Here is a 57,272-nt window from a genome sequence, read left to right as displayed (position 1 = left end):
CTGATCAAAGGCAAAGGCGGCAAAGCACTGCGCGAGCTTATCGACGGGTTGGCGCGCTGGAATGAAATGACACGCGGGCCGAGGATCGAGGTGGATGACGACTCGGTCGTAGATGACGAAGCAGCGCCGATGCGGTTTGGCGAGCCAGAAGTGTCACATATTGAGCTGGCGCAGATCATCCTGGACGAATCCGGCTATACGGCCCATTGGCAGAACGAGAAGACGCCCGAGGCTCCGGGGCGGTTGGAAAACCTCAAGGAATTGGTCAACCAACTGGATAATTTCGAGAATCTGCAAGGGTTTTTGGAACATGTCAGCCTGGTGATGGACAACGAGAAGGAATCGGACGGGGCAAAAGTCTCGATCATGACCCTGCACGCGGCAAAGGGGCTGGAGTTTCCGGCTGTGTTCCTGCCGGGGTGGGAGGACGGGCTGTTCCCGTCACAAAGGTCGATGGACGAATCCGGGATCAAGGGACTCGAGGAAGAACGGCGACTGGCCTATGTGGGCATCACACGCGCGGAAGAGATCTGTACGATTTCTTTTGCGGCCAATCGTCGGGTGTTTGGTCAATGGCAAAACGCGATGCCGTCGCGGTTCATTGACGAGTTGCCCGAAGATCATGTCGAAGTTCTAACACCGCCGGGGCTGTATGGCGGCGGCCAGCCGACTGCCGGTATCGAAACCCGTGCGGCCGAGGCCAATGTCTATAACTCCCCTGGTTGGCGGCGGTTGCAGGCCCGGCAGGGGCAGTATGGAACGTCCCAACCCCGCGAAAGCCGCAATACCGTGATCGACGCGACTGCGGTTGCCAGTTTCACCCTTGGCGAGCGCGTGTTTCATCAGAAATTCGGCTATGGCGCGGTGATCGGCATAGAAGGCGACAAGGTTGAGGTCGATTTCGAAAAAGCTGGATTGAAAAAAGTTGTTTCCCGCTTTCTGTCCGCCAAGGACGATGTGCCGTTTTAGGCAAACGGAATGTGCCTGACGGCACATGCTCGATCTTTTTGAAAAGCGCCCGGTTTCGACCGCGGCGCTTTTTTTTGTCTGCAAAAACAAAAACGGCGGTTCCCAGGGAGGAGGAGAGGGAACCGCCGTTCTTTTCAACATCAGGGCAGGGAGGAGGAGAGCCCCGATGTATCCGAACCCGGGTTTGATCCCGGTATGAAGAAGACGCGGCGACGTCAGGGAGGAGGAGAGACGTCGCCGCGCACTTTCAACACCGGGAAAGGGAGGAGTGCCCGGTGTGTCACGTTCCGGCGTTCAAGGCCGGTATAAAGGGCGGCGACATCAGGGAGGAGGAGATGTCGCCGCGGAAGTACAGGTCCAAAAGGGAGGAGGAAGGACCTGATCTCGGTGTTTCTGTGTCGCTTAACGCGCGACGTGTTCTTCGGCTGCTTGCTGAGCCACCTGACGGATCATCGAACGGTGAAGCCCCAGATCAGCCAGTTCGCGGTTCGACAGTCCAGACAGTTCGTTAACTGTCTGGCGATAGGCCCGATACAGCGCGAAGCGGGTCTTTGCCGCCTCGAACAGCGACGTCAGGCTAGTTGCCGGTGCGCCTTTGAGCACGGTGTTATGTGTTGCTACAGCCATTTGCTTTACTCGATGTATTCGTTGCTGCCGGTGTTGTCCGGCGCTTGCTTGAGACTGAAAATAAGCAAATGCTGCGATTGCACAATACCTGACAACGTCAATGCTGCTATGCAGCAAATGCATAGATATCAACTGGTTGTCGATGGGGGTTTGGCAAGGCCAATAAAATAAGGCCTTCAGTGAGTGCTTCCCCGAGGGAAGGTCTCAACAAGATATTCTGAAATTTCATGTTTGCGCGTCTTTTGAGCGGAGTTTGTCAATTCTTGTGCGCTTTGTGTATCTGGTGGGCCAGGCGCGGCGGATAACATGAAGATTCCGGTTCATGGGAATTCATGGGCGTTTGCTGGTATTGGCAGAATCCACATGTGGTTGAGGTTTGATATTGGGGTGATTCGTCACCCAAGTGGCTCATTTTCACTACGCCGGCCATGAATTAGCGCTCTTATGAGAATTTTTTGGGAAATTATGGGAATACTTGGGGTGAAGCGATAGGTGGCCTATTTGGTATGTTAGTTGCTCTGGCCGTCTACAATTGGTGTCGGTAGAGTGGTTTTCTTTCTGAATCGCGTTGGCTAAACTGTGATTCTGAACATGGGGCCAGAAAAATTCTTATTGATTTCCATGAATTCCCATGTCATCCCTAGTTCATCCGATGAGGACGAGGCACATGGGGCGCCAAACGACCCCGAAACAACAAAAATCAGGTTTCATACAGGCATCTCGCTTTCATCAATCAAGAGATCCGGCGCGCGGGCGAGCAGACATCCCCCCAGGTGGCGCGCGCAGCTGGACATCCCGCACAGCGGGTCAATGCGGCGGGTTGATCAGTGGCAGCAGATCAACCCGCCGTTTTTCATCTGGGGGAGTGAATTTTAAGTGGGGCGCAAGCGGAAGGGACAGTCGTCTTGGCGCGCAGGTTTAGAGGTGAAAGCCACCACAAGGTGGATACGAAGGGCAGGGTGTCGATCCCGGCCTCGTTTCGCCGTGTGCTTGAATCCTCTGACCCGAACTGGCAGCCCGGCGACACTCCTGAGCTTGTAATTGTATACGGCGACCACCGTCGCAAATTCCTGGAATGCTATACTATGCAGGCGATCGAAGAGGTCGATGCCAAGATCGATGCGCTGCCGCGCGGGTCGATGCAGCGGAAGATGTTGCAGCGCATGTTCCACGGTCAATCTTTCCCGACCACAGTGGATGAAACCGGCCGTCTGGTGCTGCCGGCCAAGCTGCGCAACAAGATCAATCTTGAAGGTGAGGCATTCTTTATCGCCGCGGGTGACACGTTCCAGATTTGGAAGCCGGAAACCTACGAATCCGAGGAACTCGCTGCGGCCGAAGAGTGGTTGGACGAACAGCCCGAGGACTTTGATCCTTTGGAGTTCCTTGACGGCACCGGGGATGCGTAACGGCATGGCCGGCGCTAACACCCCTTCCGATAAACCTCATATTCCCGTTCTGCTGCGTCCATTGCTGGCTGCTGTTGCGCCCGTGTCGGGCGTCTGGCTGGATGGAACGTTTGGCGCAGGCGGATATACAAGGGGCCTGCTGAACGCTGGCGCAGATAAGGTCATCGGCGTGGACCGTGATCCATTGGCCTTTGAAATGGCGGCGGATTGGGTCGGAGATTATGGCGACCGGCTTGTGATGCAGCCGGGTGTATTCTCGCGCATGGACGAATACGCACAGGATCTGGATGGTGTCGTTTTGGATCTGGGTGTGTCGTCGATGCAGCTCGACCTGGCGGAACGCGGATTTTCTTTCATGAAGGACGGCCCGCTCGACATGCGTATGAGTCAGGAGGGCGAAAGCGCGGCAGATTTGGTCAATACTGCGACCGAGGAACAACTGGCTGATATCCTGTATCATTATGGCGAAGAGCGTGCCAGCCGCCGCATTGCCAAGGCCATCGCCAAAGCGCGTGCGGAAGAGCCGATAACAACAACTCTGCGCCTGGTTCAGATCATCGAATCCTGTTTGCCGCGTCCCAAGCCGGGGCAGTCCCACCCTGCAACGCGCAGTTTTCAGGGCCTGCGGATCGCAGTGAATGCTGAATATGAAGAGCTGTATCAGGGTCTTATGGCTGCGGAACGTGCGTTGAAGCCGGGCGGGCAACTGGCAGTCGTAACGTTTCATTCCATCGAAGACCGGATGGTCAAACGGTTCTTTCAGTCCCGTGCGGGCAAGACGGGCCGGGCCAATCGGTATGCGCCCGAGATTGAGCAGGAGCTGCCGCAGTTCACGCTTAAGACTCGTAAGGCCGTGGGACCGGATGATCAGGAGCTGCAGGAAAATCCGCGTTCACGCTCGGCAAAGCTGCGGGTTGCAATTCGAACGGATGCGCCGTCGGGGGAAATTGATGCCCGCGCCGTTGGTATGCCGCAACTAGGGGGAAGAGCAAAATGAAGAGTGTTTTGTATGTGTTGACTGCTCTGTCCGTGTTTGGACTGGCGCTGTGGGCGTATCAGGAAAACTATCGCACGCAGCAGGTGGTGAAGGGAACGCAGAAGCTGCAGCGCGAAATTGGTATGGCGCAGGTGAAGCTGGCGGTTTTGAACGCCGAATGGGCCTATCTGAACCGCCCCGATAGGTTGCGTGAGCTTGCTGATCTGAACTTTGAACGGTTGGGCCTTTTGCCCCTGCGGGCCGAGCAATTCGGTCGCGCCGATCAGATTGCCTATGCGGAAGATCCTGACCTGCCGATTGTCGACCCGATCGAGCTGCAGGCCATCACGAACATTCAGGCGCTGGGTGAGGTGCAGATCCCATGACCCGCACGCCGCTGCGTCCTCTGGCCCGAATCCTTGACGCGCGCTCGCGCGGCGAGAATCCCAAAGCCATCGAGCGCGAAAACATCCGCAAGCGTCACGAAGACATGAAAGACCGCAGCCGCACCCGCGCTGAGGGCCGCTTGCTGGTGCTGGGTCTGTTCTTTTTCTGCGCCTTTTCGGTCGTGGGCGTCAGGATGGGCATGTTGGCCACCTCCGAAGCGCAAGAACCCGTGGCCTCGGCCCCTGGTGCAGCAATTGCGATGCAGCGGGCCAACATCGTAGACCGGGAAGGGCGCATTCTTGCGACCAATCTGGACACTTACTCGGTATATGCGCAGCCGCCGCTGATGATCGACCCGATTACTGCCGCTGATCAGCTTGTCGCGATCTTCCCCGATCTGGAAAAAGAACGCCTGGTCAAGGATTTCACTGGGAATCGCAAATTCCTGTGGATCAAAAAGCGTATCTCGCCCGAACAGAAACAAGCCGTGCACGATATCGGTGACCCAGGCATTCTGTTCGGCCCGCGTGAGATGCGGTTGTATCCGAATGGCCGTCTGGCGGCGCATATCCTAGGCGGGTCAAGCTTTGGGCGCGAAGGTGTCAGTGCTGCCGAAGTGATCGGTGTGGCCGGCGTTGAAAAGCAATTTGACGACTACCTGCGTGATCCCGCGAATGGGACTAAGCCGCTGCAGCTCTCGCTGGACCTGACCGTTCAGGCCGCGGTTGAGCAGGTGCTGTTTGGCGGCATGAAGATCATGAACGCCAAGGGGGCGTCAGCGGTTCTGATGAACGCGCATACGGGCGAGGTGATCTCGGCGGCCTCATTGCCGTCCTTCGATCCCAATGATCGCCCGCGCCCGCCGACCTCGGGGTTCGATCCATCAGATAGCCCGCTGTTCAATCGCTATGTACAGGGCGTTTACGAACTGGGATCCGTGTTTAAGATTTTCACCGCCGCGCAGGCGGTTCAGTTGGGTTTGGTGAATTCGAACACGATCATCGATACCTCGGGGCCGATGAAGATCGGCCGTTTCCCGATTGGTGAGTTCAACGGCAAGAATTACGGCAAGATCAGCGTAGCCGATGTGATCGTCCACAGCTCGAACCGGGGCACCGGGCGACTGGCGCTGCAGATCGGCGCGCAACGGCAGCAGGATTTCCTGGAATCGCTTGGTATGTTCGATCCCACCCCGTTCGAAATCGTCGAAGCCAAGGGTGGTGAGCCGCTGAAACCCAAAAAGTGGGGTGAACTGAGCACGGTGACCATCTCTTATGGTCATGGCCTGTCGACCAGCCCCATGCATCTGGCGGCGGGGTACGCGGCGATTGCCAATGGCGGGCACTATGTAAGCCCGACGATTCTGCGCAAAAATGGGCCGCAATACGGTCCTCGGGTGATGTCTGATAACGCGGCAAACCAGGCGCAGAACATGTTGCGCCGGGTGGTAACAGATGGCACCGCCAGTTTTGGCGATGTGGCAGGCTATGATGTGGCGGGTAAGACCGGCACCGCGGATAAGCCCAAGCCGCGCGGCGGATATTACGACGACAAGGTGATTGCGACCTTCGCGACGTTCTTTCCCGCCTATGACCCAAAATATGTCCTGATTGTAACGTTGGACGAACCATCCATCCTTGCCTATGGCGAAAAGCGCCGTACGGCAGGTTGGACAGCGGTTCCTGTGGCCGCAGAATTGATCGGGCGCATCGCACCTTTGCTGGGCCTGCGTCCTCGGGTTGAGCCTGAGGCCGGCGCTGCTATAACGCTGACCTCAAATTAGGCTGTCCAAACGAGGTGGGTCATGGGCGCAAGGACAAAGAAACTCAGCCAACTGGCCCTGACCGCCCGAGGCGGCGCCAATCCTGATATCACAGGGCTGGCGGTCGACAGTCGCGAAGTCAAAGACGGTTTCCTCTTTGCGGCACTTCCCGGTACACGTGTTCATGGCGGTGAGTTCATTCAATACGCTTTGCGTATGGGCGCCGCAGCCATCCTGACGGATACTGAAGGGGCAGAGATCGCAGCCGAGGAACTGGCCGCATCAGATGCGGCGTTGATCGTGCTCGAGGACCCGCGTCAGGCGCTGGCCGGGTGCGCCGCGCTGTGGTTCGGAGCGCAGCCTAAGACCATCGTTGCGGTTACTGGCACCAATGGCAAAACCTCGGTCGCGACATTTGTGCGCCAGATATGGACCGAACTTGGTCACGCCGCGGTGAACCTCGGGACCACAGGGGTCGAGGGGGCGTGGACCGCACCACTAGCCCATACAACGCCCGAACCAATCACTTTGCATCGTTGCCTGTCCAAGGCTGCAGAGAACGGAGTGACTCATGCTGCGATGGAGGCATCCTCGCACGGGTTGGAACAGCGCCGCTTGGACGGGGTACAGCTGGCTGCGGCGGGGTTTTCGAACTTCACTCAGGACCATCTGGACTACCACGAAACGTTCGAAGCGTATTTCAACGCCAAGGCAGGTCTGTTTGATCGGGTCTTGCCGCAAGACGGCACCGTTGTCGTCAACATGAGCGATCCCAAGGGGGCTCAGGTCCTCCGGATTGCCAAAAACCGGGGGCAGAAGGTTTTGACCGTTGGGCTTGGGGAAGCAGACCTGTGCCTGATGAATCAGCGGTTTGACGCAACAGGTCAGGACCTGCGGTTCTCTTGGCAGGGCAAGATATTCCAAACCCGTTTGAATCTGATCGGCGGTTTTCAGGCTGAAAATATCTTGTTGGCCTGCGGTTTGGTTATTGCTGCAGGGGAAGAGCCTGAACACGTTTTCGAAACCCTGCCGCATCTCACGACGGTTCGTGGACGCATGCAGCTGGCCGCGACGCGAGAGAACGGGGCAGCGGTTTTTGTAGATTACGCCCATACACCTGACGCAGTGGCGACCGCACTCAAGGCACTGCGTCCGCATGTGATGGGCCGCCTGATCGCCATTGTCGGCGCGGGCGGTGATCGCGATGCAACCAAGCGTCCGCTTATGGGGCAAGCTGCCGCCAACCACGCAGATGTGGTTTTTGTCACCGACGACAACCCGCGCAGCGAAGATCCGGCCACCATACGCGCCGCCGTGATGGACGGGGCACCAGAGGCCACCGAGGTCGGCGATCGGGCCGAGGCCATCTTGCGCGGGATAGACGCGCTGCAACCCGGGGACGCGCTTTTGATTGCGGGCAAGGGGCATGAAACCGGCCAGATCGTTGGCGATCAGGTTTTGCCATTTGATGATGTCGAACAGGCCAGCATCAGTGTGGCCGCACTGGACGGGAGGGTGGCATGACATTGTGGACTGCAGCCGAGGCCGCCGAGGCAACCGGTGGACGCGTCACTTCGGATTGGGCGGTCAATGGTGTGTCGATCGACACGCGTACCATCCAGCCCGCTGATCTTTTCGTCGCACTCACAGCCGCGCGGGACGGGCATGAATTTGTGGCACAGGCTTTGGAAAAAGGCGCTGGGGCAGCCTTGGTGTCGCGTATTCCCGAGGGCGTACCCGAAGATGCGCCCTTGTTGATCGTCGAAAACGTGCAGTTGGGGCTAGAGGCGCTGGGGCGCGCGGGACGTGACCGCTGCGACGCGCGGGTGCTCGGGGTGACCGGAAGCGTCGGCAAGACATCGACGAAGGAAATGCTGGCCACGATTTTGGAAACGCAAGGAAAAACTCATGCTAGCGTTGCCAGCTACAACAATCACTGGGGCGTGCCGCTGACTTTGGCGCGGATGCCGCGTGACACAGAATTCGCTGTGATCGAGATTGGTATGAACCATCCCGGTGAGATCTCTCCGCTGGCACAGCAAGCCCGCCCGCATGTGGCGCTGGTCACGACCGTGGCGGCAGTGCACCTAGAGGCGTTTGAGTCGGTGGCCGGTATTGCGCATGAAAAGGCCGCAATTTTTGACGGCCTGATCGAGGGCGGCGCGGCCATCCTGAACGCAGATATCGAGGATGCGGACATCCTGCGCGACTGTGCGCGGGATTTGGGCGCGAAAACAGTGGATTTCGGCCGCAATGGCTCCGATTACACATTGACCGATGTAACCCAAGAGGCTGACTCGGTTCATGCAAAGGCAACTGTCGCAGGGCACCCGTTTGCGTTTGACGTACAATCAGCGGGCACGCATTTCGCCATGAACGCCCTAGGGGCATTGGCTGCCTGTGTCGAATTGGGCGTCGATCTAGATCAGGCGATTGCAGGTCTCGGCGGATGGTCGCCGGTCAAGGGGCGCGGGGTGCGCGAACAGATCGCGTTGACCGACGGCGGTCGGATCGAACTGCTGGATGACAGCTATAACGCTAACCCGACGTCGATGGAGGCCGCACTGGATGTTTTGGCCGCGGCGCAAGGGCATCGTCGTATCGCTTTTCTTGGGGATATGAAGGAGTTGGGGCCGGAAGAAACTGCTATGCATGCGGCGATGGCGGATGTTTCGGCTATGCAGCGCGTGGACAAAGTGCATTGCGTCGGCCCGCTGATGAAGGCGCTGTACGATGCACTTCCGGCGGATAAACGCGGGCTTTGGTTCGAGACCAGCACCGAGATGGCGGTTCAACTGCCCGAGCTTGTTCAGGCCGGTGATACTGTGTTGGCCAAGGGATCGCTGAGCATGGCATTGGCGCAGATTGTTGACGGTTTGCGTAAAATGGGGCAAGGGGGCGCGCTTGATTGATGATCGCGCCCGCCACCTCAGTGTGAGAAAGGTTTCGTAATGCTCTATTGGTTGACCGCCCTGTCGGACGGAGGGGATTTTTTCAACCTCTTCCGCTATATTACGTTCCGCGCTGGCGGCGCCTTTTTGACTGCGCTGATTTTCGGGTTTCTCTTTGGCAAACCGCTGATCAATGTGCTGCGCAAAAAGCAGGGCAAGGGCCAGCCGATCCGGGATGACGGGCCTGAGGGACATTTTTCGAAGGCAGGTACACCGACGATGGGCGGGCTGCTGATCGTGGGCGCACTGATGACATCGACCTTGGTGTGGGCACGGTGGGACAATCCCTATGTCTGGATGGTTTTGTTTGTAACGCTGGCCTATGCCGCGATCGGGTTTGCAGATGATTACGCGAAAGTGTCGAAACAGAACACCAAGGGTGTTTCTGGAAAAATGCGTATGGCACTGGGGGTTATCATCGCAGCCCTTGCCTCGGCCTGGGCTACGCTGCACCATCCCGAGGCCCTTCAGAACCAGCTGGCGCTACCTATTTTCAAGGATACGCTGATCAATCTGGGCATGTTCTACATACCCTTCTCGATCGTCGTGATCGTAGGTGCGGCCAACGCTGTGAACCTGACCGATGGTCTGGATGGTCTGGCCATCATGCCGGCGATGATCGCAGCTTCGACGCTGGGGGTAATTGCCTATGCTGTCGGACGGGTCGACTTTACCGAATATCTGGACGTGCATTACGTGCCCGGAACAGGTGAGATTTTCGTCTTTACCTCGGCCCTGTTCGGTGCCGGTCTTGGCTTCCTTTGGTACAACGCGCCACCAGCTGCGGTGTTCATGGGCGACACCGGATCGCTGGCGCTGGGCGGTGCATTGGGTGCCATCGCGGTAGCCACCAAACACGAACTGGTACTGGCGATCGTAGGTGGTTTGTTCGTGGTCGAAGCGCTGAGCGTAATCATCCAGGTGCTGTATTTCAAACGTACTGGACGTCGGGTGTTCCTGATGGCACCGATCCATCACCACTATGAGAAAAAGGGCTGGGCAGAGCCGACGATCGTGATCCGGTTCTGGATCATCTCGCTAATCCTGGCAATGATCGGTCTGGCTACGCTGAAAGTCCGGTAACGCTCCCGTCAGGTTCGGCGAACCTGCGGTCCACCTGTCACCTGTTGGGCCCGGCTCGCGCTGACGCGCGAGCCTTTCGACACCCTTGCCATCGGTGAATTCTTCGGTGCAGTGTGGCGGCCAAATTTACGTCAATAAAAGGTGGGCAGTATGATCCCGGTCAAAGGGTTTTCAGGGCAGAAGGTTGCGGTTCTGGGGCTTGGCCGGTCGGGGCTGGCCACGGCGCGTGCCCTGCAGGCGGGTAAAGCTGAGCCTGTGTGTTGGGATGACAATCCTGCCGCTCGGGAAGTGGCCGAGGCTGAAGGGTTCGTCTGTGCCGATCTGCGCCGTCATGGAGCGTTTGACGATATCGCCACGCTGATCGTTTCGCCCGGTATTCCTCATCTCTATCCTGACCCCAATCCAATTGTGGCTGCGGCGCTTGAGGCCGGTGTCCCGGTCGATAACGACATCGGGCTGTTTTTCCGATCCTTTGCAGGGCCTGAGTGGAACAATTATGACTCTCCGCCGCGTGTGATCGCGGTGACCGGGTCGAACGGGAAATCGACCACCGCGGCTTTGATCCACCATACCCTGACCGAAGCCGGGCGCGAGGCGCAGCTGGCGGGTAATATCGGGCGTGGGGTGCTGGATATTGATCCAGGCGGCGACGGTTCGGTCGTTGTGCTGGAACTGTCCAGCTATCAGACAGAACTGGCCCGCGCCCTGACCCCGGACGTGGCCGTTTTCACCAACCTGTCGCCCGATCATCTTGACCGCCACGGCGGGATGGGGGGCTATTTCGCCGCCAAGCGTCGGTTGTTCGCCGAGGGCGGACCGGATCATGCCGTGATTGGCATTGACGAGAACGAGGGCGCGTTTCTGGCTGGTCAGCTGGCCGAAGGCCGCGCCGATGATCGGGTCATCCGCGTATCGGTTGCGCGCAAACTGACGGGGCCCGGATGGCAAGTGTTTGCCCGCAAAGGGTTCTTGTCGGAATACCGCAAGGGACGGCAAGCGGGTTCGATTGACCTGCGCGGAATCACGGGCCTTCCCGGCGCGCATAACCACCAAAACGCCTGTTCGGCTTATGCCGCCTGTCGCGCACTGGGGCTGGCACCGCGCGTGATCGAAGACGCGCTGCACAGCTATCCGGGTCTGCCGCATCGCAGCCAGATCATCGCCGAGGTAGGCGGTATTACTTATGTGAATGACTCAAAAGCCACCAATGTGGACAGCGCTCTCAAGGCGTTGAGTGCCTTCAAGAAGGTCCGCTGGATATGTGGGGGGCTAGAGAAGGAAGGCGGTGTCGCCGCTCTGAACGCAGCCGCTGATCAGGTGGTCAAAGCTTATGTCATTGGTCGCGAGGCCGCGAATTTCGCCATGCAACTAAAGGCCGATGCGCTGGTTTGTACCACCATGTCCGAGGCTGTTGAGCAAGCCATGAAAGATGCCCAGCCCGGCGAGACAGTCCTGCTTGCCCCAGCCGCGGCCAGTTTCGACCAATATGACAATTTCGAACAGCGCGGAGAGGACTTTGTAGCGGAAGTCAGGCAACGGCTTCCGGAATAGCCATTTGCAATAGACCGCCGGTTGGGCCAAGCTGCGATGCTATCAGCTTGACGCGCCATCATTATTGGTTTTGCTTGCCTGCAAATTCAACACGAGGTTATGACTATGCCATTTCGTAAGTTTTCTCTGATCCTGCCTGCCATTCTCGTTGCGGGGGCCTGCACTAACACCGGCGCCAACTATCAGCCCATCGTGGACGGCCCAATCGGACCGAACTACAACGTGGACCTTCAGCAATGCCAACAACTGGCGGCATCGCAGGCCACCGTTGACGGATCAACCGCGGGGAATGCTGCTCTTGGTGCGGCTGGTGCCGCTGCAACTACGGCGATCATTCAGGACAGCAGCGACAATCTGGGGCGCGCGGCCGTTGCCGGTGCGCTGCTGGGCGCGGGCGCGGATGCCTATTCAAAGAACCAGAACAAAGAAGTCCTGGTGCGCAACTGCATGCGCGGACGTGGCTACAACGTCGTCGGCTAACTCTGCCCGGCGATTGCAATTCCTGCGGCGTGGCCCGAGGACCACGCCCATTGGAAGTTGTAACCGCCCAGCCAGCCGGTGACATCCACCGCTTCACCAATCGCATAGAGGCCGGGGACATCCCTGGCCTCCATCGTTTTTGACGACAGGCTATCAGTGTCGATCCCGCCCAGCGTCACCTCGGCTGTACGATACCCTTCGGTGCCCGAGGGGGTAAGCTGCCAGTCGGACAGTGCTGCGATCAGTTCGGACAGCGCGGCGTCCGACTGATCGGCCAGATTGCCTGGCATGGGGATGTGATGGCTCAGGTGCTCGACCAGACGCCCGGGCAGGTGGCGCGCCAGTTCCGTGGTCAGCGCCTTGCGTCCACCGCTTTGCCGCTGATCCCGCAGCAAATCAAACAGCGGCAGATCCGGGATCAGGTTTACGCGGATCGCCTCGCCTTCGCGCCAATAGGATGACACCTGCAGAACCGATGGCCCGCTAAGCCCGCGATGAGTGAACAGAAGGGCTTCGTCAAAGCTGGTCCGGTCATTTGACAGCCGCGCGGGTAGGGATACGCCAGACAGGTCCTTGAACTTGCCATCCGAAAACGTAAACGGCACGAGTGCCGCCCGCGTTTCGGTCATCGTTAGTCCGAACTGGCGCGCAATGTCATAGGCCAGCCCGGTCGCACCCATCTTTGGGATCGACTTGCCGCCAGTGGCCAGCACAAGGTTGGTGCAATTAAGGCTATGCCGCTGCCCTTCACGTTCGAGGTCCACAGCAAATCCACCATCGGTCTTACGCACGTCTTTCAGTTCAGTTCGAACCCACAATTCGGCCCCGGCACGCTCGATCTCATCAAGCAACATCTGGATGATCTGTTTTGATGATCCGTCGCAGAACAGTTGCCCCAGCGTTTTCTCATGCCACGCGATGCCGTGTCGGCCGACCAGATCAATGAAATCCCACTGCGTGTACCGCGCCAGCGCGGATTTGCAGAAATGCGAATTCTGCGACAGGAAGTTACCCGGTCCCGCGTACATATTGGTGAAATTGCAGCGCCCACCTCCTGAGATACGAATTTTCTCTCCGGCAACTTTGGCGTGGTCGATCACCAAAACGCGCCCGCCGCAATGGGCGGCGCACATCATACCGGCTGCACCGGCACCAAGGATGATCGTGTCATAAGTCATGTGCTGCGCATGGCTTGGATTAATAGGGAAGGCAAGGGCAAGACGAAAACACGCGCCGTGTAAGTCTGTTTGGTGGTGAGTCCTTGTCCTTTTTGCCAGTTCTGGGAAAGGGAATTAAAGTGGCCGCTGAAGTCTTCGCGAAATTGGTCGCGATATCATGTGTTAGAATGCTTGCGAAAAGAATACTCATCTTGATGCACAGCACAGGAGGGCGGTTCAATGATCATGCGCATTTTCCAAGTCACAGTTCGACCGGGCAAAGAGGCGGAATTTTCAAAGTTCTTCCACGAGACTGCGATCCCATTGATGCAAAGCACCGAAGGCATTGTTCAGGTCCTGCCGGGTGCTCCGCGTTCAGATTCACCGCGTGAATTCAGTTTTGTTATGATTTGGAGCAGCCTGGACGCATTAATGGCTTTTGTTGGTGAAGATTACCAAAGTCCACATATCGATCCGGCAGAGGCCGAGTTGGTCGAATCCAGAACGATAAAGCACTACGATCTTGTCACCTAGGTGATCCGTACATCTTGGAAGAGAAAGCCCGGGTCGGATCACCGGCTTGAAGGTGTCAATTTCCCCTGTTGCCGTGTCATTCCGCTAGCCCAAACGCAAAAATGCCTGTAGACTCTCAGTCAGATCCTGAAAAACGGGACGTTAACGAGGCAGATAGTGGCGGTATCTCATGACTGAGATGGTGTATGGCGCGGTCCAGGACCAGCGCGGAGAACCGATTCTTCCGAAATGGTGGCGGACGATTGATCGCTGGACGATGTCCTGCGTTTTGATCCTTTTTGTCATCGGGCTGCTCTTGGGGCTGGCCTCATCGCCGCCGCTGGCTGGCCGCAACGGGTTTGATCCGTTCCACTATGTCGAACGGCAGGCGCTGTTCGGCGGGCTGGCGCTGATTGCGATGCTGCTGACGTCGATGATGTCGCCGACTTTGGTGCGCCGTTTGGCAGTACTTGGGTTCCTTGCCTCGTTTGTGGCGCTGGCCTTTCTGCCCGTCTTCGGAACGGATTTCGGAAAAGGGGCAGTGCGTTGGTACTCGTTGGGTTTTGCATCTCTGCAGCCGTCGGAATTTCTGAAACCCGGATTTGTTGTCGTGGCCGCGTGGCTGCTGGCTGCGTCGCAGCAGATCAACGGCCCTCCGGGTCGGTTGTGGTCATTTGCGTTGTGCATTGCGATTGTGGCGATGCTGGTTTTGCAACCTGACTTCGGCCAGGCCTGCCTGATCCTGTTTGGATGGGGTGTGATGTACTTTGTGGCCGGTGCGCCGATGCTGCTGCTGGTTGGCATGGCGGGCGTCGTTGTCCTAGGTGGTATGTTCGCCTATTCGAATTCGGAACACTTTGCCCGCCGAATTGATGGCTTTTTGAACCAGGAGGTCGACCCGACCACCCAGCTTGGCTATGCCACGAACGCCATCCGCGAAGGCGGTTTGTTTGGTGTCGGCGTGGGTGAGGGGCAGGTGAAATGGTCCTTGCCCGATGCCCATACGGATTTCATCATCGCCGTGGCGGCCGAAGAATACGGGCTGATCCTGGTGCTGATCATCATCGCGCTGTATTCACTGATCGTTGTACGCTCGCTTCTGCGGCTGATGCGCGAGCGCGATATGTTCATCCGTCTGGCCGGGACCGGTCTGGCCTGCATGTTTGGCGTTCAGGCCATGATCAACATGGGTGTGGCCGTGCGCCTGCTGCCTGCCAAGGGCATGACGCTGCCTTTTGTCAGCTATGGTGGGTCGTCGCTGATTGCGGGCGGCATCGCTGTCGGCATGTTGCTGGCCTTTACCAGAAGCCGCCCGCAGGGCGAACTTGGCGATATTCTGCGCGGAAGAGGATAATGGGGAAACCTTACCTGTTGATTGCGGCTGGCGGCACCGGGGGCCACATGTTCCCGGCGCAGGCGTTGGCCGAAGCGATGCTGAATAAAGGCTGGCGCGTGCGCCTGTCCACGGATGAGCGCGGCGCGCGCTACACTGGCGCCTTTCCGCAAACGGTCGAAATTGTCGAGGTGGCCTCTGCCACTTTCGCGCGCGGCGGGCTGGCGGCTAAGGCATTGGTCGGCCCTAGGATTGCCGGCGGTGTTAGCAGCATGGCATTCCAGATGATGCGGGACAAACCGGACGTTGTCGTGGGCTTTGGCGGATACCCGTCGATCCCGGCTTTGGGGGCCGCGACGATGTTGAAAGTTCCGCGCATGATCCACGAACAGAATGGGGTTCTGGGGCGCGTAAACCAATTGTTTGCCACGCGCGTGGCCAATGTCGCCTGCGGCGTCTGGCCGACCGATCTGCCCGAAGGGGCCAATGGCATCCACACCGGAAATCCGGTCCGCGCCGCCGTGCTTGAGCGCGAGGCCGCAGGTTACATCCCACCGGGCGACTATCCTATGTCTATTCTGGTTATGGGCGGCAGTCAGGGCGCGCGCATTCTCAGCGATATTGTCCCTGGCGCGATTGCTGCCTTGCCTGACGACCTGCGCAGCCATATCCGTGTCGCACATCAGGCCCGCGACGAAGATGGGGAACGTGTTACGGCGTTCTATGCCGAACATGGTATCCGGGCCGAGGTCAAACCTTTCTTTGACGACGTTCCGCGTCGCATGTCGGATGCACAACTTGTCATCAGCCGGTCCGGCGCATCCAGTGTGGCGGATATCTCGGTCATCGGACGTCCATCGATCCTGATCCCGTTTGCCGCAGCCGCAGGCGATCATCAGACGGCCAATGCGCGAGGATTGGTTCAGGCAGGCGGCGCGATCATGATCCCGGAAAACGCACTTGACGTTTCCGCGCTTGCAGAGCAAATCAGCGCCGTTCTGACCAACCCCGAAGCCGCCCAAAAGATGGCTCATGCCGCCCTCTCGACCGGTGCCCCCGACGCGACTGAACGTCTGACGGCCCTTGTCGAACAACTGGCGCAGAAGGAGACCACATGAATCCTGCAACCAAACTGCCGCAAGACGTAGGGTCGATTCACTTTGTGGGGATCGGCGGGATTGGGATGTCGGGCATTGCCGAGGTTTTGATGAACCTCGGTTACCGCGTGCAGGGGTCCGACCTGAAGGCGTCCAAGATCACTGATCGTCTTGCGAGCCTTGGGGCTGAGATATTTGTCGGCCAGCGTGCCGAAAACCTTGAAAACGCGGCCGTTGTCGTGGTGTCGACCGCGATCAAGCCTGGCAACCCCGAGCTGGACGGCGCCCGAGCGCAAGGTCTGCCCGTCGTTCGCCGCGCCGACATGCTGGCTGAGCTGATGCGCCTGAAATCCAACATCGCCATTGCAGGAACCCACGGCAAGACCACCACGACCACCATGATGGCCGAGCTGATGGTGGCCGGCGATTTCGATCCGACCGTCATCAATGGCGGCATCATCCACGCCTATGGTTCGAACGCACGGATGGGGCAGGGTGAATGGATGGTAGTCGAGGCCGACGAATCCGACGGTTCGTTCAACCGACTGCCCGCGACCATTGCCATTGTTACGAATATCGACCCCGAGCATATGGAGCATTGGGGTGACTTCGACCAACTGCGCGACGGGTTCTACGAGTTCGTATCAAACCTGCCATTCTACGGTCTGGCTGTGTGCTGCACGGACCACGCCGAAGTGCAGACGTTGGTTGGACGTATCACCGACCGCCGTGTCCGGACCTATGGGTTCAACGCGCAGGCCGATGTGCGCGCCTTGAACCTGGCCTACAAGGGCGGCGTGGCGCATTTCGACATCCACCTTCAGTACGAAGATAAGATGATCGAAGGCTGCACGTTGCCGATGCCCGGCGACCACAATGTCTCGAACGCGCTGTCTGCCGTGGCCGTTGCCCGCCATCTGGGTATGAAGGCCTCAGAAATCCGCGATGCGCTGGCCAACTTCGGTGGCGTCAACCGCCGCTTCACCAAGGTCGGAGAAATCGATGGCGTTACCATCATCGACGATTACGGCCACCACCCGGTTGAAATCGCAGCCGTTCTCAAGGCTGCGCGCCAGGCAAGCGAAGGCCGGGTCATCGCCGTGCACCAACCGCACCGGTACTCGCGCCTGTCCAATCTGTTTGACGATTTCTGCACCTGCTTCAATGACGCGGACGTTGTCGCCATAGCCGATGTTTTCTCTGCCGGAGAAGACCCGATCGAAGGGGCCAGCAGAGATGATCTGGTGCAAGGCCTGATCCGCCACGGTCACCGCCACGCGCGTGCATTGCTGAACGAAAACGATCTGGAGCGCCTTGTGCGCGAACAGGCCCGCCCCGGCGACATGGTCGTCTGCCTCGGCGCTGGTACGATCAGCACTTGGGCCAATGGGTTGCCTGAAAGGCTACGACAAAAACAAGCCGTTTGATGGAATGGACTCTCTAGCAGTGCAACTTTAAAGTGTGATGTTGCAGTTGCAGCAACGATCGTCTTCGGAGGGGCAGTTGGTATATTCAGTGCTTTTTGCTGGCTTGTGGGTTTTGGCCTCAACGGTCGTGGCTATGCTGCCGATGCGCCTTCAATTTCCGCCGGGCGTTGTGCTGTTCATTTCCGCACCTGCGCTGATCGTCTGGTTAGGCCATGACTTTGGCTGGTTTTTTTCGGTGCTGGCCTTTGCCGCTTTTGCATCCATGTTCCGCAACCCCATTCGTTATTACTGGCGCCGCTGGACCGGGCAGGAGGTCGAGGAATGAATTGGTCGATCGCCCTTGCTGCGCTTTGGGGAATTTCGGCAAATGTGCTGGCGATGATCCCCAGCAAGGACAACCACTGGACGCGCGCCTATGTTTTGATCGCTGTGGGGATTCCGATACTGGGTTACGTCACCTTGCAAAACGGCCCATGGATTGGACTGATCGTTTTGGCCGCAGGAATGTCGGTGCTGCGTTGGCCGGTGATCTATTTGGGGCGGTGGGTACGGCGGGTGGGGCGCAGTTTTGAATGACAGCTGCATTAATCGCCTTATGTTTCCTGAGTATTGTTTCTTTTCTTGCCACTACAACCGTCGCCCATTTGTTGTTTAGGGGCGGATTTGCGTGGATCGTGATTGTGGCAATCGTAGTATCAGCTACGAGCATCGCATATCTCTTCCCCTCTGGTAACGACGGCCCGCCAGAAGACGCTGATTTTTGGGCGGTCATTTTGACGTGGTCATTGGCATTTCCCGCTCTGGCGGGAGCCATCTTAGGCGGGTTGATTGGTGCCCTTAAGAAGATGCGGGATATTCGTTGATCATTGTTTGTTCGAAGGATGACATCCACGAAAGCCAGCTATAGAAGGGGCCGATGACACTTACTTCATTCCCGGTTCGCGGTAGACTCACCGAGCAGAGATCCCTTAATGATCTGACATGGCTGCGCGTTGGCGGTCCGGCGGATTATCTGTTCCAGCCAGCTGACATAGAAGACTTACAGAGTTTCCTGAGTGGGTTACCCGCAGATATTTCGGTTTTCCCGATGGGGGTCGGGTCAAACCTGATTGTGCGTGATGGCGGTCTGCGCGCGGTTGTGATCCGATTGGGGCGCGGGTTCAATGCTATCTCGGTAAAGGGAAACATCGTTACCGCCGGAGCAGCTGCGTTGGATGCGCATGTGGCGCGCAAGGCGGCGGATGAGGGCGTGGACTTGACCTTTTTGCGTACCATCCCGGGCTCAATTGGCGGTGCGGTGCGGATGAACGCAGGGTGTTATGGCAGCTACACGGCGGACGTGCTGCGCAAGGCGACCATTGTTACCCGGCAGGGAGAGCTTGTGGAACTGACTCCGGAAGACCTGAATTTTCGTTACCGCCAGTCCGATCTGCCCGAAGGCGCGGTGCTGATCTCGAGCACTTTCGAAGGTCCATCCGGCGATCCGGAAGAGCTGCACGCCCGGATGTCCGCGCAGTTGCAAAAACGCGACGAAACACAGCCGACCAAAGACCGCAGCGCCGGGTCAACCTTCCGCAACCCGGCAGGGTTTTCTTCGACCGGGCGGGCGGATGATGTGCACGACCTCAAGGCATGGAAGGTCATTGACGATGCGGGCATGCGCGGCGCGGCGCGCGGCGGCGCACAGATGAGCGAAAAGCACTCGAATTTCCTGATCAATACCGGTGATGCCTCTGCCGCGGACCTCGAAGGTCTGGGCGAAGAGGTGCGAAAAAAGGTTTACGAAACAAGCGGCATCACGCTAGAGTGGGAAATCATGCGGGTCGGTGATCCGTTGACAGAATAAAGCCCTGACCGTCAGACCATAACAGGCAAATTAAGGCGACGGATCAAGGAGATAAACGCAGTACGGACCACCACATAAGGTCCGGGGACATTGAGGCGCACGTTGGGTATGTCGAGCAGGACAAACCCCAAAGTGGCGGTATTGATGGGTGGACCCTCGAAGGAACGCGAGGTGTCTCTCAGCTCTGGGCGCGAATGCGCGGCCGCCCTTGTGGGAGAAGGCTTTGAAGTAGTTGAGCTGGACGCTGGTCCTGACCTCTATGCGCGCCTTTTGGAAATCAAACCAGACGTTGTGTTTAACGCCCTGCATGGCCGCTGGGGCGAGGATGGCTGCGTTCAGGGTCTGCTGGAATGGATGCGCATTCCGTACACGCACTCTGGTGTTCTGGCCTCGGCGCTGGCGATGGACAAGCAGCGCAGCAAAGAGGTGTTTGAGGCCGAGGGCCTGCCCGTTGTTGCCAGCGTGATCGTACCTAAGGTTGAGGTGGTTAAGGTTCACGTGATGGAGCCCCCTTACGTGGCCAAGCCCAACAACGAAGGCTCCAGCGTTGGGATCTACATCGTGCATGAAGGGTCCAATGGCCCTCCGCAACTGTCGGATGAAATGCCCGATCAGGTGATGGTCGAGAAATACATTGCAGGGCGCGAGCTGACCGTAACGGTGATGAACGACAAGGCCGTAACGGTTACCGAGATCATGACCGATGGCGGTTGGTACGATTATGACGCCAAGTATAAGCCCGGCGGATCGTGGCATGTTTTGCCCGCTGACGTACCGACCGAGATTTTTGACCTGTGCATGGACTACGCATTGCGCGCTCATTCTGCACTGGGATGCAAGGGCGTAAGCCGTACGGATTTCCGCTGGGATGACAGTATGGGTGCCGATGGGCTTTTCCTGCTCGAGACCAATACTCAGCCCGGCATGACGCCGACGTCGCTGGTGCCTGAACAGGCCGCGCATATGGGTATGAGTTTCGGGCAGCTTTGCGCCTGGATGGTGGAGGACGCATCATGCGACCGCTAAGAGCCACCCGAGCGCCTGTGGTTCACCGCCCCAAGCAACTGACCGGTCCCGATGCTGATTTCGAATCCGGCGCACATACCGGAGCCGAACCCAAATTGCGGCTGCGTGGGATGTTTGGTGGCAAGGGCGATCGCCTCGACCCAGCCCCGTCTCGTCTCAGCTACCGCTTGCAACGCTGGATGCTAACGCGGGGCGTTCGGCGTAGCCTGAAGTTTGGCCTGCCGGTGCTTGCGGTTTGCGCCGCAATTGGCATCTATTTCGGCTCGCAGGAACGCCGTGATGCGGTGGTGGCCTATGTCATCGACATCAAGACCTCGATCCAGCAACGGCCAGAGTTCATGGTCAATCTGATGGCCATTGACGGGGCAGGGACCAACCTGTCCGAGGATATTCGTGAGGTCGTACCGCTGGATTTCCCCGTCAGTTCCTGGGACCTGGACGTTGAGCAAATTCGCGACACGATCACAGGGCTGAACCCTGTCAAATCCGCCACCGTGCGGGTGCGCCCCGGCGGTATTCTGCAGGTGGATGTGGTCGAGCGTCAGCCCGTCATCGTCTGGCGTACGCGCCATGGGATCGAATTGCTGGATGAGACCGGCGCCCATGTGGAACGCATCGCGTCGCGCAAGGATCACTCTAATTTACCTCTGATCGCGGGCAAAGGTGCAGACGGTCACGTAGGTGAGGCCCTTGAATTGCTGACAACCGCCCGCAGCCTGGGCAGCCGTGTGCGCGGGCTGGTCCGGATTGGTGAGCGTCGCTGGGACCTGGTTATGGACCGCGGCCAGCGCATCATGTTGCCGACCGAGCGCCCCGTACGCGCGTTGGAACGCGTTCTGGCCGTGAATGAAGTGCAGGACCTTTTGGAACGTGACGTGGCGGTGGTCGACATGCGCCTTGGGCAACGTCCGACAATAAGAATGACCAAAGCTGCCAGCGAAGACTGGTGGAATACAAAAGTGACAGTGGGTAGCGAGCAGTAACGACCATGATGACCGATCTTTATCAGTCCCAGCGCGCCATGCGGCAGATGCGCAGACAAGCCATGCAACGCGGTGTTGTCGCCATTCTCGATGTTGGCAGCTCCAAGATTGCCTGTCTTGTATTGCGCTTTGACGGGACCGGACGCCTGAGCGAGGACAACACCATCGGGTCGATGGCCGGGCAGACCGGCTTTCGTGTGATTGGTGCTGCGACCACACGGTCGCGGGGCGTTCAATTTGGCGAAGTCACCGCTATGCAGGAAACCGAACGGGCGATCCGAACCGCCCTGCAGGCGGCGCAAAAGATGGCCGATATCCGGGTCGATCATGTGATTGCCAGCTTCTCGGGTGCGAATCCACGCTCTTATGGGTTGGATGCACAGGTCGATCTTGAGGGTCAGGTCGTGACCGAGGCCGAGGTTGGCCGTGTCCTGAACGCCTGTGATGTGCCGGATTACGGGGCAGGGCGCGAGGTATTGCATGCCCAACCGGTCAATTTCGCTTTGGACAACCGCTCAGGTCTGATCGATCCGCGCGGCCAAATGGGGCAGAGCCTTGCCGTCGACATGCACATGCTGACCGTCGACGCGACTGCGATCCAAAACATTGTGCGCTGCATTAAACGCTGCGATCTGGAATTGGCCGGAATTGCAAACTCGGCCTATGTGTCTGGTGTTTCCGCCTTAGTCGAGGATGAGCAGGAACTGGGCGCGGCCTGTATCGACATGGGTGGCGGCACGACCAGCGTGTCGATCTTTATGAAAAAGCATATGATTTACGCCGACTGCGTTCGCATGGGTGGGGATCACGTAACCTCGGACATTTCGATGGGGTTGGGTATTCCGGCCTCGGTGGCGGAGCGGATCAAAACCTTTAACGGCGGCGTTCACGCAACGGGCGCGGATGATCGGGACCTGATCGACATCGGCGGGGATACCGGCGACTGGGAACATGACCGTCGCACCGTCAGCCGTGCTGAACTGATCGGCATCATGCGCCCACGCGTCGAAGAAATCCTTGAAGAAGTGCGCGTCCGTCTGGATGCGGCCGGGTTCGAGCATATGCCCAGCCAGCAGATCGTCTTAACCGGTGGTGGCAGTCAGATCATGGGCCTGGATGGCCTTGCGACCCGCATCCTTGGGCAGCGCGTCCGCCTTGGCCGGCCTTTGCGTGTTCATGGTCTACCGCAATCGGCGACCGGGCCGGGATTCTCTTCCGCAGTTGGGCTCAGCCTGTTTGCAGCGCACCCACAGGACGAATGGTGGGACTTTGAAATCCCTGTCGACACCTATGCCGCGCGCCCGTTCAAGCGGGCCGTGCGTTGGTTCCGTGACAATTGGTAAGCTAGGGGTCGCAGCGCTACTGGCCCTGACACCGCTGACCGCTCAGGCGCAAACCCGGATCACCCCCGAGGCATTTCTGGATGCGGTTCTGGGCAAAACCGTCGACTTTCATGACTTTCGCAGCGGCGACCTTGTTGGCACCGAAGAATTTCTCAGCTCCACCGTTTCGGTTTGGCGCCGTGAAGGAAGAGGGTGCGTTTATGGGCATATCACAACGCCGAACGGGCAAATCTGTTTTCTCTATGATGATGCAGTCGAAGGGCCAGCCGTGTGTTGGTGGCCTTTCGAATATAAGGGCAATTTGATGGTGCGACTGGCCACTTTTGCAGACAGCGAAATCCAGGAGGTGCGCAGCATCACCGAGGACGGTTTGAATTGTCCAAGTGCCCCGATCAGCTAAAGAAATGGGTTGCAGCTGACTCGTTTATCCCGCAAGATATCCACAAGGCCCGACAGAGGCCCGCGGCAGGACCTGAGCAGTTTTCCGCAGTTTGACAGTTTATGAGTCCCTTTGGTGATGCGTCGGTTAAGTGCCGCGCGCAAATCGCCTGTTTTGTGCTACATTGAGTTCTTTACGCAACATCTGGCAGTATTTGCGAAATACTGCCGGTCAGCGCCTTATTTCCTCCATATTTTGTGGAATTACGCGATTTTTGGCGTGACGTTTGCCGTTTCAAACGGTAGGATTGTTAGTGGATAGGTAAGAAAAACACCGCTTTGGCGGGAACAAAAAAACAGGCGGACAGAGCATGACATTGAATCTTTCGATGCCCGGGCACGACGAACTGAAGCCTCGGATCACAGTATTTGGCGTTGGTGGTGCAGGCGGCAACGCTGTCAACAACATGATTGAGAAACAGCTGGACGGCGTCGATTTTGTGGTCGCCAACACCGATGCGCAGGCACTGCAACAAAGCCAGTCCTCGGCACGGGTTCAACTGGGCGTGAAAGTCACCGAAGGTCTGGGGGCAGGGGCCCGTCCGACTGTGGGTGCGGCAGCAGCCGAAGAAAGCATTGAACAGATCGTTGATCACCTGGCCGGCGCGCATATGTGCTTTATCACCGCCGGTATGGGCGGCGGCACCGGGACGGGTGCGGCCCCGATTATCGCGCAAGCTGCGCGGGAACTGGGTGTGCTGACCGTTGGTGTTGTGACCAAGCCCTTCCAGTTTGAGGGTGCCAAGCGGATGCGTCAGGCCGAAGACGGCGTTGAGATGTTGCAAAAGGTCGTCGACACTCTGATTATCATTCCCAACCAGAACCTGTTCCGTCTGGCCAACGAAAAGACCACCTTTACCGAGGCGTTCTCGATGGCGGACGATGTTCTCTATCAGGGCGTCAAAGGCGTGACCGATCTGATGGTCCGTCCGGGCCTGATCAACCTCGACTTTGCAGATGTTCGCGCCGTGATGGATGAGATGGGCAAAGCGATGATGGGAACAGGCGAGGCCACCGGCGAAGATCGCGCGGTTCAGGCCGCCGAGAAGGCGATCGCCAACCCGCTGCTGGACGAAATCAGCCTCAAGGGTGCCAAGGGCGTTCTGATCAACATCACCGGCTCGCACGACCTGACCCTGTTCGAGCTGGACGAAGCCGCCAACCGTATCCGCGAAGAAGTGGATCCCGAGGCTAACATCATCGTTGGCTCGACTCTGGATACCGTGATGGAAGGCGGCATGCGCGTATCGGTTGTCGCGACCGGTATCGATGCCAATGAAAAGCAGGAAGATGTCCCTGTCGCGCGTCGTTCAATGTCGGCACCGCTGACCCGCACCGTTTCGGCAGAAGAGTCGGTTCAGGAAGAGGCTCCGGTTGCTGCGGAAGTCGCTGAGCAAGCGCCGCAGCAAGATATGGTCCGCGAACCCTCGCTGTTTGAAGCGCCGGAAGAGCCTGCACAGCCGCAGTTCCAGTCGCGTGCCCGGCAGGATGATGATGGTCTGCCTCCGCCGGCTTATCAGCCGCGCGTTGCCGAATTCGAACCGACCCCCGAACCGGTTGAGCCTGCGTCCGAAAACTATGTCGCGCCGCAGCCTCAACCGGCAGCGGGAACACCGTCGCCCGAGGCGCTGCAGCGATTGCAGGCCGCAGTCCAGAACGTTCCGCCGTCCGAGCGGAGCCCTTCGATGGCCCGCCCTGCAACCCCGCAGCCGACCCCTGTACCGCAGGAAGAAGCGCATGATCGTCCCCGGTTTGGCTTTAACCGATTGATCGATCGGATGACCGGTCACGCGGCAGATACTCCGGCGCAACCACCACGTCAGCAGCCCGTTATGCGCCAATCTGACGCTACGGCACCTGCAAGGGATGAGGTCGACCCCGAACAGGACCGGATCGAAATTCCAGCCTTTTTGCGGCGCCAGGCCAACTGATCGCGGTAACAAAATGAATGCTGAGGGTCGCCAAATGGCGGCCCTTTCTTTTTGTTTTACAGATGTTTAAGGAGGTGTAAGCAGGGATTTGCCGATCTGTCACATACATGTTTCATTCGGTTGCAAAGAGTGAGTTGAGCCTTGACGCCGCCTTCCTTAACTGAGTGTCCAACACGGCCAAACGAGGCCGGACACCACTCTTCGAGGTTCACCTTGCAACATACGCTCAAATCTCCGGTCACGTTTACAGGCGTCGGACTGCATAGCGGTAAGCCTGCGACGATGGTCCTGAAACCGGCGGCTGCCGGTCACGGCATCTGGTTCAAGCGGACGGATATTGAGCTGGGCAATGCCCTTGTCCCTGCGATCTATGACGTGGTTGAGCGCACTCCGCTGTGCACCCGCCTGATCAACGACGCGGGTGTGTCTGTGTCTACGGTTGAGCACATCATGGCCGCGTTGGCCGGTTGCGGAATACATAACGCACTGATCGAGATTGATGGTCCCGAAGTTCCGATCATGGATGGGTCTTCGATTGACTTCGTTCGCGGTATCATGGCGAAGGGCGTGCGTCGCCAAGCCAGCCCGGTTCTGGCCTATGAGGTTCTTAAGCCGGTGACCGCTGTGCGCGAAGGTGCTAGCGCTTCGATTGCGCCTGCAAACGGTCTGATCATCGACTTTCATATCGACTTCGAAGACGGTGCCATTGGCAACCAGACCAAGACGCTGGATATGCGCAACGGTTCGTTCGCACGTGAGCTGTGTGACTGCCGGACGTTCTGCCGCCGTACTGATGTTGAGGCGATGCGCGAAAACGGGCTGGCTTTGGGCGGTACTCTGGAAAATGCCGTCGTTGTTCAGGGTGACGAAGTCCTTACCCCGGGCGGTTTCCGCCGCGCGGACGAGGCCGTGCGTCACAAGATGCTGGATGCCCTTGGTGACCTGTATTTGGCAGGTGGTCCGATCTTTGGTCACTTTACCGGGGACAAATCCGGCCATGCAATGACCAATACTCTGCTGCGCAAGCTGTTCGAGACGCCGGGTGCGGTCCGTCCGATCCTGTGCACGCCTGAACAGGCAGCCCGCCTTCCAGGGCAGGGGCTGGTCCGGGACGAAATCCCCGAAGTCGCCTGATTGGATCAACTCTTCCGACAATTCTGCGAAGGGGCGCATAAGACGTTTTGCACCGGAATTTTATGTGCTAGACCTTGGCCTAAATCGGGGCTTAACCCCGTCAAGTAATACGACAAGGATAGGCGGAATGGTTGGCAGCAAAGCGGCAGTCAGGTTCGCAGGCGCGATTCTTCTGACAGCAGTTTTGACGGCGTGCGCTGGAAAAGGCGCAGACCGCAATCAGAACCTGGAAGGGTTCACTCCTGAACAGATTTTCACGCGCGGCGAATATGAGCTGTCGCAGAATCGTTCGGACGATGCGGCGTGGTATTTTTCAGAAGTTGAACGTCTGTATCCGTATTCCGATTGGGCCAAGCGCGCGCTGATCATGCAGGCGTTCTCATACCACTCGGACAAAAACTACGAAGAGAGCCGAGGCGCCGCACAACGGTACATCGACTTTTACCCGACGGACGAAGATGCGGCTTATGCCCAATATCTTCTGGCGCTCAGCTATTATGACCAGATTGACGAGGTCGGGCGCGATCAGGGCCTGACTTTTCAGGCGTTGCAATCGCTGCGCACCGTGATCGAAGTCTACCCGGATAGCGAATACGCGACCTCTGCGGTGCTGAAATTCGATCTGGCCTTTGACCATCTGGCTGGCAAAGAGATGGAAATCGGGCGCTACTATCTGCGCCAGGACCATTATACCGCAGCCATCAACCGGTTCCGTGTTGTGGTTGAGGATTTCCAGACCACATCTCACACCGCCGAAGCTCTGTACCGCTTGATTGAAGCCTATCTGGCACTGGGTCTTGTGGATGAGGCACAGTCGGCGGGGGCCATTCTTGGGTACAACTATCAATCGTCCGAATGGTACGATGCGGGCTATTCGCTGCTGACGTCACGCGGGTTGGATCTCAAGAGCCGTGGCAACAACTGGCTCAGCACGATCTACCGTCAGACCGTCAAAGGTGAGTGGTTGTAATCGCCATGGCCAATGGGGTGGGACGCTAAGACCCGATGCTGCGCGCCCTCGATATCCGTGACATGCTGATCATCGACCGGCTGGAACTGACGTTTCAGCCGGGCCTGAATGCGTTGACCGGTGAAACCGGTGCGGGCAAATCGATTCTTCTGGATTCGCTGGGGTTTGTTCTGGGCTGGCGTGGCCGGGCTGAACTGGTCCGTCAGGGCGCCGCCCAGGGTGAAGTCGTGGCGGAGTTCGAATTAAACGAAGACCATCCTGCACATGCAATTCTGGCCGAAGCGGGCCTGCCCGGCGGAGAGGAACTTATCCTGCGGCGGGTGAATACGGCCGAGGGGCGCAAGACCGCGTGGGTCAATGATCGCCGTTGTTCGGGCGAGGTGCTGCGCGCATTGTCCGAGACCCTGATCGAACTGCATGGTCAACACGATGATCGCGGCTTGTTGAACCCGCGCGGTCACCGGGCAATGCTGGATGATTACGCCGGAGTCGATGGCCACCTTGCAACGGTGCGGTCCTCTTGGTCCGAGATGTCACGTGCGCGCAAAGCTCTTGCTCAAACGGAATCCACCCTTGCGGCGATGCGCGCGGAAGAGGAATTTCTTAGGCATTCGGTATCCGAGCTTGATCAGCTGGACCCGCAACCCGGCGAGGACGCCGAGCTCGATGCCCGCCGTCGCATGATGCAAGGAGCTGAGCGTATCCGGGATGATGTCGCGCGGGCTTTCTCTCTGCTAGGCGGGGACGGGGCTGAAAGCGCAATGGCGGACGCTGTGCGTTGGCTCGAAGGCGTCTCGGACAATGCCGGCGGCCAATTGGAGGCACCAATCGCGGCCCTGGGGCGCGCCCTGATCGAATTGGGTGAGGCGCAGGACGGTGTCGAGGCTTGTCTGCAGAAATTGGATTTCAATCCGGCGGAATTGGAGCAGGCCGAAGAACGCCTGTTCGCCATCCGCGCACTGGCTCGTAAACATGATGTTGTACCTGATGAACTGGGCACCTTTGCCGAAACTTTGCGTGACCGTTTGAACCGGCTTGACGCTGGCGACGCGGATCTGGCCGATCAGCGGGCAGCGGTAGACGCCGCTCAAACCGCATATGACGACGCAGCGGCCAAGCTTAGTGCTGCGCGACAGAAGGCAGCCGGGCGGCTGGATGCCGCCGTGATGACCGAACTCGCCCCGTTGAAGATGGAGCGCGCTGTGTTCCAAACCGAATTCACGGCGTCAGACCCCGGTCCGGAAGGCATCGACGCTGTTGCGTTCACAGTTGCTACCAACCCCGGCGCACCTTCTGGCCCGCTGAACAAAATCGCCTCGGGCGGGGAACTCAGTCGGTTTCTTCTGGCGCTCAAGGTCTGCCTGACCGGGGATGACAGCGCGCGCACGATGATTTTTGATGAGATCGACCGGGGCGTTGGTGGCGCAACTGCCGATGCAGTCGGGCGGCGTCTGGCGTCGCTGGCGCAGGGTGGGCAGGTGCTGGTCGTGACGCACTCACCGCAGGTGGCGGCCCGCGCGGCGCATCACTGGCGGGTTCAAAAACACGTCACCGACGGGCAGACCCTGTCTACTGTTGTGCCGCTGGCAGAACCTGACCGTGTGGATGAAATTGCCCGTATGGTCGCAGGTGATACGATCACGGACGAGGCGCGTGCTGCCGCCCGAGCCCTTTTGCAGGCCTGAGGCAATTCTGCCGCTTTCGCGTGTTCAATCCGTCGCGATCCCACTTTTATAAGGGCGCTCCGTGGCTTACTAAGGGGAAAGACGTGATCCCTGAGGGCCAATGACCCAATCAACCCGCACTGTTCTGCGCAACCAGCTCAATCAGGCTTTGGCCGCGATCAAGGACGCTTGGCGGGTGATGCGGCGGCGTGGGCCTAGCCAGATTCAGTTCTGGTTCATTGCGCTGGCGATCGGGATTGCGGCAGGTTTCATGGCATTGGGGTTCCGCAAAGCCATCCGGTCGCTGCAGGCTTATGTCTATGATACGGATGACATTTTGCTGCTACACAGCCATGCGGAAAAGCTACCTTGGTTTCTAATCCTGATCATTCCCATCATCGGTGGGCTAATCGTAGGCGTGATCCTGAACAAATTCACTGATGACGGGCGCGTGCGATCCGTCGCTGACGTCATCGAAGGGGCCGCAGTAACCGATGGTCGTGTAGAAGGCAAAGCGGGTATCGCGTCGTTCTTTGCCTCGTTGGTCACGCTCAGTACAGGCGGGTCCACGGGCCGAGAGGGACCGGTCGTGCACATGGCTGGCGTTATCTCGACCTGGGTCAGCAACCGCATCCATGCTGATGGCATTACCGGGCGCGACCTGTTGGGGTGCGCCGTTGCCGCAGCCGTCTCGGCCAGCTTTAACTCACCGATCGCAGGTGCGCTGTTCGCGCTTGAGGTCGTGCTGCGCCACTTTGCAGTGCATGCCTTTGCACCCATCGTGATCGCTTCGGTTGCGGGGACGGTGATCAACCGGCTGGAATATGGCGACGTGACCGAGTTTGTTCTGGATACACCCGGTTCCCTTCAATTCTACGTGGAATTGCCCGCCTTCCTGCTACTTGGCCTAATCTGCGGGCTGGTTTCGCTTCTGCTCATGCGGTCGATCTTTTTTGCCGAAGATATCGGCAACCATATCCAGAACCGGCTTGCCTTGCCTGGCTGGCTGCGCCCAGCTGTTTCAGGTGCGATGTTGGGACTGCTGGCGATCTGGTTCCCGCACATCATCGGCGTTGGGTATGAAACGACGATCCGCGCCTTGGCTGGTGACCTGACCCTGAGTTTTGCCATCCTGTTTGCCGTGATCAAGACGGTTGCCGTGGCGATCACCATGGGCGGGCGTATGGGCGGCGGGGTGTTTTCCCCATCTCTGATGATTGGGGCGTTGACCGGGCTGGCCTTCGGCCTGATCGCAACCGGGCTGCTGCCTGATGTTTCTGGCACCCATACGCTCTATGCCTTTGCCGGAATGGGGGCCGTTGCTGCCGCGGTTCTGGGCGCACCGATTTCGACCACGATGATTGTCTTTGAACTGACCGGAGACTGGCAGATCGGCCTGGCCGTGATGGTGTCGGTGTCGATGTCGACAGCGCTGGCCTCGCGTCTTGTGGATCGGTCCTTCTTCTTGACCCAGCTGGAACGTCGTAACGTGCATCTGGCCGCAGGGCCGCAAGCCTATCTGCTGGCGATGCTGCGAACCGGCGCGGTCATGCGCCCCTTGGGCGATTCGCGCTCGATCACGAAAGAACAGGCGGTCGAATTGATCGAACAAGGGCTATGTGTTCAAGCTAGCGCCACGCTAGAGGCCGCGATGCCTTATTTCGACAGGGATGACATCCCCTGTATTCCGGTGGTGATTGTCGAAGAGGACGGCAGTGAAAACCCGGTCGGAGCGCTTTACCACGTCGATGCACTGAAAGCGTATAATCGCGCCTTGGCTGCCACGGCGGCTGAAGAGCACTCTTAGCGATTATACACTGTTGCGGTATCGCCCAGGTAGTTGTCCCAAGCAAACCAGTACGAAATATGGCCTGCGACCCGGGGCAATTCCGTGCCTCCCGGTCCAACCAGCGCCTCTTCGGTCATGGTCCACTTCTGACCCGTTTCATCCACCAATTCGCTGCCAGACGCAGCGAACTTGTGGGATGCGCGTTCATAAGCCCGCACTGCGCGCTTCTCGTCGTTTCCGATAAGCACCAGAGGCCGGTTGGCGATGGCGTCGTTGATTACCCGGCTCCTGCCGAACGCATCCAGGGGCCATGCTCGCGCCGCGCCGAATTGCCGGATGGCGAAAACATAGTCTTTCTGCCTGTGGCTGGACTGATCGACCAGCGCCGGGAACATCAATTCGGACGAAGCGAAATACTCCCGATACACGACACCCGACCCATAGTTCCGCCGGTGACCGGTGTTCATTGAAAGAACTTTCGTTTTGGGATGCGATGTTTTCCAACTTTGCCATGTGGTGATAACCACCGGGCGTTGTTTCAACTCGATACCGCTGCCGACAAGCGCGCCAACAACTGGCTTACCGGTATATTGGTTCCACAGGGAATGCGTCTGACGATCGAACATCAGTTTATTGGATCTGTACAGAAAACCGGATGAGCCGAAGATCAGCGGTTTGCTGCGACCCGGCACTTGCGTTTCAAACAGAATGCCTGAACCACACAGTGTGCAGTAGGCCAAGGCTACCGGAACCCCGCCAATCACCTCGTTGAACATTTCATGCCAGCCCATGATCCGCAGCGGGTAAGCCCGTTCGTCCCCGTTGATCGAAACGCCAAAGACCAGGTCATCGTCTTTAAGGTAATCTGAGCGTGCGGCAGGGATCAGCGCCGGATTGTCCAGCGATGGGATGCCGTCCTTGTTCACACCACCCCACGCGATCTCTTCAAGCCGGATCTTCATCTTGTCGCGCTGCAAATACTTTGGTTTCAGGAAGACGTCGAAATTCGTATCAATCCCCAGGAGAACCTCGCGCTTGAACGGGATGAGCGAGGGGTGCGGTACGATTTGCGGGTTCTTTTCCTGCCAGAGCATCCACTCAAACCAGTCTTTGCCGATACTCTCACCAGTCAGGGTCTGCATGACCTTCACGATGTCGCCGCTGCGACGTCTGGCGTATCGCATACCGGTCAGCAAAGCAGGCACCACATCCGGGTTGCCGCGTTGTACGAGAAAGGCCATGCCTTGCTCAAACTCTGCGTTGCTTCCGTACAAGGTGGAACGCACAGCATCCAGCACGGGGTCTTGTTGCGCGGACAACGTGCCCGGCAACAAAAGCACGGTCGCCAATGATCCTGCGAAACTGCGACGGGTAAGTGACATGGCATCCTCTGGACGGTGTTTGGTGGCATTGTGCACTCTTGATGCCTCACATGCATGCAACAGCCCCGTGATTGGATCGTGATCAAGCCCTGTCAGTTGCGAGCGCGCTGTTGAACTACCAACGAAGACGATATGCTTGCATGTTTTCGTGAAATTTTCCGGTTAGTCGCACCCAAAAAATGTCACAGATTTTTTGTCACGATGCCAAAAACGATAATACTTGCTATGGGTCTGAAATCCTGGCCATGCTAGGGCGGCCCGGCCAGGTATTTTTTTGGTCGCGTACGAACGGCAGCAGCCCATCGCAGATCACTGACATCCATGGCACAGGCCTAATGGGTCTTTTCGTCACGACATTGCCTCGACCGAGCGGGTCAGAGAGGCCATCTGAGGGATTTAAATCTGTTCGACCTTAACGGAATCGACGTGGTAAAACGCGACATAACCCTTGATCTCGGCCATTGCGGCAACCGGGTCCTCATAGCTCCACGCAGCGTTTTCGGTCACCGACGATTTGTTGACGATTGAGAAATGCGTTGCATCGCCTTTGTGCGGGCAATGTGTGACCTTTTCAGTACGGTCCAGAAACGCCATTCCGATATCGGCGCGGGGGAAATAGATCACCGGCTCCAGATCACCTTCCAGCAGCTCCAGCGCATTCATGCTCTCTCCGAGAACGGCGCCCCCGGAACGAACGCTCCATTTTCCTGCCGCATTGCGGATCATTATGTCTGTCATCTCTGCTTCTTCCCTCGTCTTCAGTACGGATCACTCCTCTGCCCGGTTTATGTGACAGTCCAGTGTCAGATCGGCGCAGTTGCGGCATCCAACCACAGTTGAGCGTCGTCGCCCAGCCTTGGACGAACTTTTTCCGCAACGTCGCGGTGGTATGCGTTAAGCCACGCGCGTTCTTCTGCCGTTAGCATATCGACTACAATCAGCCGCCGGTCAATTGGAACGTATGTGAGCGTCCGCCAGGTCAGCATCGCACGTTCAGCGTCTGCGGTGGGCAGCGCCGGAGCATCTTGAACCACAACAAGGTTCTCGATCCGAATGCCGAACGCGCCTTCGCGATAATATCCAGGCTCGTTGGACAGGATCATGCCCGGCTCCAATGGCACATGGCTGACCTTTGACAAGCGCTGCGGCCCTTCATGGACGCTCAGATACGCGCCGACGCCATGGCCGACCCCGTGATTGAAATCCTGGCCCGCTGCCCACAAGGGGGCGCGTGCGATGCATTCGATATCTCGTCCGGCCAGCCCGGCGGGCCAGCGCAGCATGGACATATCGATCATCCCTTTTAGCACGCGGGTAAAGCAGGCTTTTTCCTGATCGCCTACTTCCCCTATCGCAATGGTGCGGGTGATGTCAGTTGTGCCATCCAGATACTGACCACCGCTATCCAAAACCAACAGGTGCCCATACTCCAGCCGGCTGTCGGTTTCTTCGGTCACCCGGTAATGCATGATCGCGCCGTTGGGCCCGGTGCCCGCAATCGTGTCGAACGAGATATCCTGTAGCGCGTTTTCCCGGCGGCGGTTTTCCTCAAGCTGCGTGACCACCTGCGTTTCCGTCATTGTGCCCGGGGTCTGTGCATCCAGCCAGCATAACGTCTCAATAACGGCGACCGCGTCGCGAAGATGCGCTTCGGCACTTCCAGCGATTTCGGCCGGATTCTTGCGAGCTTTGGGCAAGGCACAGGGATCCCCTGCATCCATCATCTTGTCGCTGAGAACGTCAGCAACTGCTTGCGGCAAAGTCCCCAAGTCGACTTGAACCTTGCCGTCCAAACCCGCAGCGGCTTCCAGAAACAACTGTGGGTCGTGAACCTGAACTTGGTCGCCCAGGTGATCCAACACCCCGGCCAGCTTTTGCGCCGCCATGAACAGATCAACCCGACCATCGGCATGCAGAATGGAAAACCCATGTGCCACCGGGTTATACCCGATATCTGATCCACGAATGTTAAGCAGCCACATGATCGAATCCGGCAATGTAATGATGGCCGCATCACACCCGTTCCGTTTTAAATCCTCCGCTAGCCGCGCGATTTTGCTTGTGGCTGTTTCCCCTGCAAACTCAATCGGATGCGCCTTAACCGGGTTCATCGGGGCGTCCGGCTGATCCGGCCACACCCGATCCACCAGATTGTCACACCGAACCAGCTCGATGCCGCTCGCGTTCAACTCATTCTTCAGGCTGGAAATCTGCCCAGCTGCATGCAGCCAAGGATCAAAACCAACCTTTCCGCTGTTCGGCAACTGGTCTTTGAGCCAAGCGCTCAGGCTGGTTTCGGGCCACGGCACGGGAGTGAAATCCGCCGCAACCTGTGCTTTGACCTGCGTGCGATATCGGCCATCGATGAAAACGCCTGCAATATCGGTCAGCACTGCACAGAAACCGGCCGACCCGGTGAAACCCGTCAGCCATGCCAGACGTTCATCGCGTGGGGCCACATACTCGCCCTGATGCGCATCTGCGCGTGGGATCAGAAAACCGTCCAACCCATCCTGCGCCATCTGGGATCGCAAAGCGGCCAGTCTGGGCGGTCCCTGTTCCGGACGCGCAGTGACTGCAAAGGACTGAAACATGTGACACCTCTCGCAAACGGGGGCAGTCCCCTTCATCTTTTGAAAAATACTCCTGACGGAGGCAGGGCCAGCGTCAGCTGGCCCTTTTCATCCCCATCACGCGCGCACGCGCTCGCGGATCGCTGTCGAACAATGCCGCCAACTGTTCAGTCATCGCACCTGCCAGCTGTTCGACATCCGTGATAGTTACTGCGCGGTCGTAGTATCGGGTTACATCGTGGCCGATGCCGATGGCCAAAAGCTCGACCATCTTGCGTTTTTCGACCATCCCGATCACGTCGCGCAGGTGTTTTTCCAGATAATTCGCGGGGTTAACGCTGAGTGTTGAATCATCAACCGGCGCACCGTCCGAGATCACCATCAGGATTTTGCGCTGCTCGCGTCGCGCAAGCATCCGGCGGTGCGCCCATTCCAGTGCTTCGCCATCGATGTTCTCTTTCAGCAGGCCTTCTTTCATCATCAAACCCAAGTTGGGTCGCGCTCGACGCCACGGGGCATCCGCACCTTTATAGATGATGTGGCGCAGATCGTTCAGACGCCCCGGCTGTTGCGGGCGACCGTCATTCAGCCATGCCTCACGTGCCTGGCCGCCTTTCCAAGCGCGCGTAGTAAAGCCAAGGATTTCGACCTTCACGTTGCAACGTTCCAGCGTCCGGGCCAGAACATCGGCACAGATCGCCGCGATCGAGATCGGACGACCGCGCATCGAGCCCGAGTTATCCAGCAGCAGTGTCACCACCGTATCGCGGAACTCGGTGTCTTTCTCGACCTTGAAGCTCAGCGGCGTGGTCGGGTTGGCCACAACACGCGCCAGTCGCCCGGCATCCAGAATACCTTCTTCGCGGTCAAACTCCCAAGAGCGGTTCTGTTGCGCCTGCAAACGGCGCTGCAGTTTGTTCGCCAGACGGCTGACGGCACCCTTAAGCGGCTCAAGCTGCTGATCCAGATAGGCGCGCAGCCTCTCCAACTCGGCAGGCTCGGCCAGATCCTCGGCTGCGATCTCTTCGTCATATGTGCCAAGGTAGACCTTGTAATCCGGATCGGCTTCGGATGCAGGCGGCAGGGTAGGCGGCTCCATCGGGGCCTCGCCCTCGGGCATCTCGGCCTCGTCGCCCATCTCATCCTCGGCCATCTCGTCCATCGAGACCTGGGCCTGAGATTGGTCCTGCTGCTCTTCCTGCGATTGCTCGGGTGTCGCGTCGGCGTCCTGCTCGTCCTGATCATCCTGACCGGTGCTGTCGGGATCGGGCTGTTCTTCGGCGTCGTCCTCGGCCTGATCTTCCTGATCTTCGTCCAGTTCGTCCGGGTCTTCGCCCAACTGGTCGCCATACCCCAGATCCTTGATCATCTGACGGGCAAATTTGGCAAACTCGGCCTGATCCGACAGAATCTCCTGCAGGTTTTCCAGCGTGCCGCCAGCCTGCTCTTCGATGAAGCCGCGCCACAAGTTCATGATGTTCTCAGCCGCAGGCGGCAGGTCCCGCCCGGTCGCCAGATGGCGGATCAGATATCCTGCAGCAACCGATAGCGGTGCATCAGCGGGTTGTTTGCACTGGTCGTAACCGCGGCGCAGCGCCTCGTGCCCAATTTTAACATCGATGTTAGAGGCCGTGCCGGGCATATCCCGCGCGCCCATCGCCTCACACCGGGCAACTTCCATGGCCTCGTAAAGATCCCGCGCCATATCGCCCGGAGGCGCATAGCGATTATGGGTCGCATCGTCATGATATCGGCGCTGCAGCGCCAAAGCATCCGCCGTACCGCGCGCCAGCAAAACCTCTTCGCGAGTCATCCGCCGAGAAACCTGCGGCAAACGCATCGACTCGCCCGACAAGCCCGAGGGGTCGACAGTATAGCTCACCGATAATTCGGGATCATCGGCCATCACCTTGGTGGCTTCGGCCAAGGCCTTCTTGAACGGATCGGCGGGGTTGTCGTTTGGTTTAGACAATGAACGTACTCCAGATCATTGCTGCCAAGAAAAGCACTAAGAATTCCCAGCGCAGCCGTGTCAGGTGGACATGCTGCGGCGCCGTCATTTCTGAAGGCGCCGTCTTTTTCCAATCTACTTTGTCAAAAAGCCAAGCTGAATCAAGAACAACCCAGATAGATGCTATGACAAAGAAGATTATCACCCCAAACTCACGCTCGCCGCGCTTTCCGGCAGTTCCTCGTCGAAGCAACGCTGATAGAACTCGGCCACGGTCTGGCGTTCCAGCTCATCACATTTGTTCAAGAAGGACAGGCGGAAGGCGTAGCCGACGTCGCGGAAGATCTCGGCGTTTTGGGCCCAGTTGATCACGGTCCGGGGACTCATGACGGTGGACAGGTCGCCGTTCATAAAGGCGGTCCGAGTGAGGTCGGCGACGGTAACCATTTGGCTGACGGTCTTGCGGCCTTTTTCGGTGTTGTAATGCGGCGCTTTGGACAGAACGATCATCGTCTCGGCATCGTGGCTGAGGTAGTTCAGTGTCGAGACCAGCGACCAGCGGTCCATCTGTGCCTGGTTGATCTGCTGCGTTCCGTGATACAGGCCAGTTGTGTCGCCCAGACCGACGGTGTTCGCGGTGGCAAACAGGCGGAAGTTCGGGTTCGGCGTGATAATCTCGTTCTGGTCCAGCAAGGTCAGTTTACCGTCATGTTCCAGAACACGCTGGATCACGAACATCACGTCCGCACGACCTGCGTCGTATTCGTCGAAAACGATGGCAACGGGGTTGCGCAGCGCCCAGGGCAGGATGCCTTCGTGGAACTCGGTCACCTGTTTGCCATCACGCAGCTTGATCGCGTCCTTACCGATCAGGTCGATCCGGCTGATGTGGCTGTCGAGGTTCACACGCACGGCGGGCCAGTTCAGCCGGGCCGCGACCTGTTCAATATGGGTCGATTTGCCTGTGCCGTGATAGCCTTGGATCATCACACGCCGATTGTGCGAAAAGCCTGCCAGAATGGCCAGTGTGGTTTCTGGGTCAAACTTGTAGGTCGGGTCGATCGCGGGTACGCGGTCACTGCGGTCAGCAAAGCCCTTGATCGCCATGTCGGTTTCAATACCGAACACGTCACGGACCGAAATTTCTTCGGTGGGTTTTGCGTTTACGTCGATCGATCCGTCAGCCATTCGCCTTGTCCTTATCCTTTGCCCCGCGTTGCCGGGTTTGAACTCGTGTGTGGTGCAACATATTGCGGGCAAGGGCAAGGGAAAGCCGTGTTGGTAGGAACTTAGGCGGATGTTTCTTTGAAACTGGCCTTATCGATGTTGCGTCCAATGTCTCAAGCTAATCTTTCAAATCTTGGACAGCCCGAATTTTGGGTCCAGAACGCCGCCACGCAGTCCCGTGAAGCATTAATATTGCAATAGTAAGATATGATGAGTTAAATATGCATATATGATTATGCAAAAGCGGTTCCCGATTTTGTTTTTTAAGAGTGTAGGTACAAATGTCGTTAGTAATCTCAGGTCCGACTTCTATCTCGATCCCCAGTGGGTCGACCTCGGTTATGGAGCAGTATACCACGACCAAAGCTGTGACGTGGAGCGTGACCGTAACTGGCAATGGTGGATTGGATCCCTCCGACTACACTGTTTCAATTTCAGATAGCGGAGTTTTGACCGTTGAGCTTACTGAGGGGGCAGACATCCCTCCGAATACGCAACTCACGGTTCGAATAGGGGCGACGACGGGGAAACCAGGGGCCGGTAACAATGCCACACTGGATGTGACAGTCGACCTTCCTGCGGGAACAGTGCCGTGTTTTGTAAAGGGGACTTTGATAGAAACCGAAAAAGGCCATCGCCCTGTCGAAGAACTGTCGGTTGGGGACAAAGTACGTGTTTCCAGCGGTGAGCTGCTACCCATTCTGTGGATTGGCAAGAAGACTCTTAGCGCGGAAGCGTTGCAGCAAATCCCGCGATTGCGTCCCGTTTGTATCAAAAAAGGAGCGATCGGAGATGCTTTGCCTGACCGCGATTTGTACTTGTCACCGCAACACAGAATTGTTCTGGAAGGGTGGCGCGCCGAATTGTTGTTCGGTGAGCCGAGGGTTTTTGCAGCGGCAATACATCTTGTGAACGACAACACTATTCGACAGGTGTGGTCCAATGAGGCGGTGACATACTTCCATATTGCCTGCAACCGCCACGCAGTTTTGATGTCGCACGGTTTGCCAACGGAAAGCTTGTTTCTGGGTGATATGGCGCAGTTGTCTTTCGGTCGCGGAGATGTAGAAGAACTTCGTGTGCTCTTTCCAGAACGGTTCAGCCGTGGACCCGCCTGGAAAAAAACGCGTGTGCGTTGCTTGAAGCGCCCCGAAGCCGAGCTTTTACGGGAAATGATCAAACAATAGATCGACTACCTAAAGTTCCGGCTGTCCTTGATCTGATCCCACGCCCAGACAACCTCTTGCAACTGCTCTTCCTGGGAACGGTCGCCGCCGTTCATGTCGGGGTGCAGAACCTTGATCAGCTTTTTGTACGCCTTGCGCACCTCGGCCTTGGTCCAGCTGTCATTGGCTTCCAAAATTTCGATCGCGCGGCGTTCCGTGGGGGGCAGGCGGCGGCCGCCACCACCTGTGGTGCGCCCTTTGTTCTGTGTGCTGTTTGCACCCAGCACCTGATGCGGGTCTTCGATGCCCAGACGCGCCCATGCGCGCGCTTCGGGATCACCCATCGGCTTGGTCTCGCGCTCCCACACTTTGTCTTTGGATCGCTGCGCATTTAGCTCGGCTTCGGTGGTGCCGTCGAAGAAGTTCCACTTGTTGTTGTATTCGCGGACGTGCTGCTGGCAGAACCAGAAAAAGTCGTCCAGCACGTCAGGGGCCTTGGGTGCACGGAACTTGCCCGGTTCTTCGCAACCTTCGTGATCGCAGATACGCGTCGAGGTTTCAGACGCGCCCGACATTCCGCGACGCCCCCGCGGGTTCTTCTTCTTGGAAGTGGATACGGACATATCAAATCCGAAGGGGTCTGACTTCACCATGTGCTCATCCTTAAGAACGCATCTTTTCGACTCGGAGGCAGCAGTTTAGTCTAAGCAGCCGAAAGTAGAAGAGGGGGGGCGGTAAAATTTTCGCCCGTGAGCAAAAAAATGACTGTTACCGACGAGATCCGAACCCGCCTGACGGCAACCTTTGAACCGCGTGAGCTGGAAGTCGTAGATGACAGCGAAAGCCACCGAGGGCACGCCGGGTTTCAAGAGGGCGGCGAAAGCCATTTCAACGTCCGTATTCGTGCCAACGCTTTTCAGGGGCAATCCCGCGTCGCACGCCACCGTGCCGTACATAAGGCACTGGGCGACATCGTGCCCCGCATTCATGCGCTGGCGTTGGATATTGATACCTGAACAGGTGCCTAGGCGACCAGAGAAATGGCCCTGTTAACCGCGATTCCCTGATTCACCGCGCGATAGGTGGGAAAAGGCAGCCGGTGCGTCGCATCAATGTCTCGCTGAATCCAGTCTTGCTCTTCAAGGCGGTGAAGCGACGTCGACAGGGCGCGATCGGAAATCGTGATCAGACCGGATTTGAGAGTCGAGAATCGTTGGGGCCTGTCGGTCAGCGCCAGAATAGGTGCCGTCCAACTGCGTCTGAGCAACGCGAAATCAACGTCATCTGGCACGGCATTCACGATCCTGCTGGCGATTTCGGCCGCAGATACACCCGCTCGGGTCAATCGAAATTCGGGGCGCAGTGGATGACCGTGGCCGGGATTCCGCTCCAAAAAACCCAATTGAATCAGGTGGTCAAGGCTCTGGGCAAATGCCGTTCTGCCGGCGCTTGTCGCAGCCAGTAGCGGTGCCTGTCGTCCCGGCATGCCTTCATGCATTAACGCCAGAATGTTCAGGGACCAGGCGCGGGATGTAAGCTTGACAAGAATCGTTATGTCCATAAAGTATAGTTACTTTAATTTTCGCCAAAAGGATAGTTCAATGCCACTCGTTTCACTGGAAAACACGATCACGCTCGCCATGTCCGTGCGAGACAGGCATGTCAGTGCCGAATGGTATCAGGCCAAGCTGGGGTTTGAGCTGATCCACCATATTGACGAAGCCGGTTGGAGCGAGATGAAGACCAAAACCGACGGAGTGACCTTGGGCCTGGGTGAGCAGGCCGAGCCTGCGCCGGGCAATACGGTGCCGGTGTTTGGGGTGTCAGATATTGCGACGGCGCGTCAGGCGCTCGAATCCTCGGGCGTCAGATTCGATGGGGCGACTGAAACGATCGAGGGCATGGTCAGCACCGCAACGTTCTACGACCCGGACGGCAATGCGCTGATGCTGGCGCAGGATCTTAGCCAAGCGGCAAGCGCTGCCGAGTAATTCAGCTGCATGCTGTGAAAACGCGGAGCAGACCGCTTAGGTCTGCTCTTTGTCCTTTTCGGACAGATCCGTGGGCTTCAGGGTCAATGGTGGGTCTTTGACCTCTTCTGAAATTGGTGCAGGGGCCTGCACTTCTTCTGGTCCGGGTACCGGCTGAGCCACGGGTGCATCATCGCTGTCCTCAACCGGCTCGCGCTCCGAAGAAAACTCAACTGCAACCTCTCGCCGAAACACCAGAACATTGCGCCAGTTCACGGTGGAACTGGTCAGGCCTGCGCGCTCCTCGCTGGGCAGAAGTTCCGCACGCTGGTAATCCCAGCCATCCTGCCCCATCTGATTCAGGATCTGTTCGATCGACACTGCAAACCGCCCTTCGGCAGTTTTGACGCCCTTGGCCTTAGTGCCTTTTTGCGGGGCGGGGACAACTTTGTATTCGTAGCGCTGCATCAGATTTTCCTGGTTGCCGATCCCCAGCAATCTAACATGTTGTCGGGTTTCGAACAGTCATCATCGCCCGTTGGGCAAATTCTGTTTTGTCTGTTGCGCCCCGCGCGCGGGACCGGAAAGGTCCGGGCCAAACGCACGGGCCCTGCCGTAGCAGTTTCTTGGACCGAAAGGCTTACGAGCTCAGCTTTTTGCTGACCAGCTCGTTGACGGCTTTGGGGTTCGCCTTGCCGCCGGTTGCTTTCATGACCTGACCAACAAACCAGCCTGCCAGTTTCGGGTTCACCTTGGCCTTTTCGACCTGTGCCGGATTGGCCGCGATGATTTCGTCCAGCGCAGTTTCGATGGCACCGGTGTCGGTGACCTGCTTCATGCCTTCAGTTTCGACGATTTCATTGGGATCGCGGCCAGACGTAAACGAAATTTCGAATACTTCTTTGGCAATCTTACTAGAAATGACGCCTTCACGCATCAGTACGATAATCTGCCCGAGCTGCTCCGGTGAAATAGGGCTGTCAGAAATGTCCAAGTTGGCATTTTTCAACGCCCCAAATAGATCATTTACGACCATGTTCGAAACACCGTGCGCCACCGTGTTTTTCGAAGATTGAATTTCTTTGGTGCTAACACCGGTGCCATCGACGTAGGCAACTGTACCTTCGAAGTAGTCCGCTGACTTTACTTCTGCGGTCAAAACGGAAGCATTGTAATCCGTCAGTCCGAACTCTTTGATAAAGCGCGCTTTCTTAGCATCCGGTAGTTCCGGAAGCCTGGCTGCGATGTCATCAACCCACGCCTGTTCAATCTCCAGGGGCAGCAGGTCAGGGTCAGGGAAATAGCGGTAATCATGCGCTTCTTCCTTTGACCGCATTGAACGGGTCTCACCCTTGTCCGGATCATACAGGCGGGTTTCCTGATCGACAGTGCCGCCACCTTCGACGATGGCAATCTGACGCCGGGCCTCGACCTCGATCGCTTGCTGGATAAAGCGCATCGAGTTCATGTTCTTGATCTCGCAACGCGTACCCAGATGCGAGAAGTCCTGCGTTTCCTGATACTTTTCATAGGCACCGGGCAGGCAGATCGAGACATTCACGTCCGCCCGCAAGTTGCCGTTTTGCATGTTGCCATCGCAGGTGCCCAGATAACGCAGGATTTGGCGCATCTTGGCGATGTAGGCTGCTGCCTCTTCGGGGCCGCGAATATCGGGGCGGCTGACGATCTCCATTAGGCAAACACCGGTCCGGTTCAGGTCGACAAAGGACATATTCGGGTCCATGTCATGGATCGATTTGCCGGCGTCCTGTTCCATGTGGATGCGTTCAATCCGCACCATGCGCGCGGTGCCGTCGCCCATTTCCACCAGCACTTCACCTTCGCCCACGATAGGCTGGTACAGCTGAGAAATCTGGTAACCCTGCGGCAGGTCGGGGTAGAAATAGTTCTTGCGGTCAAAGGCCGATACCAGGTTGATATCCGCCTTCAGGCCCAGACCGGTTCGTACCGCCTGTTCAACGCAGTATTCGTTGATCACCGGCAGCATTCCCGGCATCGCCGCGTCCACGAATGCCACGTTCGAGTTCGGCTCGGCTCCGAATTGGGTCGATGCGCCCGAGAACAGCTTGGCATTGGACGAGACCTGCGCATGCACCTCCATCCCGATGACCAGTTCCCAATCGTGCTTGGCCCCGGCAATGGTTTTGGGTTTGGGCATTTCATATGTCAGGTCGAGCATGGCGCGCCTCATTTCCGCAGAAGTCTAAGCCTGCGTATTAGGCCCGGCACGGCCTAGGGGCAAGGGGGAATCAGTGCCCGGACAGGCGCAAACCCGTCGGAGTAAACGTCACATCCAATCCGCTGCGCAGCTCATCACGGAACAGATCGCCAATTGCACGCAGAGCATCGCGTTGCCCGCGGGCCGCAAACCGTTCGGGTGAATTGATCCGAACACTGTTGTTGAACCCATTTGCTGCATGGGCCCAGATCAACGGGTGCAATTCGGTCAGGTGGTCGCGGATCAGCCAGTTTGCAGCCTGGTGTATCTGACTGCGCACCAGATCAGCCTTGTCGCACTGGCCAGCGCCGTTCTGGATAGTGATGGCACAGTATGCCGACAGCATGTTGACGGTTTGCTGGTCAGGACGTCGACGCAGAATATCGTGCATGCCTTCCAGGAAGAATTCGACATCCAGACGCGCGCAGGCCTCTTCGTCCAGAGCAATTGCATCGAACTGAACCCAAGTATAGCCTCCGGCCCCCCAGATGCCCCGGGTCTGTGCCGCCATACGCAGCGCCTGGACCTCAAGCTCGCCATAGCTTCCGAACCAGCGCGGCAGCAGGTGGGTCCCCATCGCGCGCATGTGCCGATGGTTAACCGGGTCGAGTTTAATCAACCGCTCGTATTCATCCGCCACCCGTGTGTTGGCCCTACGCTGACCTGCCAAAATTGCGCAGCCAGCCGAGGCGACAATGGGGCTGTCCGGGGCGGCCTCGCGACAATTGGGAAGGATTGCAGCTGCGCGATCGAAATGGGCGGCACAGCGGGATTGGTGCAGCGAGGGCAGGGTTGCCTCGTTCGTTGTACCGCGCCATGCCCATGCCATATCAATGTGGGCCAAAGCGACAACCAAGGCGATCATCGGGTCGCCCGAGTGCGCGCGCATCTCGTCTTCCAATTCGGAAATGCCGTTCATGACATCAAATTCTGATAGCGCTTTGGCGTCAGACAGCGCGTGCTCTGCGGCCAGAACCACATCGGCTCGCGCCCCAAACGCCAGCAATTCGGCGACGGGCATTCCGTCAGGTGCAGTTTCCCGTGCGTCGTCTGCCTTGTGCATCAGGTCGGACAAATCTGCCCAGCGATCCTGCCTGGCGAGGAAACGGCCTTTTTCTATCGAGCTGCGCCCAATCTCATCCTGGGCCTGAACATCAGCCAATGGGATGTTCAGTTGCCCTTGGTCCGGTAACACGGGCGAAACAGCCGGGTCAGCGAAATACGCGCCGGATGCAGCGGGATGAGCAATAGAAGATCGGGAACGGGACGAACGGTCCCTAAAAAACCAGAACATGGCGGCACTCGAAACAAACAAACCAGAAACTTGAGGGTAAGAGCTTTGCCGCAATCGGTGTCAAATTCAAGGTCTTTGAAGGGGAACGGTTAACTTTTGTCTCTAATTTTTCAAAAATGAACCTATTGTTTCAAAACGTGACGAAGTGATGACGTTCAATTCGAAAACCAGCCTGTTGCAGGACCTGTTCGAACTCCCTGTGGTGCGGAGACGACTCATCAGGCAGCCGAATCCGCTTGCCGGATGTCAGAACCAATGAAACGCGCACCGAGAAATCCCAACGCGTGTCGAAGCGGATATAATCAATGTTCGAACGATCAATTTCGGCCTCACGGGTGCCGGTAAACCAGCGCAGTTTGTTCTGATCAAGAACCAGCCCTGCGCTGGTGTTCTGTGTGATATCCCAAATGGCCGGTAACGTAGGCAGCGCCAACAGCACCACCAGCCACCATGCCGCGTCGAACAGGATCACAAGTGCCAACAAGGCCGCATAGACGCAGATCAGAACACCAACAGTGCGCGGTGCCCGGTTCTGACGTGTAAACTTGAATTCCGTCATGCGTTGAGAATGCGAGAGACCATTTCGGTCGTGTCGCGCGACAGGTCAGGCGTTTCCGCAATGCGGGTCAGCTGTGCGCGGATCAGGTCCTGACGGTCCGCGTCATAGCGTTTCCAGGTCTGGAAGGCCGAACACATCCGCGCGGTGGTCTGCGGGTTGACCGGGTCCAGTTTGATCAGCCAGTCGGCCAGCAAAGCATAACCAGCACCATCTGCGCGGTGGAAACCGGCGTGGTTCATCGCCAGCGCACCCATCACGGCCCGGAACCGGTTGGGATTCTTCCAGTTGAAGTCCGAATGCTCGGTCAGGGTGCGTGCGATGTCTGCCGTGGTCGCTGGCGAGGCCATCCCGACCTGAAGGGCAAACCATTTGTCCATCACCAGACGGTCGTGCTGCCATTGCTCGTAGAACGCAGAAAGCTCGGCCTCACCCTTGTTTGCGCGCAGCAGGCAGGACAGGGCGCTCAGTTGCTGTGTCATGTTGCCAGCCGCCGCGTATTGGTCGGCTGCCATTGCCGCACCATCAAGCCGTGACGTCAGGGCCAGTGCGGCATTGCCAAGCGAACGTTTGCCGGCTTGGTCTGCATCGGGACTGAATGGTGCCTCGATCAAGGTTTCGCTGTGCAAACGCGGTAGCAGATCCTGAACGTGCTGCGCGGTTGCCTGCCGCAGCGTCTCGACCGCTGTCCAGATCGCCATAGGGACAGGTGTTTCGCCCCGGTCGGACAACGCCGCCGCTAACTCGGATTGCGAAGGCAGACCCAGCATCAGGGCGCGATAAGCCGGGTCCAGATCGCCGTCGCGGAGAACGGCCAACACCCCGTCCAAGTAATCCGCACCCGGCGTTGCGTCTTCCAGGATCATGCGCAACAGCGTGTCCTGCGCCAAAGACCGTCCCGCCTGCCACCGATTGAAAGGATCAGTGTCGTGGGCCAGAAGGAAGGCGCGTTCGGCGTCAGTGTGATCGTGCTCAAGGATCACAGGGGCCGAGAAATCTCGCAGGATCGAGGCCACAGGTTTTGCCGCCAGCCCGGTAAACTGGAAGCTTTGTTCCGCCTCGGTCAGTTCCAGAATCTCGGTTGCGCGCACCTCGTCCCCGTTTTGGCCAAGCAGACCTACAGCGACGGGGATCACTTGCGGCAGCTTTTCAGATTGCCCAGGTGTTTCTTCGGTGTGCTGCGCCAATGTCAGCGTATATGTGCCGTCATTCCAATCTTCGCTCACTGTCACACGCGGCGTGCCAGATTGGCTGTACCAGCGCTTGAACTGGCTCAGATCGCGGTCGGTGGTGTCCTCAAACACCTTGATCCAGTCTTCAATGGTGCAGGCTTGTCCGTCATGGCGGAGGAAATACAGATCCAAGGCCTTGGAGTAGGCCTCATCACCAACCAGACGTTTCAGCATACCGATGATCTCGGCACCTTTTTCGTAGACGGTCGCGGTGTAGAAGTTGTTGATTTCCTGAAAACTCTCGGGCCGGACGGGATGCGACAAGGGCCCGTTATCTTCGGGGAATTGCCGCGCGCGCAGGTCGATGGCGTCCTCAATCCGCTTTACCGGGGCCGAGCGAATGTCCGAGGTGAACTGCGCATCCCGGAAAACGGTCAGCCCTTCTTTCAGGCACAGTTGGAACCAGTCGCGGCAGGTGATCCGGTTGCCGGTCCAGTTGTGGAAATACTCATGCGCGATGATCGCTTCGATCCGTTCAAAATTGGCGTCGGTCGAGGTTTCAGGGCTGGCCAGAACAGCAGATGAGTTGAAGATGTTCAGCCCCTTGTTCTCCATCGCACCCATGTTGAAATCGTCTACGGCCACGATGTTGAACACGTCTAGGTCGTATTCCCGACCATAGACGTCTTCGTCCCACTTCATGGATTTCTTCAGGGCTTCCATACCAAAAGCACATTTGCCTTCGTCGCCGGGACGGACCCAGAGGTTTAGTTCGACTTCTTTACCGGAAGAGGTGGTGAAGTTGTCTGACTTCGCAACCAGATTTCCAGCAACCAATGCAAAGAGGTACGCTGGTTTTGGCCAAGGATCGTGCCATTCGGCGCTGTTCCAATCAGAACTGACCGGGTTGCCATTGGACAGCATTACCGTGGGCGTGTCCGAAACAATCCGAACCGTGAACACGCTCATCACATCGGGGCGGTCGGGGTAGTAAGTGATTTTGCGGAAACCCTCGGCTTCGCACTGGGTGCAATACATGCCGTTTGACATATACAGGCCTTCGAGCGCCGTGTTATTGCCGGGATCGATCTCAACCTCGGCTTCCCAGATAAACGGCGCGTCGGGGGTCGCAACGGTCAGGCCCTTGTCGGTAATCTCGGGGGTGATTTCCGCACCGTCGATGGATGCGCGGATCAGCTTGAGGTCCTCACCGTGCAGGAAGAACGTCTTGTCGCTGGCCTCCGGGTTCGGGCGAAATGCAATTCGAGAGGTGACGCGGGTTGCGTGGGCGGCGAGGTCGAACGTCAGGTGCACGCTGTCCACCAGATAACCAAAGGGTGTGTAGTCTTTCAGATAGATCGTCGTTGGGGCAGCGTCGCGCATCAGGGGCCTCGCGTGATTTTGTGTTTGCGCGAACGTATGGGCTGTGGCGGTTGGCTGCAAGCGGTGCGATCCGCGCGCCGGAATGTCCCGATAATTGATTTTGGTAAGTCTTTTTGACCGCGACGCTGCGGCGCACGTTGCCTATCGGAAACTTTCGTCCTAAATGCTGACGGCATACAGTCGTGCACATTCCCGGGAGAAACAAAATGAGCAGCAGACAGGCGCGCAGCGGATTGCAGGTGGATACGGTTCTGGCCGAGTTCATCGAAGGCCAAGCCCTGCCGGGAACCGGTGTCACAGCAGATGCCTTCTGGGATGGTCTGGCGCGCATGGTCGCCGAGCTTGGCCCCAAGAACCGCGCCTTTCTGGCCAAGCGGCAGGACATTCAGGGCAAGGTCGATGCATGGCATCTTGAGCGTCAAGGGCAGGACCACGACGCCGAGGCCTATCAGGCTTTCCTGCACGAGATCGGCTATCTGGTCGAGGAAGGTGCGGATTTCCAGATTGAAACCGCCAATGTCGACCCCGAGATCGCCTCGATCCCCGGACCGCAGCTTGTTGTTCCGATTACCAATGCGCGTTTTGCGCTGAACGCAGCCAATGCACGTTGGGGCAGCCTTTACGATGCGCTTTACGGAACGGACGCGATGGGTGATCTGCCCGCGGCTGGCGGCTACGACGCAACGCGGGGCGCGCGGGTGATTGCATGGGCCAAAGGGTTCTTGGATGACGCTGTGCCGCTGGCTTTCGGGTCATGGGCTGATGTCTCAGATCTGAGCGTACAGGACGGCGCGCTGATGCCAACTCTGGCCAATCCTAAACAATTTGTAGGTTACGACGGAGATCCGGGCAAACCGGACGCGGTACTGCTCTGCAACAACGGGCTGCACATTCAGATCAGGATCGACGGACACAGCGCTATAGGGGCCACTGATCCGGCGCGTATTGCCGATATGCGTCTGGAATCGGCCTTGTCGACCATCATGGATTGCGAGGATTCGGTCGCTTGCGTCGATGCCGCTGACAAGGTGGTGGTATATGGCAACTGGCTTGGGTTGATGAAGGGTGACCTGACCGAAGAGGTGAACAAGGGCAACACGACTTTCACCCGCAAACTTGCCAAGGACCTGAGCTTTACAACGGCATCCGGTGAGACAGGCAGCTTGAAGGGTCGTTCGCTGATGCTGATCCGCAACGTCGGGCATTTGATGACAAACCCTGCTGTGTTGGATGAACAGGGCAATGAGATCGGCGAAGGGTTGATGGATGCACTCTGCACGACGCTGATTGCCATGCACGATCTTAAGCGAGACGGCGGAAATTCGGTCCAAGGCTCGGTCTATGTGGTGAAACCCAAAATGCACGGCCCGAAAGAAGTCGCGTTCTCTGTCGAGATTTTTGACATGGTCGAAGACATCCTTGGCCTGCCGCGCAATACCGTGAAGCTGGGCATCATGGATGAAGAACGCCGCACGTCGGTCAACCTCAAGGAATGCATCCGCGCTGCGAAATCGCGGGTGGCCTTCATCAACACCGGTTTTCTTGACCGGACCGGGGATGAGATTCACACCTCGATCGAAGCTGGGCCAATGCTGCCTAAGGGCGACATCAAGAACACGCCGTGGATTGCGTCTTACGAAGATCGCAACGTAGATATTGGTTTGGCCTGCGGCCTGAAGGGCAAGGCGCAGATTGGTAAGGGCATGTGGGCTATGCCCGACCGGATGGGTGATATGTTGGAGCAGAAGATCGGCCACCCGAAATCCGGCGCGACATGCGCCTGGGTGCCGTCGCCGACAGCCGCGACATTGCACGCGACGCATTATCACAAGGTCGACGTGCTGGCGCGCCAGGATGAACTGGCTGCCGGTGGGGCGCGGGGGACGCTGGGGGATTTGCTGACCATTCCGTTGCTGGGCGGTCGAAACCTCAGCGAGAACGAGATCACCCGAGAGATCGAGAACAACGCGCAGGGCATTCTTGGATACGTGGTGCGCTGGGTCGATCAGGGTGTTGGCTGTTCGAAGGTGCCGGATATCAACGATGTCGGTCTGATGGAGGATCGCGCGACATGCCGGATTTCGTCTCAGGCGCTGGCCAACTGGTTGCACCATGATGTTGTCTCGGAAGGGCAGGTCATGGCTGCGATGCAAAAAATGGCCGCTGTGGTGGATCGCCAGAACGAAAATGACGCAGACTATCGCCCGTTGGCACCCGGTTACGACGGAATTGCTTTCCAAGCGGCCTGTGATCTGGTCTTCAAGGGGCGTGTGCAACCCTCGGGCTATACCGAGCCGGTCCTGCATGCTCGCCGTCTGGAACTGAAAGCCAGCCTTTAAACCATCAGGAACGATAGGACACGACATGGGAGTTTCCCTCCGCAAAGCCCGCACCATCATCCGAAAGACCCTTGAGAAGGGGCACGAAATGGAGCTGAAACCCCTTTCCGTCGTCGTTCTTGATGCAGGCGGCTACGTGATCGCATTTGAACGCGAAGACGGCGCGTCCCCCGGTCGGTTCGCGATTGCGCATGGCAAGGCATATGGCTCGGTGATGCTTGGCCTGGCTGGCACAGCGCAGATGCAGCGGGCCGAGGCGCAGGCCTATTTCATGGCAGCTGTGAATGGCGTCTATGGCGGGCAGGTCGTGCCAGTTCCGGGTGGTGTGTTGCTGCGCGACAAAAAGGGCGCGGTGATCGGTGCGGTCGGCGTGACCGGCGATACGTCCGACAATGATGCCGCAGCGGCATTGGCCGGGATCGAAACTGCCGGCCTGATTGGCGAGATCTGAACCTGATGACTGGCGGAGAGCCTTTTGGGCTCTCCGACCCTATGCGGCGTTCGTGCAAGGCCGCAAAAACGGGCAATGGCCAAAGTGCCAGACAAAGCGCGATCATTTTTCAACATGTGCACAGTTGAACAAGAGCTTGCGCTGACACGCAGGGCCTGTGCTATTGCGCGCTGTTCTTGCTGTCGATAGTTTTTGGAAAGCAAACAGAAAACGCAGGAACGCAGCATGTCTCGACCCGTCGTCGGTATCATCGGCAACTCGTATTTGATGAATGATCAATATCCGACCCATGCCGGTGGGACGATGAACTCGGACGCGGTTGCCAATGTTTCGGACTGTCTGCCGCTGCTGATCCCAGCCGATCCGCGCTATGTCTCGGTCGATGAGCTGCTTGAGGTCTGCGACGGTTTTCTGCTGACCGGCGGGCGTCCGAATGTACATCCCGAGGAATACGGCGAGTCCGCGACCGAGGCCCATGGCGAATTTGACAGGGCGCGCGATGCGATCACATTGCCGCTGGTGCGCGCCTGTGTGGAACGCGGGCAGCCCTTCTTTGGCATCTGCCGAGGGTTCCAAGAAGTCAACGTGGCGATGGGCGGGACACTATACCCGGAAATCCGCGAGCTGCCGGGTCGGATGAACCACCGCATGCCGCCCGATGGGACTCTGGAAGAGAAATTTGCCTTGCGACATGTCGTTGCGCTGAACGAAGGCGGTGTATTCCACCGCTTGATGGGCGCGACCGAAGTGATGACGAACACGTTGCACGGACAGGGGATCAAATCGGTTGGGCGTCGGGTTGTGATTGATGGTCAAGCCCCCGATGGAACGCCCGAGGCGATATACATTCAGGACGCGCCCGGATTTACGTTGTCAGTGCAATGGCACCCGGAATGGGACGCCGAAAATGATCCCGTGTCACGCCCTTTGTTCAAGGCATTCGGTGCTGCTGTACATGCATGGGCAACCGGGTCGGATAGGGCGTTGGTACAACAATCCGCGTAAGTCCTGCGCCGATCCGAGAGAGAGGGTCCGGACCGGTGCAGCGCGATCAAACCAGCAGATTGAACTGATTGATCAAAGGCAGGGTGCGCGCACGTTCACCCGTCAGGTCAAAAAGGGCATTGCCAAGGGCCGGCATGGACGGGGGTGTCCCCGGTTCGCCAACGCCACCCATGTGGTGGTTGGTTTCCAGAATTTTCACTTCGGTCACCGGAGCATTGTGCATCCGCAGAGCGTCGTAGTCGGGGAAGTTGTATTGTTCGACCTCACCGTCCGAGAATGTGATCTCACCCATCACGGCCGCCGACAGGCCATAGATCATGCCGCCGAACATCTGCGCCTCTACTGTGCCGGGGTCCAGTGCCAGACCCACGTCACAGGCGATCCATGCCTTGGAGATACGGATAGTGCCGTCCTCGTCGACGACCTCGATCACCTGAGCGACCGGCGTGCCAAAGCTATAGGTCATCGCCACACCGCGCCCGACACCGTCAGGGGTTTCTCCGGTCCAGCCGGACATCTCTTTCACGGCCTGTAGGCAGCCTGCCGATGGCGCGTGCTCGTCCCTAGCCAATTCCAATCGGAACTCCAGCGGGTCACGACCTGCGGCATGGGCCATCTCGTCCATGAATGTCTCATGGAAGAATCCATTGTGGCTGTTCCCGACTGAACGCCAAAAGCCAACCGGAATACCCAGATCTGCAATGTGCCCGCTCATGCGGTAGTTTGGCACCGCGTAGGGCTGGTTAAAAAACCCTTCGACCAGCACTTTGTCAGGTCCGCCAGCCGGCAAGCCGGTATAGCGCTGAACCGCTTGTTGCGTGCAGGATTGCGCTGAGACTTTGCCGTCAATCAGAACGGCTTGACCGTCTTTGACAGCACCGCGCATACGGGCCATCGCACCGGGGCGGTAGTAGTCGTGGCGCATGTCCTCTTCACGGCTCCAGGTGGTCTGGATGGGGACGCCGGGCATGGCCATTGCGACCTTTGTGGCGATCTCGCCAAAGTCCAGCTCACCCCGGCGGCCAAACCCTCCGCCCAGATAAGTGGTGTGGATTTGAACGGCCTCTTTGTCCAGGTTGGCCGTGTTGGCCGCGCGTATTTGGACAAGCGTCGGGGCCTGATTGCCGCACCACAGTTCCAGCGCCGAGCCTGTGAACAGCGCGGTGGCGTTCATCGGCTCCATTGTAGAATGGGCCAGATAGGGCACCGTATATTCGGCCGTGATTTCGGTGGCGCCGTCGGGCAGAGTGTCAACATCCCCGTCATCGCGCATGGTCGAATTGGGGGACGCGTCGAATGCATTGGCAATTTCGGTGAAAATGGCGTCGGTTTCCGGCGGGTAGGGGGCGTCGCCCCAATCTACGTCAATCGCCTCGACGGCCTGAATGGCCAGCCATGTGTTGGTGGCAATCACAGCCACGCCGTTGTCCAGATCAACCACCTTTTCCACGCCGAGCATTTGCTCAGCTGCGCTGGCGTCAAAGCCTTTCATCTCGCCGCCCAGCTTGGGATTGATCCGGACCGAGGCGAATTTCAGACCCTCGGGGCGCACATCTATCCCAAACTCAGCCGTTCCAGTGGATTTGCCGACCACATCCACACGCGGCAGGTTCTGCCCCAGCAAGCGCCAGTTGGACGGGTCGCGCAGTTCGACTTCCGGCGGTTCAATCTGGCCGGCAGCCTCGGCAAGCTCAGGATAAGGAATGCGCGTCCCATCCGGCGCGATTACAGCACCATTCTCGGTCTTCAGTTGCGCACGATCCACGCCCAGACGGTCAGCGGCGGCCTGTTTCAGCGTTTCGCGCGCGGTCGCACCCGCTTCGCGCATACGCTCGAAGCCATCTTTCATCGAGGTCGAACCACCGGTCACCTGCAAGCTCAGCGTCCTGCCAAGAACGCCCAGAGCCTCCCCCAGATTGTGCTGGAAGTCCGAGATGTCATAACCCTTGTTCGGCAATCCCTCACCAACCAGGGCCGAGTTGTAATAGGCCGCTGCCGCGGGGCCGTGCAGAACGCGGATCTGGTCCAGTTCAACATCCAGTTCTTCGGCGATCAAGGCTGCCCAAGTGGTCCTGACGCCTTGCCCCATCTCGGCGCGAGGGGCGAACAGGGTGACGCCTTGCTGATCAATCAGAACAAAGGGGCTGAGCGCGGTTTCGCCCTTAGCCGGTCTCAGCGGATTGGCGGCTGGGCGGCCGACGTAATAGGCCCCGAATGCCACGCCGCCGACAATCGCGGCCGAACCGATCAGGAACGTACGACGGAGGATTTTTCCAACGGATGCCATCGTTTATGCCTCTTTCAGCTTGGATGCCGCGTCGTGGATTGCAGCGCGGATGCGGGGGTAGGTGCCACAGCGGCATAAATTGCCCTGCATGGCATCGTCGATATCGGTATCCGAAGGCGCAGGGTTCTCGGCCAGCAGCGCTGCGGCCTGCATGATCTGGCCCGACTGACAGTAGCCGCATTGCGCCACCTGATGATCGACCCAGGCCTGCTGAATCGCGGCCATCGCGTCCGGGGTGCCAATGCCTTCAATCGTGGTCACATCGCCCCAGACATCGGACAGGGCCACTTGGCACGAACGCACAGCCTCGCCGTCAATGTGCACGGTGCACGCCCCGCAAGCGGCCACGCCGCAGCCGAATTTGGTGCCAGTCAAACCGACCTCATCCCGTAGAACCCAAAGCAGGGGGACGTCATCGGGCAAGTCAACCTGATGTTGCGTTCCGTTGATCTTAAGGGCGGTCGCCATGGCGCACCTCTCGTAGCTGTGGCTGGTTTCTGACATAATTGGTGAAAAGTGTCAGTATGTCAATTGACAAAATGAACAAAAAGTGTCACGAGTTCGGGGATGGCAGATGTAACTGAAGATTCACGGCAACAGGCGATCCTGGACTCGGCGTTTCGGGCCTTTGCGACTTATGGATTCCGCAAGACCTCGATGGATGACATAGCGCAGGGCGCAGGGATGTCCCGTCCGGCAGTGTATCTGCATTTCAAAAATAAAGAGGCGATCGTCACTAAACTGACCGAACTCTACTATGCAGCGAAAAGCGTTGCAGTGGCTGCGGCGCTGACCAAACCGGGCTCAGTTTCGGACATTTTCAAGGGCGCGGTTCACGCTCAAACCGAAGGGATTGCCACCATCCTAGCGTCCCCACATGGGCTTGAAATGTTGGATACGACCAAATCCATGTCGTCAGAAATCATATCGCAAGGCGAGGCTAAGCTTGCGCGCCTATATGCCGAGTGGCTGAAGCGCGAAGATCAGGCCGGGCGAGTCAGGTTGCAGGTGGAGGCAGACGAGACGGCCAAAACGATAACGGCCACTCTGAAGGGGCTGAAGGCAAGCGCTATTGGCGCGGAAGAATATGAAACCCGTGTTGCCCAGTTTGCCGCTCTGATAGGAGCTGGGCTAGAAGTCAGGTAACGCGCTGACGCACCTTGAATTCTGGTGCGTCCCACAGGCGGTTCTGCATGATGTCCGCCAAGATTTCGACTGCATTTTCAACATCCTGCTCATCAATGTACAGCGGCGTGAAGCCAAACCGCATGATGTCAGGCGCGCGGAAGTCTCCGATCACACCGTGGGCAATCAGGGCCTGCATAACAGCATAGCCGTCGGCAAATCGGAAAGACACCTGACTACCGCGCTGGGCAGGATCACGCGGGCTTGCCAGTTGCAAATCGGGGCAGGCGGCTTCGACACGTTTGATGAACAACTCGGTCAATTCAATGGATTTGGTCCGTACGTCCTGCATGTCAGCCATATCCCATATGTCCATCGCCGCGGATAGGGCGACCATCTGAAGGATCGGAGGCGTACCGACACGCATTCTTTCGATCCCGTTGCCGGCACGATAGTCCAGATCAAAGGCAAAAGGCGACTCGTGGCCCAACCATCCGGACAAAGCGGGGCGCACCTGTTCCGTCAGGCGCGGGGCGACATAGATGAATGCGGGCGCACCCGGCCCGCCGTTCAGGTATTTATAGGTGCAACCAACCGCGAAATCTGCATTGCATGCCGCCAAATTGACGGGAATCGCGCCAGCTGAATGGGCCAGGTCCCAGACTGTCACTGTACCGTTTGCATGGGCAAGTTCTGTCAAAGCTTTCATGTCGTGGATCCGGCCCGAGCGGTAATCCACCTCGGTCAGCATCAAAACGGCTACATCCTCGGTCACATTGTCAGCTACGTCTTCCGGTGCGACGACGCGCAGTTCATATTCCGGCCCGAGTGAGCGAAGCAGGCCATCCACCATGTAGAGGTCGGAAGGAAAGTTACCGTTGTCCGAAAGCACGACCTTGCGGTCCGGGCACAATTCCAGCGCTGAAGCAACGGCCTGGTAAACCTTGATCGACAGGGTGTCGCCGGTGACGATACTGCCGGGTTCTGCGCCAATTAGCCGTCCGATGCGATCACCCAAACCGGTCGGCATCGCCATCCAGCCTGCCTTGTTCCAGCCGGTGATCAGCATTTGCCCCCATTCCTGAACCATCATGTCACTGACTCGATCTCCAGCGGCGCGGGGCAGCGGTCCAAGCGAGTTTCCGTCCAGATAAACGACGCCTTGGGGAAGGTTGAACATGGCTTTTGTGGCGGCAAAGTCGGTCATCGTTTTCTCATCATTGTGTGGGCAATTGTTGATGCAAAATGGCTATCTGATCCAAAAGCGGCTGTCCATCATCGAAGACCCTCTCTGCAGCCATGTCCGGACCCGCGTCGATTGCGCGGCTGCGACCAACTGTGATTTTGCTATTTCCGGCAAAAAGCGGTAGGTCATCGGGCAAAAGCGACACTTTGTTCCGCCCGGATAAGAAAGACTGCCAGACATGCGAAAAATCGACGTCCCTCCGGTGTGGTTGCTGGGCTTTGCGGTGCTGGCATGGCTGCAGGCGCGGCATTTCCCAATGGGTTTGTCGCTCGACAATGGGTTTGTTGATTTGCTCAGCGGTGTTCTGATCGGGGGCGGAGTTATCCTGATCGTCCTGGCTGCGGCCGAGTTTCGCCGTCATCGCACCACGATTATCCCGCATGAAACGCCTACATCGCTGGTGCAATCGGGGATCTTCAAGCGTAGCCGAAACCCCATATACGTTGGCGATGTGCTGATCTTAGCCGGCCTGATCCTGCGGTTTGATGCCATAGCGTCATTGGTTCTGATTCCAATATTTGTATGGCTTCTGGAACGTCGTTTCATCGTGCCAGAAGAGGACAGAATGCGCAGAACTTTTCGAGCCGACTTTGCCCGATATGAACGCCAAACCCGCCGATGGATATGAGGTGATGTGGTAATGACACAACGTAATAATGCTGCGCTTGCGAAATAATGTTGCGCAGGATACACCTTTGCTTAACAAACAATACCGACCACCCGCTCGGTCAGAGTGAAAATTAGGGGGACTGCCAGTGAAGATAGGCACACCGAGAGAGACTTATGACGGTGAGAACCGTGTTGCGATGACGCCAGAGTCAGCGTTGCAGCTTCAGAAGTTGGGCTATGAATGTCTGATTGAGAAGGGTGCTGGTGCTGCGGCTGGATTTTCGGATGCGTCGTATGAGGCAGCGGGGGTTGAGGTCGTCAAGACGGCTGCGTCGCTGTGGAAGCAGGCCGACATTGTTGCCAAGGTGCGTCAACCGAACGAGGCTGAGCTGAAGCGTCTGACCAAGGGTAAGACGTTGATTTCCTTCTTCAACCCTGCGGGCAACGAAGA

General features: G+C 58.0%; 53 protein-coding genes and 1 pseudogene (1 of these 54 running past the window's edge). 37 read left to right on the top strand and 17 right to left on the bottom strand.

Annotated features, from left to right (window positions below; all coding sequences use genetic code 11):
* Both AC2FLA_RS03535 and AC2FLA_RS03530 read left to right on the top strand, forming a co-directional pair.
* Positions 1-969 carry the 3' portion of an ATP-dependent helicase gene (locus tag AC2FLA_RS03535; protein WP_496720559.1) on the top strand. The gene continues 1,428 nt to the left of window position 1, outside the view, so 969 of the gene's 2,397 nt are visible here — the last part of the coding sequence; its start codon lies off the left edge, out of view; the stop codon is at positions 967-969.
* A gap of 25 nt (positions 970-994) precedes the next feature.
* On the top strand, positions 995-1,168 hold the full coding sequence (locus AC2FLA_RS03530) for a hypothetical protein (protein WP_496720557.1): 174 nt from the start codon (positions 995-997) through the stop codon (positions 1,166-1,168).
* Between the two features lie 203 nt (positions 1,169-1,371).
* Here the strand turns inward: AC2FLA_RS03530 and AC2FLA_RS03525 are convergent, their stop codons facing one another.
* Complete coding sequence (locus AC2FLA_RS03525; RefSeq protein WP_496720555.1) at positions 1,372-1,596, bottom strand: DUF1127 domain-containing protein; 225 nt, start codon at positions 1,594-1,596, stop codon at positions 1,372-1,374.
* 905 nt (positions 1,597-2,501) lie between these two features.
* Between AC2FLA_RS03525 and mraZ the strand changes: the two genes are divergently transcribed.
* The 9 genes from mraZ (at position 2,502) to AC2FLA_RS03480 (ending at position 12,195) form a co-directional block, all read left to right on the top strand.
* Positions 2,502-3,005 carry a division/cell wall cluster transcriptional repressor MraZ gene (mraZ, locus tag AC2FLA_RS03520; protein WP_496720553.1) on the top strand — a complete coding sequence of 168 codons (504 nt, stop codon included), beginning with the start codon at positions 2,502-2,504 and terminating at the stop codon, positions 3,003-3,005.
* A gap of 4 nt (positions 3,006-3,009) precedes the next feature.
* On the top strand, positions 3,010-4,002 hold the full coding sequence (rsmH, locus tag AC2FLA_RS03515; RefSeq protein WP_496720551.1) for a 16S rRNA (cytosine(1402)-N(4))-methyltransferase RsmH: 993 nt from the start codon (positions 3,010-3,012) through the stop codon (positions 4,000-4,002).
* Positions 3,999-4,367, top strand: a complete 369-nt coding sequence (ftsL, locus tag AC2FLA_RS03510; RefSeq protein ID WP_496720549.1) for a cell division protein FtsL — start codon at positions 3,999-4,001, stop codon at positions 4,365-4,367. Before rsmH ends, ftsL begins: the two co-directional genes overlap by 4 nt.
* Complete coding sequence (locus AC2FLA_RS03505; protein WP_496720548.1) at positions 4,364-6,151, top strand: peptidoglycan D,D-transpeptidase FtsI family protein; 1,788 nt, start codon at positions 4,364-4,366, stop codon at positions 6,149-6,151. Before ftsL ends, AC2FLA_RS03505 begins: the two co-directional genes overlap by 4 nt.
* A gap of 21 nt (positions 6,152-6,172) precedes the next feature.
* Positions 6,173-7,654: a UDP-N-acetylmuramoyl-L-alanyl-D-glutamate--2,6-diaminopimelate ligase gene (locus AC2FLA_RS03500; protein WP_496720546.1), complete on the top strand. Its 1,482-nt coding sequence runs from the start codon at positions 6,173-6,175 to the stop codon at positions 7,652-7,654.
* Positions 7,651-9,042 (top strand): UDP-N-acetylmuramoyl-tripeptide--D-alanyl-D-alanine ligase, encoded by a 1,392-nt coding sequence (locus tag AC2FLA_RS03495; protein ID WP_496720544.1) that lies wholly within the window; start codon positions 7,651-7,653, stop codon positions 9,040-9,042. The genes AC2FLA_RS03500 and AC2FLA_RS03495 overlap by 4 nt, the downstream gene beginning before the upstream one ends.
* Positions 9,043-9,081: 39 nt before the next feature.
* Positions 9,082-10,164 carry a phospho-N-acetylmuramoyl-pentapeptide-transferase gene (gene mraY / locus AC2FLA_RS03490; RefSeq protein WP_496720542.1) on the top strand — a complete coding sequence of 361 codons (1,083 nt, stop codon included), beginning with the start codon at positions 9,082-9,084 and terminating at the stop codon, positions 10,162-10,164.
* Between the two features lie 150 nt (positions 10,165-10,314).
* Positions 10,315-11,715 carry a UDP-N-acetylmuramoyl-L-alanine--D-glutamate ligase gene (gene murD / locus AC2FLA_RS03485; RefSeq protein WP_496720540.1) on the top strand — a complete coding sequence of 467 codons (1,401 nt, stop codon included), beginning with the start codon at positions 10,315-10,317 and terminating at the stop codon, positions 11,713-11,715.
* Positions 11,716-11,820: 105 nt separating this feature from the next.
* Positions 11,821-12,195, top strand: a complete 375-nt coding sequence (locus tag AC2FLA_RS03480; protein WP_282151615.1) for a glycine zipper family protein — start codon at positions 11,821-11,823, stop codon at positions 12,193-12,195.
* On the opposite strand, the gene AC2FLA_RS03475 is transcribed toward AC2FLA_RS03480, so the two are convergent.
* Positions 12,192-13,373 (bottom strand): BaiN/RdsA family NAD(P)/FAD-dependent oxidoreductase, encoded by a 1,182-nt coding sequence (locus AC2FLA_RS03475; RefSeq protein ID WP_496720538.1) that lies wholly within the window; start codon positions 13,371-13,373, stop codon positions 12,192-12,194. The two genes, AC2FLA_RS03480 and AC2FLA_RS03475, sit on opposite strands and share 4 nt — an antisense overlap.
* Positions 13,374-13,592: 219 nt before the next feature.
* Here AC2FLA_RS03475 and AC2FLA_RS03470 point away from each other — a divergent pair, with 219 nt between their 5' ends.
* The 17 genes from AC2FLA_RS03470 to AC2FLA_RS03390 all read left to right on the top strand — a co-directional run bounded on the left by AC2FLA_RS03470 (position 13,593) and on the right by AC2FLA_RS03390 (position 30,864).
* Complete coding sequence (locus tag AC2FLA_RS03470; RefSeq protein ID WP_496720536.1) at positions 13,593-13,886, top strand: antibiotic biosynthesis monooxygenase family protein; 294 nt, start codon at positions 13,593-13,595, stop codon at positions 13,884-13,886.
* A 169-nt stretch (positions 13,887-14,055) separates the two neighbouring features.
* Positions 14,056-15,219 carry a putative lipid II flippase FtsW gene (ftsW, locus tag AC2FLA_RS03465; protein ID WP_058279575.1) on the top strand — a complete coding sequence of 388 codons (1,164 nt, stop codon included), beginning with the start codon at positions 14,056-14,058 and terminating at the stop codon, positions 15,217-15,219.
* A complete protein-coding gene (locus AC2FLA_RS03460) occupies positions 15,219-16,316 on the top strand; it encodes a UDP-N-acetylglucosamine--N-acetylmuramyl-(pentapeptide) pyrophosphoryl-undecaprenol N-acetylglucosamine transferase (RefSeq protein ID WP_496720534.1) in 1,098 nt (365 codons plus the stop codon). Before ftsW ends, AC2FLA_RS03460 begins: the two co-directional genes overlap by 1 nt.
* Positions 16,313-17,722, top strand: a complete 1,410-nt coding sequence (gene murC, locus AC2FLA_RS03455; RefSeq protein WP_496720532.1) for a UDP-N-acetylmuramate--L-alanine ligase — start codon at positions 16,313-16,315, stop codon at positions 17,720-17,722. The genes AC2FLA_RS03460 and murC overlap by 4 nt, the downstream gene beginning before the upstream one ends.
* 37 nt (positions 17,723-17,759) lie before the next feature.
* Complete coding sequence (locus AC2FLA_RS03450) at positions 17,760-18,047, top strand: DUF2484 family protein (RefSeq protein WP_348774510.1); 288 nt, start codon at positions 17,760-17,762, stop codon at positions 18,045-18,047.
* Positions 18,044-18,298, top strand: coding sequence for a DUF2484 family protein (locus tag AC2FLA_RS03445; protein WP_496720530.1), 255 nt, complete (start codon positions 18,044-18,046; stop codon positions 18,296-18,298). Before AC2FLA_RS03450 ends, AC2FLA_RS03445 begins: the two co-directional genes overlap by 4 nt.
* Entirely contained in the window at positions 18,295-18,585 is a 291-nt protein-coding gene (locus tag AC2FLA_RS03440; RefSeq protein WP_496720528.1) for a hypothetical protein, read from the top strand. Before AC2FLA_RS03445 ends, AC2FLA_RS03440 begins: the two co-directional genes overlap by 4 nt.
* 53 nt (positions 18,586-18,638) lie before the next feature.
* The gene (gene murB, locus AC2FLA_RS03435) at positions 18,639-19,568 is read left to right on the top strand and encodes a UDP-N-acetylmuramate dehydrogenase (RefSeq protein ID WP_496720526.1); all 930 of its coding nucleotides are present in this window, start codon (positions 18,639-18,641) and stop codon (positions 19,566-19,568) included.
* 108 nt (positions 19,569-19,676) lie between these two features.
* Positions 19,677-20,594, top strand: a complete 918-nt coding sequence (locus AC2FLA_RS03430; RefSeq protein WP_496720524.1) for a D-alanine--D-alanine ligase — start codon at positions 19,677-19,679, stop codon at positions 20,592-20,594.
* Entirely contained in the window at positions 20,582-21,577 is a 996-nt protein-coding gene (locus AC2FLA_RS03425) for a cell division protein FtsQ/DivIB (protein ID WP_496720522.1), read from the top strand. The genes AC2FLA_RS03430 and AC2FLA_RS03425 overlap by 13 nt, the downstream gene beginning before the upstream one ends.
* A gap of 8 nt (positions 21,578-21,585) precedes the next feature.
* The gene (gene ftsA, locus AC2FLA_RS03420; protein WP_058279582.1) at positions 21,586-22,920 is read left to right on the top strand and encodes a cell division protein FtsA; all 1,335 of its coding nucleotides are present in this window, start codon (positions 21,586-21,588) and stop codon (positions 22,918-22,920) included.
* Positions 22,907-23,320, top strand: coding sequence for a hypothetical protein (locus AC2FLA_RS03415; RefSeq protein WP_496720521.1), 414 nt, complete (start codon positions 22,907-22,909; stop codon positions 23,318-23,320). Before ftsA ends, AC2FLA_RS03415 begins: the two co-directional genes overlap by 14 nt.
* A 349-nt stretch (positions 23,321-23,669) precedes the next feature.
* Complete coding sequence (gene ftsZ / locus AC2FLA_RS03410) at positions 23,670-25,289, top strand: cell division protein FtsZ (protein WP_496720519.1); 1,620 nt, start codon at positions 23,670-23,672, stop codon at positions 25,287-25,289.
* Positions 25,290-25,502: 213 nt separating this feature from the next.
* Complete coding sequence (lpxC, locus tag AC2FLA_RS03405) at positions 25,503-26,423, top strand: UDP-3-O-acyl-N-acetylglucosamine deacetylase (RefSeq protein WP_108859456.1); 921 nt, start codon at positions 25,503-25,505, stop codon at positions 26,421-26,423.
* A gap of 127 nt (positions 26,424-26,550) precedes the next feature.
* Entirely contained in the window at positions 26,551-27,393 is an 843-nt protein-coding gene (locus AC2FLA_RS03400) for an outer membrane protein assembly factor BamD (RefSeq protein ID WP_109313100.1), read from the top strand.
* Between the two features lie 35 nt (positions 27,394-27,428).
* The gene (gene recN / locus AC2FLA_RS03395) at positions 27,429-29,078 is read left to right on the top strand and encodes a DNA repair protein RecN (RefSeq protein WP_496720517.1); all 1,650 of its coding nucleotides are present in this window, start codon (positions 27,429-27,431) and stop codon (positions 29,076-29,078) included.
* A gap of 100 nt (positions 29,079-29,178) precedes the next feature.
* Entirely contained in the window at positions 29,179-30,864 is a 1,686-nt protein-coding gene (locus AC2FLA_RS03390) for a chloride channel protein (protein ID WP_113789277.1), read from the top strand.
* Here the strand turns inward: AC2FLA_RS03390 and AC2FLA_RS03385 are convergent.
* From AC2FLA_RS03385 to cobS, 5 genes are all read right to left on the bottom strand, one after another.
* A complete protein-coding gene (locus AC2FLA_RS03385) occupies positions 30,861-32,228 on the bottom strand; it encodes a DUF3179 domain-containing protein (protein WP_496720515.1) in 1,368 nt (455 codons plus the stop codon). The two genes, AC2FLA_RS03390 and AC2FLA_RS03385, sit on opposite strands and share 4 nt — an antisense overlap.
* 396 nt (positions 32,229-32,624) lie before the next feature.
* A complete protein-coding gene (locus AC2FLA_RS03380) occupies positions 32,625-32,966 on the bottom strand; it encodes a DUF427 domain-containing protein (protein WP_496720513.1) in 342 nt (113 codons plus the stop codon).
* Between the two features lie 65 nt (positions 32,967-33,031).
* The gene (locus tag AC2FLA_RS03375; protein WP_496720511.1) at positions 33,032-34,822 is read right to left on the bottom strand and encodes an aminopeptidase P family protein; all 1,791 of its coding nucleotides are present in this window, start codon (positions 34,820-34,822) and stop codon (positions 33,032-33,034) included.
* Positions 34,823-34,895: 73 nt separating this feature from the next.
* Entirely contained in the window at positions 34,896-36,773 is a 1,878-nt protein-coding gene (gene cobT, locus AC2FLA_RS03370) for a cobaltochelatase subunit CobT (protein WP_496720509.1), read from the bottom strand.
* Between the two features lie 180 nt (positions 36,774-36,953).
* Complete coding sequence (gene cobS / locus AC2FLA_RS03365) at positions 36,954-37,940, bottom strand: cobaltochelatase subunit CobS (protein WP_058274350.1); 987 nt, start codon at positions 37,938-37,940, stop codon at positions 36,954-36,956.
* A gap of 320 nt (positions 37,941-38,260) precedes the next feature.
* On the opposite strand from cobS, the gene AC2FLA_RS03360 reads away from it, so the two are divergent.
* Positions 38,261-39,166 (top strand): Hint domain-containing protein, encoded by a 906-nt coding sequence (locus AC2FLA_RS03360; RefSeq protein ID WP_496720507.1) that lies wholly within the window; start codon positions 38,261-38,263, stop codon positions 39,164-39,166.
* Between the two features lie 5 nt (positions 39,167-39,171).
* On the opposite strand, the gene AC2FLA_RS03355 is transcribed toward AC2FLA_RS03360, so the two are convergent.
* Complete coding sequence (locus AC2FLA_RS03355; protein ID WP_113789269.1) at positions 39,172-39,798, bottom strand: J domain-containing protein; 627 nt, start codon at positions 39,796-39,798, stop codon at positions 39,172-39,174.
* Between the two features lie 108 nt (positions 39,799-39,906).
* On the opposite strand from AC2FLA_RS03355, the gene AC2FLA_RS03350 reads away from it, so the two are divergent.
* The gene (locus AC2FLA_RS03350; RefSeq protein ID WP_496720504.1) at positions 39,907-40,161 is read left to right on the top strand and encodes a BolA family protein; all 255 of its coding nucleotides are present in this window, start codon (positions 39,907-39,909) and stop codon (positions 40,159-40,161) included.
* Between the two features lie 8 nt (positions 40,162-40,169).
* Here the strand turns inward: AC2FLA_RS03350 and AC2FLA_RS03345 are convergent, their stop codons facing one another.
* Complete coding sequence (locus tag AC2FLA_RS03345) at positions 40,170-40,706, bottom strand: winged helix-turn-helix transcriptional regulator (protein WP_496720502.1); 537 nt, start codon at positions 40,704-40,706, stop codon at positions 40,170-40,172.
* Between the two features lie 40 nt (positions 40,707-40,746).
* Here AC2FLA_RS03345 and AC2FLA_RS03340 point away from each other — a divergent pair, with 40 nt between their 5' ends.
* Entirely contained in the window at positions 40,747-41,136 is a 390-nt protein-coding gene (locus AC2FLA_RS03340; RefSeq protein WP_496720500.1) for a VOC family protein, read from the top strand.
* 36 nt (positions 41,137-41,172) lie between these two features.
* On the opposite strand, the gene AC2FLA_RS03335 is transcribed toward AC2FLA_RS03340, so the two are convergent.
* From AC2FLA_RS03335 to pepN, 5 genes are all read right to left on the bottom strand, one after another.
* Positions 41,173-41,583 (bottom strand): DUF4177 domain-containing protein, encoded by a 411-nt coding sequence (locus AC2FLA_RS03335; RefSeq protein ID WP_282119147.1) that lies wholly within the window; start codon positions 41,581-41,583, stop codon positions 41,173-41,175.
* Between the two features lie 172 nt (positions 41,584-41,755).
* Positions 41,756-43,315, bottom strand: coding sequence for an Asp-tRNA(Asn)/Glu-tRNA(Gln) amidotransferase subunit GatB (gatB, locus tag AC2FLA_RS03330; protein WP_496720498.1), 1,560 nt, complete (start codon positions 43,313-43,315; stop codon positions 41,756-41,758).
* Positions 43,316-43,385: 70 nt separating this feature from the next.
* Complete coding sequence (locus tag AC2FLA_RS03325; RefSeq protein WP_496720496.1) at positions 43,386-44,549, bottom strand: hypothetical protein; 1,164 nt, start codon at positions 44,547-44,549, stop codon at positions 43,386-43,388.
* A gap of 229 nt (positions 44,550-44,778) precedes the next feature.
* Positions 44,779-45,207, bottom strand: coding sequence for a hypothetical protein (locus tag AC2FLA_RS03320; RefSeq protein ID WP_496720495.1), 429 nt, complete (start codon positions 45,205-45,207; stop codon positions 44,779-44,781).
* Positions 45,204-47,759 (bottom strand): aminopeptidase N, encoded by a 2,556-nt coding sequence (gene pepN / locus AC2FLA_RS03315; RefSeq protein ID WP_496720493.1) that lies wholly within the window; start codon positions 47,757-47,759, stop codon positions 45,204-45,206. Before pepN ends, AC2FLA_RS03320 begins: the two co-directional genes overlap by 4 nt.
* 206 nt (positions 47,760-47,965) lie before the next feature.
* Between pepN and AC2FLA_RS03310 the strand changes: the two genes are divergently transcribed.
* The 3 genes from AC2FLA_RS03310 to AC2FLA_RS03300 all read left to right on the top strand — a co-directional run bounded on the left by AC2FLA_RS03310 (position 47,966) and on the right by AC2FLA_RS03300 (position 51,554).
* Complete coding sequence (locus AC2FLA_RS03310) at positions 47,966-50,098, top strand: malate synthase G (protein ID WP_496720491.1); 2,133 nt, start codon at positions 47,966-47,968, stop codon at positions 50,096-50,098.
* Positions 50,099-50,123: 25 nt separating this feature from the next.
* Positions 50,124-50,549, top strand: coding sequence for a GlcG/HbpS family heme-binding protein (locus AC2FLA_RS03305; RefSeq protein ID WP_109313084.1), 426 nt, complete (start codon positions 50,124-50,126; stop codon positions 50,547-50,549).
* 225 nt (positions 50,550-50,774) lie between these two features.
* Positions 50,775-51,554, top strand: a complete 780-nt coding sequence (locus tag AC2FLA_RS03300) for a gamma-glutamyl-gamma-aminobutyrate hydrolase family protein (protein ID WP_496720489.1) — start codon at positions 50,775-50,777, stop codon at positions 51,552-51,554.
* A gap of 46 nt (positions 51,555-51,600) precedes the next feature.
* Here AC2FLA_RS03300 and AC2FLA_RS03295 read toward each other — a convergent pair whose 3' ends face one another.
* Positions 51,601-53,841: a xanthine dehydrogenase family protein molybdopterin-binding subunit gene (locus AC2FLA_RS03295; RefSeq protein WP_496720487.1), complete on the bottom strand. Its 2,241-nt coding sequence runs from the start codon at positions 53,839-53,841 to the stop codon at positions 51,601-51,603.
* Positions 53,842-53,844: 3 nt separating this feature from the next.
* Positions 53,845-54,309 carry a (2Fe-2S)-binding protein gene (locus AC2FLA_RS03290; protein WP_282168808.1) on the bottom strand — a complete coding sequence of 155 codons (465 nt, stop codon included), beginning with the start codon at positions 54,307-54,309 and terminating at the stop codon, positions 53,845-53,847.
* A 99-nt stretch (positions 54,310-54,408) separates the two neighbouring features.
* On the opposite strand from AC2FLA_RS03290, the gene AC2FLA_RS03285 reads away from it, so the two are divergent.
* Positions 54,409-54,987 (top strand): TetR/AcrR family transcriptional regulator, encoded by a 579-nt coding sequence (locus AC2FLA_RS03285; RefSeq protein ID WP_496720485.1) that lies wholly within the window; start codon positions 54,409-54,411, stop codon positions 54,985-54,987.
* Here AC2FLA_RS03285 and kynU read toward each other — a convergent pair.
* On the bottom strand, positions 54,980-56,173 hold the full coding sequence (gene kynU, locus AC2FLA_RS03280) for a kynureninase (protein WP_496720483.1): 1,194 nt from the start codon (positions 56,171-56,173) through the stop codon (positions 54,980-54,982). The two genes, AC2FLA_RS03285 and kynU, sit on opposite strands and share 8 nt — an antisense overlap.
* Before the next feature lie 217 nt (positions 56,174-56,390).
* On the opposite strand from kynU, the gene AC2FLA_RS03275 reads away from it, so the two are divergent.
* Positions 56,391-56,840 (top strand): methyltransferase family protein, encoded by a 450-nt coding sequence (locus tag AC2FLA_RS03275; RefSeq protein ID WP_496720481.1) that lies wholly within the window; start codon positions 56,391-56,393, stop codon positions 56,838-56,840.
* Positions 56,841-56,967: 127 nt separating this feature from the next.
* Positions 56,968-57,272, top strand: a pseudogene (locus AC2FLA_RS03270) (Re/Si-specific NAD(P)(+) transhydrogenase subunit alpha); the annotation flags it as partial.

Source organism: Ruegeria sp. CDSA033, assembly GCF_059612305.1.
This window is presented reverse-complemented; position numbering and strand designations above follow the sequence as displayed.

Bases quoted from the DNA above. Each gene is read 5' to 3' on its own strand.
- AC2FLA_RS03475 (WP_496720538.1), bottom strand. From the start codon at position 13,373: ATGACTTATGACACGATCATCCTTGGTGCCGGTGCAGCCGGTATGATG.
- AC2FLA_RS03295 (WP_496720487.1), bottom strand. From the start codon at position 53,841: ATGGCATCCGTTGGAAAAATCCTCCGTCGTACGTTCCTGATCGGTTCG.
- murC (WP_496720532.1), top strand. From the start codon at position 16,313: ATGAATCCTGCAACCAAACTGCCGCAAGACGTAGGGTCGATTCACTTT.
- AC2FLA_RS03320 (WP_496720495.1), bottom strand. From the start codon at position 45,207: ATGACGGAATTCAAGTTTACACGTCAGAACCGGGCACCGCGCACTGTT.
- pepN (WP_496720493.1), bottom strand. From the start codon at position 47,759: ATGCGCGACGCTGCCCCAACGACGATCTATCTGAAAGACTACACACCC.
- ftsW (WP_058279575.1), top strand. From the start codon at position 14,056: ATGACTGAGATGGTGTATGGCGCGGTCCAGGACCAGCGCGGAGAACCG.
- AC2FLA_RS03480 (WP_282151615.1), top strand. From the start codon at position 11,821: ATGCCATTTCGTAAGTTTTCTCTGATCCTGCCTGCCATTCTCGTTGCG.
- murB (WP_496720526.1), top strand. From the start codon at position 18,639: ATGACACTTACTTCATTCCCGGTTCGCGGTAGACTCACCGAGCAGAGA.
- AC2FLA_RS03470 (WP_496720536.1), top strand. From the start codon at position 13,593: ATGATCATGCGCATTTTCCAAGTCACAGTTCGACCGGGCAAAGAGGCG.
- AC2FLA_RS03310 (WP_496720491.1), top strand. From the start codon at position 47,966: ATGAGCAGCAGACAGGCGCGCAGCGGATTGCAGGTGGATACGGTTCTG.
- cobS (WP_058274350.1), bottom strand. From the start codon at position 37,940: ATGGCTGACGGATCGATCGACGTAAACGCAAAACCCACCGAAGAAATT.
- AC2FLA_RS03355 (WP_113789269.1), bottom strand. From the start codon at position 39,798: ATGGTGAAGTCAGACCCCTTCGGATTTGATATGTCCGTATCCACTTCC.
- gatB (WP_496720498.1), bottom strand. From the start codon at position 43,315: ATGCTCGACCTGACATATGAAATGCCCAAACCCAAAACCATTGCCGGG.
- AC2FLA_RS03525 (WP_496720555.1), bottom strand. From the start codon at position 1,596: ATGGCTGTAGCAACACATAACACCGTGCTCAAAGGCGCACCGGCAACT.
- AC2FLA_RS03335 (WP_282119147.1), bottom strand. From the start codon at position 41,583: ATGCAGCGCTACGAATACAAAGTTGTCCCCGCCCCGCAAAAAGGCACT.
- AC2FLA_RS03445 (WP_496720530.1), top strand. From the start codon at position 18,044: ATGAATTGGTCGATCGCCCTTGCTGCGCTTTGGGGAATTTCGGCAAAT.
- AC2FLA_RS03380 (WP_496720513.1), bottom strand. From the start codon at position 32,966: ATGACAGACATAATGATCCGCAATGCGGCAGGAAAATGGAGCGTTCGT.
- AC2FLA_RS03430 (WP_496720524.1), top strand. From the start codon at position 19,677: ATGTCGAGCAGGACAAACCCCAAAGTGGCGGTATTGATGGGTGGACCC.
- mraY (WP_496720542.1), top strand. From the start codon at position 9,082: ATGCTCTATTGGTTGACCGCCCTGTCGGACGGAGGGGATTTTTTCAAC.
- AC2FLA_RS03275 (WP_496720481.1), top strand. From the start codon at position 56,391: ATGCGAAAAATCGACGTCCCTCCGGTGTGGTTGCTGGGCTTTGCGGTG.
- AC2FLA_RS03495 (WP_496720544.1), top strand. From the start codon at position 7,651: ATGACATTGTGGACTGCAGCCGAGGCCGCCGAGGCAACCGGTGGACGC.
- AC2FLA_RS03530 (WP_496720557.1), top strand. From the start codon at position 995: ATGCTCGATCTTTTTGAAAAGCGCCCGGTTTCGACCGCGGCGCTTTTT.
- AC2FLA_RS03450 (WP_348774510.1), top strand. From the start codon at position 17,760: ATGTTGCAGTTGCAGCAACGATCGTCTTCGGAGGGGCAGTTGGTATAT.
- AC2FLA_RS03425 (WP_496720522.1), top strand. From the start codon at position 20,582: ATGCGACCGCTAAGAGCCACCCGAGCGCCTGTGGTTCACCGCCCCAAG.
- AC2FLA_RS03375 (WP_496720511.1), bottom strand. From the start codon at position 34,822: ATGTTTCAGTCCTTTGCAGTCACTGCGCGTCCGGAACAGGGACCGCCC.
- recN (WP_496720517.1), top strand. From the start codon at position 27,429: ATGCTGCGCGCCCTCGATATCCGTGACATGCTGATCATCGACCGGCTG.
- AC2FLA_RS03505 (WP_496720548.1), top strand. From the start codon at position 4,364: ATGACCCGCACGCCGCTGCGTCCTCTGGCCCGAATCCTTGACGCGCGC.
- AC2FLA_RS03305 (WP_109313084.1), top strand. From the start codon at position 50,124: ATGGGAGTTTCCCTCCGCAAAGCCCGCACCATCATCCGAAAGACCCTT.
- AC2FLA_RS03290 (WP_282168808.1), bottom strand. From the start codon at position 54,309: ATGGCGACCGCCCTTAAGATCAACGGAACGCAACATCAGGTTGACTTG.
- AC2FLA_RS03440 (WP_496720528.1), top strand. From the start codon at position 18,295: ATGACAGCTGCATTAATCGCCTTATGTTTCCTGAGTATTGTTTCTTTT.
- AC2FLA_RS03400 (WP_109313100.1), top strand. From the start codon at position 26,551: ATGGTTGGCAGCAAAGCGGCAGTCAGGTTCGCAGGCGCGATTCTTCTG.
- ftsL (WP_496720549.1), top strand. From the start codon at position 3,999: ATGAAGAGTGTTTTGTATGTGTTGACTGCTCTGTCCGTGTTTGGACTG.
- ftsZ (WP_496720519.1), top strand. From the start codon at position 23,670: ATGACATTGAATCTTTCGATGCCCGGGCACGACGAACTGAAGCCTCGG.
- AC2FLA_RS03300 (WP_496720489.1), top strand. From the start codon at position 50,775: ATGTCTCGACCCGTCGTCGGTATCATCGGCAACTCGTATTTGATGAAT.
- AC2FLA_RS03460 (WP_496720534.1), top strand. From the start codon at position 15,219: ATGGGGAAACCTTACCTGTTGATTGCGGCTGGCGGCACCGGGGGCCAC.
- AC2FLA_RS03340 (WP_496720500.1), top strand. From the start codon at position 40,747: ATGCCACTCGTTTCACTGGAAAACACGATCACGCTCGCCATGTCCGTG.
- kynU (WP_496720483.1), bottom strand. From the start codon at position 56,173: ATGACCGACTTTGCCGCCACAAAAGCCATGTTCAACCTTCCCCAAGGC.
- AC2FLA_RS03345 (WP_496720502.1), bottom strand. From the start codon at position 40,706: ATGGACATAACGATTCTTGTCAAGCTTACATCCCGCGCCTGGTCCCTG.
- AC2FLA_RS03285 (WP_496720485.1), top strand. From the start codon at position 54,409: ATGGCAGATGTAACTGAAGATTCACGGCAACAGGCGATCCTGGACTCG.
- AC2FLA_RS03390 (WP_113789277.1), top strand. From the start codon at position 29,179: ATGACCCAATCAACCCGCACTGTTCTGCGCAACCAGCTCAATCAGGCT.
- murD (WP_496720540.1), top strand. From the start codon at position 10,315: ATGATCCCGGTCAAAGGGTTTTCAGGGCAGAAGGTTGCGGTTCTGGGG.
- AC2FLA_RS03385 (WP_496720515.1), bottom strand. From the start codon at position 32,228: ATGTCACTTACCCGTCGCAGTTTCGCAGGATCATTGGCGACCGTGCTT.
- AC2FLA_RS03500 (WP_496720546.1), top strand. From the start codon at position 6,173: ATGGGCGCAAGGACAAAGAAACTCAGCCAACTGGCCCTGACCGCCCGA.
- ftsA (WP_058279582.1), top strand. From the start codon at position 21,586: ATGACCGATCTTTATCAGTCCCAGCGCGCCATGCGGCAGATGCGCAGA.
- AC2FLA_RS03350 (WP_496720504.1), top strand. From the start codon at position 39,907: ATGACTGTTACCGACGAGATCCGAACCCGCCTGACGGCAACCTTTGAA.
- AC2FLA_RS03360 (WP_496720507.1), top strand. From the start codon at position 38,261: ATGTCGTTAGTAATCTCAGGTCCGACTTCTATCTCGATCCCCAGTGGG.
- rsmH (WP_496720551.1), top strand. From the start codon at position 3,010: ATGGCCGGCGCTAACACCCCTTCCGATAAACCTCATATTCCCGTTCTG.